The organism is Rhizobium sp. P2_G2 (genome assembly GCF_056403555.1).
The window spans coordinates 1-57079 of the sequence record NZ_JBFUFF010000025.1 but is presented as its reverse complement, the minus strand read 5'-3'; the positions used below and the strand labels follow the sequence as shown (position 1 = coordinate 57079).

At 61.0% G+C, this 57079-nt stretch carries 53 protein-coding genes and 1 pseudogene (1 of these 54 cut by a window edge); 16 read left to right on the top strand and 38 right to left on the bottom strand.

Features of this window, described 5'->3' with window-relative positions; all coding sequences use genetic code 11:
* Nucleotides 1-908, bottom strand: partial view of an ABC transporter substrate-binding protein gene (locus AC1D06_RS19005; protein WP_477987442.1) — the 5' portion only. The gene continues 340 nt to the left of window position 1, outside the view; the window shows 908 of its 1248 coding nt (coding positions 1-908); the start codon lies at nucleotides 906-908; the stop codon falls past the left edge of the window.
* A 235-nt stretch (nucleotides 909-1143) separates the two neighbouring features.
* On the opposite strand from AC1D06_RS19005, the gene AC1D06_RS19000 reads away from it, so the two are divergent.
* Nucleotides 1144-2361 (top strand): ROK family protein, encoded by a 1218-nt coding sequence (locus AC1D06_RS19000; protein WP_477987441.1) that lies wholly within the window; start codon nucleotides 1144-1146, stop codon nucleotides 2359-2361.
* Nucleotides 2362-2401: 40 nt separating this feature from the next.
* Here AC1D06_RS19000 and AC1D06_RS18995 read toward each other — a convergent pair whose 3' ends face one another.
* The 8 genes from AC1D06_RS18995 to AC1D06_RS18960 form a co-directional block, all read right to left on the bottom strand.
* On the bottom strand, nucleotides 2402-4120 hold the full coding sequence (locus AC1D06_RS18995; protein WP_477884332.1) for a dihydroxyacetone kinase family protein: 1719 nt from the start codon (nucleotides 4118-4120) through the stop codon (nucleotides 2402-2404).
* Between the two features lie 355 nt (nucleotides 4121-4475).
* Nucleotides 4476-6188, bottom strand: a complete 1713-nt coding sequence (locus AC1D06_RS18990) for a glycerol-3-phosphate dehydrogenase/oxidase (protein WP_477987440.1) — start codon at nucleotides 6186-6188, stop codon at nucleotides 4476-4478.
* 4 nt (nucleotides 6189-6192) lie between these two features.
* Entirely contained in the window at nucleotides 6193-7716 is a 1524-nt protein-coding gene (locus tag AC1D06_RS18985; RefSeq protein ID WP_477987439.1) for an FGGY-family carbohydrate kinase, read from the bottom strand.
* A gap of 57 nt (nucleotides 7717-7773) precedes the next feature.
* Nucleotides 7774-8616, bottom strand: coding sequence for a DeoR/GlpR family DNA-binding transcription regulator (locus AC1D06_RS18980; protein WP_477987467.1), 843 nt, complete (start codon nucleotides 8614-8616; stop codon nucleotides 7774-7776).
* 159 nt (nucleotides 8617-8775) lie between these two features.
* The gene (locus AC1D06_RS18975; protein WP_477987437.1) at nucleotides 8776-9723 is read right to left on the bottom strand and encodes a substrate-binding domain-containing protein; all 948 of its coding nucleotides are present in this window, start codon (nucleotides 9721-9723) and stop codon (nucleotides 8776-8778) included.
* Nucleotides 9724-9834: 111 nt separating this feature from the next.
* Nucleotides 9835-10875, bottom strand: coding sequence for an ABC transporter permease (locus AC1D06_RS18970; protein ID WP_477987436.1), 1041 nt, complete (start codon nucleotides 10873-10875; stop codon nucleotides 9835-9837).
* A gap of 22 nt (nucleotides 10876-10897) precedes the next feature.
* Nucleotides 10898-12439 carry a sugar ABC transporter ATP-binding protein gene (locus AC1D06_RS18965; protein ID WP_477987434.1) on the bottom strand — a complete coding sequence of 514 codons (1542 nt, stop codon included), beginning with the start codon at nucleotides 12437-12439 and terminating at the stop codon, nucleotides 10898-10900.
* Complete coding sequence (locus tag AC1D06_RS18960) at nucleotides 12436-13086, bottom strand: DUF2291 family protein (protein WP_477987433.1); 651 nt, start codon at nucleotides 13084-13086, stop codon at nucleotides 12436-12438. The genes AC1D06_RS18965 and AC1D06_RS18960 overlap by 4 nt, the downstream gene beginning before the upstream one ends.
* Before the next feature lie 827 nt (nucleotides 13087-13913).
* Between AC1D06_RS18960 and AC1D06_RS18955 the strand changes: the two genes are divergently transcribed.
* The 6 genes from AC1D06_RS18955 (at nucleotide 13914) to derI (ending at nucleotide 20598) form a co-directional block, all read left to right on the top strand.
* Nucleotides 13914-15485 (top strand): FGGY family carbohydrate kinase, encoded by a 1572-nt coding sequence (locus AC1D06_RS18955; RefSeq protein WP_477987432.1) that lies wholly within the window; start codon nucleotides 13914-13916, stop codon nucleotides 15483-15485.
* A 60-nt stretch (nucleotides 15486-15545) separates the two neighbouring features.
* Entirely contained in the window at nucleotides 15546-17051 is a 1506-nt protein-coding gene (locus tag AC1D06_RS18950; protein ID WP_477987431.1) for a glycerol-3-phosphate dehydrogenase, read from the top strand.
* A gap of 8 nt (nucleotides 17052-17059) precedes the next feature.
* A complete protein-coding gene (locus AC1D06_RS18945) occupies nucleotides 17060-17992 on the top strand; it encodes a sugar phosphate isomerase/epimerase family protein (RefSeq protein WP_477987430.1) in 933 nt (310 codons plus the stop codon).
* Between the two features lie 372 nt (nucleotides 17993-18364).
* Entirely contained in the window at nucleotides 18365-19303 is a 939-nt protein-coding gene (locus AC1D06_RS18940; RefSeq protein ID WP_477987429.1) for a sugar-binding transcriptional regulator, read from the top strand.
* Between the two features lie 57 nt (nucleotides 19304-19360).
* Nucleotides 19361-20131 (top strand): triose-phosphate isomerase, encoded by a 771-nt coding sequence (locus tag AC1D06_RS18935; RefSeq protein WP_477875893.1) that lies wholly within the window; start codon nucleotides 19361-19363, stop codon nucleotides 20129-20131.
* An 11-nt stretch (nucleotides 20132-20142) separates the two neighbouring features.
* Nucleotides 20143-20598: a D-erythrulose-4-phosphate isomerase gene (gene derI / locus AC1D06_RS18930; protein ID WP_477875894.1), complete on the top strand. Its 456-nt coding sequence runs from the start codon at nucleotides 20143-20145 to the stop codon at nucleotides 20596-20598.
* An 88-nt stretch (nucleotides 20599-20686) separates the two neighbouring features.
* On the opposite strand, the gene AC1D06_RS18925 is transcribed toward derI, so the two are convergent.
* Nucleotides 20687-21997 (bottom strand): four-carbon acid sugar kinase family protein, encoded by a 1311-nt coding sequence (locus AC1D06_RS18925; RefSeq protein WP_477987428.1) that lies wholly within the window; start codon nucleotides 21995-21997, stop codon nucleotides 20687-20689.
* 300 nt (nucleotides 21998-22297) lie between these two features.
* Complete coding sequence (gene oiaX, locus AC1D06_RS18920) at nucleotides 22298-23554, bottom strand: 3-oxo-isoapionate-4-phosphate decarboxylase OiaX (protein ID WP_477987427.1); 1257 nt, start codon at nucleotides 23552-23554, stop codon at nucleotides 22298-22300.
* Nucleotides 23555-23701: 147 nt separating this feature from the next.
* Here oiaX and AC1D06_RS18915 point away from each other — a divergent pair, with 147 nt between their 5' ends.
* Nucleotides 23702-24418 (top strand): transcriptional regulator NanR, encoded by a 717-nt coding sequence (locus AC1D06_RS18915; RefSeq protein WP_477875897.1) that lies wholly within the window; start codon nucleotides 23702-23704, stop codon nucleotides 24416-24418.
* A gap of 66 nt (nucleotides 24419-24484) precedes the next feature.
* Here AC1D06_RS18915 and AC1D06_RS18910 read toward each other — a convergent pair whose 3' ends face one another.
* The 8 genes from AC1D06_RS18910 to AC1D06_RS18875 all read right to left on the bottom strand — a co-directional run bounded on the left by AC1D06_RS18910 (nucleotide 24485) and on the right by AC1D06_RS18875 (nucleotide 33378).
* Nucleotides 24485-24766: a hypothetical protein gene (locus AC1D06_RS18910; RefSeq protein ID WP_477987426.1), complete on the bottom strand. Its 282-nt coding sequence runs from the start codon at nucleotides 24764-24766 to the stop codon at nucleotides 24485-24487.
* Between the two features lie 252 nt (nucleotides 24767-25018).
* Nucleotides 25019-26893, bottom strand: coding sequence for a D-apionate lactonase (gene apnL, locus AC1D06_RS18905; RefSeq protein WP_477987425.1), 1875 nt, complete (start codon nucleotides 26891-26893; stop codon nucleotides 25019-25021).
* Between the two features lie 229 nt (nucleotides 26894-27122).
* Nucleotides 27123-28160, bottom strand: a complete 1038-nt coding sequence (locus tag AC1D06_RS18900; protein ID WP_477875900.1) for a Gfo/Idh/MocA family protein — start codon at nucleotides 28158-28160, stop codon at nucleotides 27123-27125.
* A gap of 1 nt (nucleotide 28161) precedes the next feature.
* A complete protein-coding gene (locus AC1D06_RS18895) occupies nucleotides 28162-29229 on the bottom strand; it encodes an ABC transporter permease (protein ID WP_477987424.1) in 1068 nt (355 codons plus the stop codon).
* Nucleotides 29229-30773, bottom strand: coding sequence for a sugar ABC transporter ATP-binding protein (locus AC1D06_RS18890; RefSeq protein ID WP_477987423.1), 1545 nt, complete (start codon nucleotides 30771-30773; stop codon nucleotides 29229-29231). Before AC1D06_RS18890 ends, AC1D06_RS18895 begins: the two co-directional genes overlap by 1 nt.
* A gap of 3 nt (nucleotides 30774-30776) precedes the next feature.
* Nucleotides 30777-31415, bottom strand: a complete 639-nt coding sequence (locus tag AC1D06_RS18885) for a DUF2291 family protein (protein WP_477987422.1) — start codon at nucleotides 31413-31415, stop codon at nucleotides 30777-30779.
* Nucleotides 31416-31491: 76 nt separating this feature from the next.
* Nucleotides 31492-32433: a substrate-binding domain-containing protein gene (locus AC1D06_RS18880; protein ID WP_477987421.1), complete on the bottom strand. Its 942-nt coding sequence runs from the start codon at nucleotides 32431-32433 to the stop codon at nucleotides 31492-31494.
* Between the two features lie 117 nt (nucleotides 32434-32550).
* Nucleotides 32551-33378, bottom strand: coding sequence for a phosphogluconate dehydrogenase C-terminal domain-containing protein (locus tag AC1D06_RS18875; RefSeq protein ID WP_477875905.1), 828 nt, complete (start codon nucleotides 33376-33378; stop codon nucleotides 32551-32553).
* A 239-nt stretch (nucleotides 33379-33617) separates the two neighbouring features.
* Between AC1D06_RS18875 and AC1D06_RS18870 the strand changes: the two genes are divergently transcribed.
* A complete protein-coding gene (locus AC1D06_RS18870; protein ID WP_477875906.1) occupies nucleotides 33618-33890 on the top strand; it encodes a type II toxin-antitoxin system Phd/YefM family antitoxin in 273 nt (90 codons plus the stop codon).
* Nucleotides 33891-33974: 84 nt separating this feature from the next.
* Here the strand turns inward: AC1D06_RS18870 and AC1D06_RS18865 are convergent, their stop codons facing one another.
* From AC1D06_RS18865 to AC1D06_RS18830, 8 genes are all read right to left on the bottom strand, one after another.
* Nucleotides 33975-35039: an ABC transporter ATP-binding protein gene (locus tag AC1D06_RS18865; RefSeq protein ID WP_477875907.1), complete on the bottom strand. Its 1065-nt coding sequence runs from the start codon at nucleotides 35037-35039 to the stop codon at nucleotides 33975-33977.
* 4 nt (nucleotides 35040-35043) lie between these two features.
* The gene (locus tag AC1D06_RS18860; protein WP_477875908.1) at nucleotides 35044-35877 is read right to left on the bottom strand and encodes a carbohydrate ABC transporter permease; all 834 of its coding nucleotides are present in this window, start codon (nucleotides 35875-35877) and stop codon (nucleotides 35044-35046) included.
* Between the two features lie 4 nt (nucleotides 35878-35881).
* Nucleotides 35882-36817, bottom strand: coding sequence for a carbohydrate ABC transporter permease (locus tag AC1D06_RS18855; RefSeq protein WP_477875909.1), 936 nt, complete (start codon nucleotides 36815-36817; stop codon nucleotides 35882-35884).
* 101 nt (nucleotides 36818-36918) lie between these two features.
* On the bottom strand, nucleotides 36919-38181 hold the full coding sequence (locus tag AC1D06_RS18850; protein WP_477987420.1) for an ABC transporter substrate-binding protein: 1263 nt from the start codon (nucleotides 38179-38181) through the stop codon (nucleotides 36919-36921).
* 35 nt (nucleotides 38182-38216) lie between these two features.
* Complete coding sequence (locus tag AC1D06_RS18845; protein WP_477875911.1) at nucleotides 38217-39383, bottom strand: PLP-dependent transferase; 1167 nt, start codon at nucleotides 39381-39383, stop codon at nucleotides 38217-38219.
* The gene (locus AC1D06_RS18840; protein WP_477875912.1) at nucleotides 39380-40102 is read right to left on the bottom strand and encodes a FadR/GntR family transcriptional regulator; all 723 of its coding nucleotides are present in this window, start codon (nucleotides 40100-40102) and stop codon (nucleotides 39380-39382) included. Before AC1D06_RS18840 ends, AC1D06_RS18845 begins: the two co-directional genes overlap by 4 nt.
* Nucleotides 40103-40354: 252 nt before the next feature.
* Complete coding sequence (locus AC1D06_RS18835; RefSeq protein ID WP_477875913.1) at nucleotides 40355-40585, bottom strand: DUF456 domain-containing protein; 231 nt, start codon at nucleotides 40583-40585, stop codon at nucleotides 40355-40357.
* 70 nt (nucleotides 40586-40655) lie between these two features.
* A complete protein-coding gene (locus AC1D06_RS18830; RefSeq protein ID WP_477875914.1) occupies nucleotides 40656-40913 on the bottom strand; it encodes a hypothetical protein in 258 nt (85 codons plus the stop codon).
* Nucleotides 40914-41063: 150 nt separating this feature from the next.
* Here AC1D06_RS18830 and AC1D06_RS18825 point away from each other — a divergent pair.
* Nucleotides 41064-41273, top strand: a pseudogene (locus AC1D06_RS18825) (GntR family transcriptional regulator); the annotation flags it as partial.
* Nucleotides 41274-41309: 36 nt separating this feature from the next.
* Nucleotides 41310-41798: a GntR family transcriptional regulator gene (locus AC1D06_RS18820; protein WP_477876055.1), complete on the top strand. Its 489-nt coding sequence runs from the start codon at nucleotides 41310-41312 to the stop codon at nucleotides 41796-41798.
* 131 nt (nucleotides 41799-41929) lie between these two features.
* Here the strand turns inward: AC1D06_RS18820 and AC1D06_RS18815 are convergent, their stop codons facing one another.
* Nucleotides 41930-42841: a dihydrodipicolinate synthase family protein gene (locus tag AC1D06_RS18815; RefSeq protein WP_477875915.1), complete on the bottom strand. Its 912-nt coding sequence runs from the start codon at nucleotides 42839-42841 to the stop codon at nucleotides 41930-41932.
* A 622-nt stretch (nucleotides 42842-43463) separates the two neighbouring features.
* Here AC1D06_RS18815 and AC1D06_RS18810 point away from each other — a divergent pair.
* Both AC1D06_RS18810 and AC1D06_RS18805 read left to right on the top strand, forming a co-directional pair.
* On the top strand, nucleotides 43464-44486 hold the full coding sequence (locus AC1D06_RS18810; RefSeq protein WP_477875916.1) for a calcium-binding protein: 1023 nt from the start codon (nucleotides 43464-43466) through the stop codon (nucleotides 44484-44486).
* A gap of 53 nt (nucleotides 44487-44539) precedes the next feature.
* Nucleotides 44540-45586: a M10 family metallopeptidase C-terminal domain-containing protein gene (locus AC1D06_RS18805; RefSeq protein ID WP_477987415.1), complete on the top strand. Its 1047-nt coding sequence runs from the start codon at nucleotides 44540-44542 to the stop codon at nucleotides 45584-45586.
* A gap of 79 nt (nucleotides 45587-45665) precedes the next feature.
* On the opposite strand, the gene AC1D06_RS18800 is transcribed toward AC1D06_RS18805, so the two are convergent.
* Nucleotides 45666-46643 (bottom strand): threonine ammonia-lyase, encoded by a 978-nt coding sequence (locus AC1D06_RS18800; protein ID WP_477987414.1) that lies wholly within the window; start codon nucleotides 46641-46643, stop codon nucleotides 45666-45668.
* An 89-nt stretch (nucleotides 46644-46732) separates the two neighbouring features.
* Here AC1D06_RS18800 and AC1D06_RS18795 point away from each other — a divergent pair, with 89 nt between their 5' ends.
* Nucleotides 46733-47194, top strand: coding sequence for an Lrp/AsnC family transcriptional regulator (locus tag AC1D06_RS18795; protein ID WP_477987413.1), 462 nt, complete (start codon nucleotides 46733-46735; stop codon nucleotides 47192-47194).
* 167 nt (nucleotides 47195-47361) lie between these two features.
* Here AC1D06_RS18795 and AC1D06_RS18790 read toward each other — a convergent pair whose 3' ends face one another.
* Nucleotides 47362-48330 (bottom strand): calcium-binding protein, encoded by a 969-nt coding sequence (locus AC1D06_RS18790; RefSeq protein WP_477987412.1) that lies wholly within the window; start codon nucleotides 48328-48330, stop codon nucleotides 47362-47364.
* A gap of 330 nt (nucleotides 48331-48660) precedes the next feature.
* On the opposite strand from AC1D06_RS18790, the gene AC1D06_RS18785 reads away from it, so the two are divergent.
* Nucleotides 48661-49872, top strand: a complete 1212-nt coding sequence (locus AC1D06_RS18785; protein ID WP_477875921.1) for an AI-2E family transporter — start codon at nucleotides 48661-48663, stop codon at nucleotides 49870-49872.
* Here the strand turns inward: AC1D06_RS18785 and AC1D06_RS18780 are convergent.
* Both AC1D06_RS18780 and AC1D06_RS18775 read right to left on the bottom strand, forming a co-directional pair.
* The gene (locus tag AC1D06_RS18780; RefSeq protein WP_477987411.1) at nucleotides 49840-50520 is read right to left on the bottom strand and encodes a calcium-binding protein; all 681 of its coding nucleotides are present in this window, start codon (nucleotides 50518-50520) and stop codon (nucleotides 49840-49842) included. The genes AC1D06_RS18785 and AC1D06_RS18780 overlap by 33 nt on opposite strands.
* Nucleotides 50472-51959 carry a hypothetical protein gene (locus AC1D06_RS18775; RefSeq protein WP_477987409.1) on the bottom strand — a complete coding sequence of 496 codons (1488 nt, stop codon included), beginning with the start codon at nucleotides 51957-51959 and terminating at the stop codon, nucleotides 50472-50474. The genes AC1D06_RS18780 and AC1D06_RS18775 overlap by 49 nt, the downstream gene beginning before the upstream one ends.
* A 182-nt stretch (nucleotides 51960-52141) precedes the next feature.
* Here AC1D06_RS18775 and AC1D06_RS18770 point away from each other — a divergent pair, with 182 nt between their 5' ends.
* Nucleotides 52142-53158 (top strand): fumarylacetoacetate hydrolase family protein, encoded by a 1017-nt coding sequence (locus tag AC1D06_RS18770; protein ID WP_477987408.1) that lies wholly within the window; start codon nucleotides 52142-52144, stop codon nucleotides 53156-53158.
* Here AC1D06_RS18770 and AC1D06_RS18765 read toward each other — a convergent pair.
* The 6 genes from AC1D06_RS18765 to AC1D06_RS18740 form a co-directional block, all read right to left on the bottom strand.
* Nucleotides 53155-53532, bottom strand: coding sequence for a type II toxin-antitoxin system VapC family toxin (locus tag AC1D06_RS18765; protein ID WP_477875924.1), 378 nt, complete (start codon nucleotides 53530-53532; stop codon nucleotides 53155-53157). The two genes, AC1D06_RS18770 and AC1D06_RS18765, sit on opposite strands and share 4 nt — an antisense overlap.
* The gene (locus AC1D06_RS18760; protein WP_477987406.1) at nucleotides 53529-53753 is read right to left on the bottom strand and encodes a type II toxin-antitoxin system Phd/YefM family antitoxin; all 225 of its coding nucleotides are present in this window, start codon (nucleotides 53751-53753) and stop codon (nucleotides 53529-53531) included. The genes AC1D06_RS18765 and AC1D06_RS18760 overlap by 4 nt, the downstream gene beginning before the upstream one ends.
* Nucleotides 53754-53816: 63 nt before the next feature.
* Nucleotides 53817-54041: a type II toxin-antitoxin system Phd/YefM family antitoxin gene (locus AC1D06_RS18755; protein ID WP_477987405.1), complete on the bottom strand. Its 225-nt coding sequence runs from the start codon at nucleotides 54039-54041 to the stop codon at nucleotides 53817-53819.
* Between the two features lie 56 nt (nucleotides 54042-54097).
* Nucleotides 54098-55111 carry an aldose epimerase family protein gene (locus AC1D06_RS18750; RefSeq protein WP_477987404.1) on the bottom strand — a complete coding sequence of 338 codons (1014 nt, stop codon included), beginning with the start codon at nucleotides 55109-55111 and terminating at the stop codon, nucleotides 54098-54100.
* 91 nt (nucleotides 55112-55202) lie between these two features.
* Complete coding sequence (locus AC1D06_RS18745) at nucleotides 55203-56084, bottom strand: 3-hydroxybutyryl-CoA dehydrogenase (RefSeq protein ID WP_477987403.1); 882 nt, start codon at nucleotides 56082-56084, stop codon at nucleotides 55203-55205.
* 153 nt (nucleotides 56085-56237) lie between these two features.
* The coding region (locus AC1D06_RS18740) for an electron transfer flavoprotein subunit alpha/FixB family protein (protein WP_477987402.1) at nucleotides 56238-57079 on the bottom strand (842 nt) is incomplete at its 5' end.

Sequence of the window (57079 nt, the reverse complement as noted above, 5' to 3'; positions counted from 1 at the left end):
AAGCCATAGAGACGGTCGGTTCCGGTCGGCACCGGGAAGATGTCGAAATCGTCGAGGCGCTTGGCGTCGCGCAGCTGGCCGACCAACCAGTCGCCCTCCAGCATCATTGCCGCACGATTTGCGAGGAACAGGTTGAAGCTCTGGTTGTTGTCAATGCCCATGAAGGGCTTCAGGATATAATTCTGCGACCAGTCGTTCAGTTCCTGGAAGCTCGCGGTGGCGCAGGGCTCCTTCGACCAATCGAGCTTCATGTTCATCAACTCGTCGTGCTTGTCGACACCGCACTTGGCTTCAAGGATGACGTCCATCAGCCGCATCAGGTGCCAGTTGACCGTGCCGCCGAATGTCATCGGCGCAATGCCGGCATCCTTCAGCTTCTTCGCATCGGCCTTCAGCTCGTCATACGTCGTCGGCATCGCGGTGATGCCGGCCTTCTGGAACAGCGCCTTGCTGTAATAGATCGCTTCGCCGTGGAAGGTATAGGGTACACCGTGGCGGCCGCCCGGATAGATCTTGGAGAAACTGGCGGCCGTACCAAGCAGGTGCTTATCCCAGTCATACTTCTTGTAATAATCGTCGAGAGGTTTCGACAGGCCGGCCTTGACGAATTCGCCACCCAGGCCGAGCCCCGCCCACATGAAATAGATGTCCGGCCCCTGGCTGGACTGCGCTGCGACGCGCATCGCCGCCTTGTGCTCGTCGACCGAACGGCCTTCGCGCGTCACTGTGATGCCCGGATTGGCGGCTTCGAAACCCTTGATGACATTGTCCCAGCCGATATTGGCGGAATTGTTGGCGTAGGTGAGTGTCCACACCTTCACCTCATCGGCGGCGGCCGGGCCTGCCGCAAATCCCACAGTCATCGCCAGCGCCGATAGCGTGGCGGCAAAAGCATTCTTCACCATCATGAAAGCCTCCCAAGAAGCGGTCCTCTGCCGCTGTGGCGCAATCAATCAAAGTCGCGCCTGACTGTCAATTACTTTTTTCTAATCAGAAATTAATATCGCTAATGTTCGACGTTTATTTGCAGACTTATTTTTATTTGAGCATTTTTTGCAGCGCAAAATGATCGACATTGCGTTTTTGGAAAAAAGTTGACATGTTGCCGAGCAGGAGCAAAAAGGATGGGAGAGAGGCAGGCCGATGCAGAACATCAACAATCTCTTTCTTGACCAGGATTCACCGGCCGGCCGCCTTGTGCGGGGGCTGGCCGCCCTCGGGGCTGCGACGGCAGGTCAGCTCGTCCGGCCGACCGGCCTGGGTCGCTCCACGGTGTCCACTGTGGTCAGCGAATTGCGCGACGCCGACATCGTCATCGACGTCGAAGTCAAGGCCAACGGCTTTGGCCGCCCGTCGCAATTGCTGTCACTCAATCCCGCGTCGGGCCGCTGCGCCGGCGTGCTGCTCGGGCTCGGCGAAATCCGCATCGTCATTTGCGACCTGACACATGCCGTGCTGTCGGACGTGTGGATTCCGATCCGGCGCGATTATACGCCGGAGGAAGCCGCCGATCAGGTGAAAGCCAGCCTGACGGCCCAATGTGCCTCCCTCGGCCTGACGATCAGCGATCTCCTCGGCGTCGGTCTCGCGATCTCCGCACCGCTCAGTTATGATGGCAAAGTGCTCAACGGCGACGTCCTGCCGACCTGGGGCGGCGTCGATCTCGCGGAGATTTTTTCAAGCCGCATCGGCTGCCCCCTGCATGCCGAGAATGAAAGCCATTGCGGCGCGCTGGCCGAAATGACCTGGGGGGCCGCGGTCGGCGAAAAAGACTTCGTACTCTATAAATTCGACCTTGGTGTCGGCGGCGCGATCGTGCGTGACGGGGTCGTCTATCGCGGCATCAGCGGTGCCGCTGCCGAGTTCGGTCACATCGTGCTGGATCCGCAGGGCAGCCTTTGCCGCTGCGGCAATCGCGGTTGCGTCCAGACCTTCGTCGGCGGCTTTCATCTGGCGCGCCATGCGGAAGCCTTCAGCGGCCAGCCTGTCACCATCGACCAGTTCATCGAGCGCGCCCGCGAGGGCCGTCTCGGCTACAAGCGGCTGATCGAGGACGCGGCGGAAAAGGCTGGGTGGGGCATGGGCATCACCTCTTCGATCCTCAATCCGCCGCTATTCATCATTGCCGGCAAGCTGGCGACCATCGGAAAGCCCTTCCTGGAGCCCTTGGAGCGAAGTTTTGCCCGCCATACGCTGCCGTTGCCGGAACATGCGCCCGGCGTCCACGCACCACGTTTCGTCGTCGCCCGGTTCCTGGGCAATGACGATACGGTCATGGGTGCAGTGGCACTGGTGCTGAGGCAGCATGGCCGCATTGCTGACGGTCCCAGAAGAGCATTGGCAAGCGCTCCCGCGGCGTAGAGCTGCCCCCGGATCGTCGCAAGCCTGCCGATCTGCATATTCATTCCGACGGGACCGAGCCCAGCTTCTGACCCACCGTTCTGGCGATGAGCGACAGTGAAATGGCACCAGCATCGGGATGACCAATGCTGCGCTCCGCAAGCGGTCTTGCCCGGCCAAGCCGTGGCCTGAGCGGCACTGTCGCTTGTGCAGCAGCCTCGCAGGCGTCACTGGCGACGTACCATGCCCGGTCGAGCGTTTCGCCGCCGGCGAATGTCCTTTCCAGCGCCTCGACGAATGGTACGAAGGCATCGACGAGCGTCTTGTCGCCGGGCTTTGCGCCACCAAGACGCATGACATCGTCGAGCGCCAGCCTGGCTCCCGCGACGACCTCGGCCGCCGCGATTTCGCGATCGTCGGAAAACGCTCCGCTCCAGGCGCGCAGCAGCAGGCCCCAAATGGCGCCCGACGTGCCGCCTGCCCTGTCTGCCCAGGCATCGCCGGCCGCGGCCAGCGAACTGCGGGCGCCGGCACCCTTGGCGACGGCATGTCGCATGGCGTCACGGGCCGCTGTCGCACCGCGGCGCATGCCCTGACCGTGATCGCCGTCACCGGCCACCGCATCGATCCTGCCGAGTTCGGCTTCTGCATCGGTCAGCGCTGCAACCATGGCGTCGAGAATCGAGGACAGGCATTCGGCGCAGCGTTGTGACGTTTCAGCCGCCGCTGGGTAGGTCGGCTCCGGATCGTCCGGTCCGGTGGTCACATTGGCAGGCTCCGTATGAAACGTCTCGCCGCGGCGGAAAACCGGCGTGTCACACGGGGCAGTCCAGAACCGTTCCAACGCGTCGTCCAGCCACATGACGGTGAGCGAGCAGCCCTGCATATCGAGGCTGGTGACATATTCGCCGACTTCCGGCTGGACGATGTCGATGCCGTGCGCCTGCAGCAGCGACTCGACGACGCCCCAGAGCACAAAGAGCTCTTCATATTTGGTGGCGCCGAGGCCGTTGAGCAGCACGGCGGCGCGCGCCGCACCGGCCGGACGCTCGGCGAGCACCGTGTCGACCAGCAGTTTCGCCAGTTCGCTGGCCGTGGCGATCTCAGCATCGCGGATGCCGGGCTCGCCGTGAATGCCGAGGCCAAGCGCCATCATGCCCTTGAGCACTGTAAACAGCGGCTCGCGGGCGCCGGGCAACGTGCAGCCGCCGAAGGCCACACCGAAGGAGAAGGTTCGGGCATTGGCATGGCGGGTGATCCGCTCGACTTCATCGATCGGCAATCCAGCCTCGGCCGCGGCACCCGCTACCTTGAAGACGACGAAATCGCCGGCAATGCCCCGGCGCTGAAATTGCCTGTCGGCCGGTGCACTGGCGACATCGTCGGTGACGGTCAAGATGCGTACATCCATGCCTTCCGCCCGCAGACGCTCGGCCGCGACGCCGAAATTCAGCACATCGCCCGCATAATTGCCAAAGCCGAGAATGATGCCGCCACCGAAATGAGCATTGCGGCAGACGCGCGCCACCGCCGCCGTCGAAGGCGAAGCGAAGATCTCGCCGGCCACAGCCGCGTCCGCCATGCCGGGGCCGACATAGCCGGCGAAGGCCGGATAGTGCCCGGAGCCGCCGCCCACGATGATGGAGACTTTACCCTCAGGCACCTTCGTCGAGCGGACGACGCCGCCCTTGACCAGCCTGACATAGCGTCCATAGACCTGCGCGAATCCTGCAAGTGCGGAGGAAGCAAAGGCCTCAGCGTCGTCAACGATCTTGGTCATGGCAGTCCTCCAATGTAGCCCGTGCGTCCGGCCGCAACTCTATCTTCCCCGGCAGCCACAGCAGCGATTGCATATGGCGCTAAGACCCCGCCCCAACTTTCAGGGTCGAGCCACTCGTCTCGGCCCCTCCTGCGGACCCCCACAAGGGGGAGGGGCCTAACCCGGCCGCACCCTCGTAGCCCCAATTGAGGCAGGGAGCGCGCCGCGAGTCTTCTCCCCCCTTGTGGGGGAGATGGCCGGCAGGCCAGAGAGGGTCTTTGCCACATGCGAACACCTTCAGGGCGGCTGGAAGATGACTCAACGCTCACCAGGAGGGAAGGCCGTTCCGGCGGCTATTCAGCAAGTTTTTCAGGCGTCAAAGCCTGACGCGATGATAAGTCGCCAGATGCGCCGTCAGCGCCGCAACCTCATCACGCCGCCGCACTTCATCCCAGCCGAGCGCCTGCGCCGCGGCAACGGAGAGCTCGTCGATTGCCGCAGTCGTCATTCTGCCCTCGATCGCCAGGGTCGTCCGGCGCATGACGAGATCAGCAAGATGGACCACCATTTCCGACCGCGCCAGCCAGGCGACTTCAACGGCGCTGAAATCCGGCAGATGGGTGAGCGGTGCATCGTTTCCGGCATCCGGCAAATGGGCCATGACCTGATCCGCCGTGGTGCCGTAACGGCTGAGCAAGGCTTCCACCCGTTCGGCAGTCAGGCCGCTTTGTTTCGATCTTCCCTCCACCCAGCGGCGGCGCGCGGCCGGATCGGTCGGGAAATCGCGGCCGCCCCCGATCGGCAAGGTCTGCGTGCTCCGGATTCGCTTTTTGCTTAGCCGGCTTATCATATTATCAGCGACCTCTTCCGCAAAGCCACGGAACGTGGTCCATTTGCCGCCAACCAGCGAGACCAAAGCAAAAGGCCGCCCCTCCTCCGGCTCGAATGTCGGCGAGGAATGATCGCGGCTGATAAGCCCCGGCGCACTCGCATCCGAGGCCGGTAGCGGTCGGATGCCGCTATAGGCATAGACGATCTGGTCGCGGCCAAAGCTCAGCCGCGGCAGCAGCGATTTCAGGCTTTCGAGGAAATAATCGATCTCGTCTTCCTCGCATTTCACCGTATCGGGATTGTCTGCTTTGATATCTGTAGAGCCGACGAGTGCGAGACCGAAGGCCTCGTAGACCAGGCAGATGCGGCCGTCATCGGCTTCGAAATAGATCATCCGGCCTTTGAGGCTTTTCACCAGCTCAGGATGGTCGAGCAGGATATGCGAGCCCTTGGTGCCGCCGACCAGTTTTTTGTCGACGCCAAGCGTGGCATTGACATGATCGATCCACGGGCCAGCGGCGTTGACGACGACCTGGGCTTTGGCGAGACGAAGCGAACCCACGCTGTTGCGAAGCCTGAGAACGCCACCATCCCGCCCTTCAAGGGTGACGAAGTTTTCGGCGCGCGATCGCGGATTGGCGTCGAGCCCGTCCTTGATCAGTTCCCATACCAGCCGTTCCGGCCGCGTGATCCGCGCATCATAATAGATGCCGCCGGCGACGATGCGCGGCGTCACCTCCGGCATTTCCCGGAGTGCTGCCTGCCGGAACAGGAATTGGTGCTTCGGCATGACACGATGACGGGCACCGTAAATATCATAGAGCGCCAGGCCGATCTTGATCAACAGGGCGCCACGGCTGCGGGGTGCGGTCGTCGAACCAAACAACGTGCGCAACGCCGCCCACGCCCCCTTCATCAGCGAGAAGGACGGGACAAAGGTCGGCAGCGGTTCGACGCAATGCGGTGCATTCTTGAGCAGCAGATTGCGCTCCAGCGTCGATTGCGACACGAGGCCGAATTCACCCGTCTCCAGATATTTGATGCCACCATGGATGAGCCGCGACGGCGCGGCACTGGTGCCCGAGCCGAAATCCGCCTTATCGACGATCAGGCAATTGACGCCTTGCAGACTGAGCTCGCGAAACAGCCCGGCGCCGTTGACGCCGGCGCCCAGGATGATGACATCATATTCCTCCACCAGATCCGGCGCATTTCCTCCCGTCTTGCCGGCCTGGACGTTACTGTCGATCACTTGCATCATCTCATTCCTGTGCTGAACCCAGTATCTGCAGCTTTCGCCACAAGGGTTTCATCGTCTCGGCGAGTTCGAGGAAAACGGCGTATTTCTCGTCGTAGGTTTTTTGGCGCGCAGCGTCGGGATAATAAGTCGTTTCCAGCGCTTCGAGATTGCGCGGATCGGCTGTCGGCTCGGCAAACAGGCCAGCGCCGACGCCAGCGCAGAGCGCCGCGCCCCAGGCTGCCGCCTCTTCCGTCCTGGTCGCGGTGACGGGCAGGCCGAGAATATCGGCAAACAGGCCGGCCAAAGCGGGATTGCGGGATATGCCGCCGGTCAGCCGTGCGGATTTGGGTCTAAAACCATCCAGCAGCGCATCGACATGAATGCGGTGGTTGAAGGCAATGCCTTCGAGCACGGCGCGCACCATGTCGCCGCGATCATGCCAGGCATTGATGCCGAAGAAACCGGCGCTCGACGCGCCGCCGAAGGGCGAGCCGAACAGGTAGGGATGGAAGAGCACGCTCGAAGGTTTTTTGCGCGCGCGCTCGAATTCCTCACTGAGTATGGTGTGGATGCTGGTTCCTGAGGATTCGGCTTCGCGGCTTTCGCGGACGCAGAGCTGATCGATGAACCAGTCGTAATTCGCCGTCGATGCGGGCGAGATCGACATATTGTTCCACTCGCCGGGCAATATGCCGTTGCGGCAGAACCAGCGGCCGTCGACTTTGGGATGGTCCGATACAGTCTCATTGATCGAATAGGTGCCCGCAATCACCGCGACGACATCCTTGCGGTAACCGCCAATGCCGAGCGCCGAGGCGGTCACGTCATGCAGGCCGGCAACGACAGGCGTGCCGTCCGCCAGACCGGACAGCCGCGCCGCGTTGGCCGTGACACGACCGACAATCTCGGTGGAGACGGCCATCGACGGCTTTTTGCCCGCAAGTTCATCCAGGCCAAACAGCCGGAAAGCATCGTCGGTGAAAGCTTGCGTGTTGACATCCGCGAAAGACGTACTGGCTTCGGTCCGATCCGTACCGATCGTGCCGGAAAGGCAGTAGACCAGCCAATCCTTGGCGGCGATGAAATGGGCAATCTTGCCGTAGCGATCCGGCTCGTTCTGCTTGATCCAGCGCAGAATGGCGGAGGGGGCCGAGGCATGCGGGCGCTGCCCGGTCAGTGTCAGCGATAGCGCCCCGACTTCACCGGCATTCCAGTCATCGGCGATGTCGCCGGAGCGCGTATCGAGCGAGACGATCGCGTTGCCGAGTGGCCGGCCGGCGCCATCGAGAAGATAGATACCATCCCCATGCGCCGTTGCCGCCACGGCGACGATATCCGTTGCCGGGCGTCCGCTGGCCGTGATCGCTTCGTGGATGGCTTCGGCCGTTGCGGCCCACATGCCATCCATGTCGCGCTCGACATGACGCGGCTTCCGGATCAGTTGCGGCACGCGCCGGCGGGCGACGGACAGCACCTCGCTATCGGCATCAAACACGACCGCCTTGGTCATGGTCAGCCCGCTGTCTATACCCAGGATGCAGGGCATTTGCGCCTCCATTCAGTAGCGAATGAAGCCCCGCGCACCCATCCCGGCCGCGAAACTTCAGAGCGGACGCTCGCCCTCCGCCACGACGACCTTGATCCCCTTGGCGCGCATGCGCGACAGATGGGCGATCGGAATGTCCTCGTCGACGATGACGGCGTCGAATTCCTCGAGTGCGGCGAACCGGTGCAGGGCACGCCGCTCGAACTTGGTGTGGTCGGCCAACAGAACGCGGCGCTCAGCGCATTCGAACATTGCCCGCTTGGTCTCTACCGTGTCCGGAGATTGGTGGAAGACGATGTCGTCGATGATCGCCGACAGCGACATGAACACGGTATCGGCCCGCATGCGGCGAATCTCGTTGATGGTGATATGGCCCATGAAGGCATTGCACCAATTGTAGAACTGGCCGCCGAGACAGATGAGGTTCAGGTCGTTGATGTCCTTGAGGTCGTTGATCAGGACGAGCGAATTGGTGATCACCGTCAGCGGCACCTTGGCCGGCAGCAGGCCCGCCATTTCATGCACGGTCGTGGCGTCATCGAGGAAGATCGCCTGGCCGGGTTCGACGAAATTCATCGCGGCTCTGGCAATCGCCTTCTTCTCCTTCGGCTGGCGGGTGGCGCGGTAGGCGTCACTCGATTCGATCAGACTGGTCGGGGCAGCGGAGACGATTCCGCGCGTCTTGCGGAACAGGCCGCGGCTGACAAGATCATCGACGTCGCGATGCGCCGTCATCAGGCTGATGCCGAAACGTTCGGTCAGATCCTCGATGCGCAGCGAGCCTTCGGCGATCACAGTCTCGGCAATCAATTGCCGCCTTACCAGCTGGCGGGCATGCCGGCTGTCGCTCGGCAATTCCTCTGAGAGAAGGTCCTTGACATCCACTTTCCTGTTCACGATCGCCCCTGTCTTGAAATCGAGGATGAACCGTCTCGTATCTCGGATCGGGCGCCAAGGCAAAGGCCGCTGGGCAAGCCTCGGATTGCACGCGAAATCAAGAAAACCTGTCGTGGCGGCGAAGGCGGAGGCGCCGGCAAACCGGCGCTCCCCAAGTCGGGATCACTGGCTGAGCGTGAACGGGCCGGTGTACTTGTCGATATTGTCCTTGGTGATCAAGAGGCAGTCGAAGAGCTGCTTTTCGTGATCGACGCCAGTCTTACCGGTCTTGATGAAGTTGTCGGCCTGCTTGACGGCTTCGGCGGAGAACACGGCAACCGGCTGAAGGACGGTATACTGCATCTCGCCCGCCTTGATCGCGGCGACCGCATCCGGCGAACCGTCGAAGCCGCCGACCTTGACCTGCGACAGCTTGCCGGCTTCCTTGAGTGCCGCGATGGCGCCCAGCGCCATTTCGTCATTGCCGGAGATCACACCGACGATGTCTGGGTGCGCCTGCAGCATGGACTGCATCTTGTCATGGCCCTTGGTGCGATCCCAATCCGCCACTTCCTTGGCGACCTTCTTCAGGTCCGGATACTGCGTCAGAACAGTCTCATAACCGTTCGAACGGGTGGCGGCATTGTTGTCGGCCGGGTTGCCGAACAGTTCGGCATAATTGCCCTTGTCGCCGATCGCTTCGACCCATTGCTGCGCACCGATAGCGGCACCCTGGGCGTTGTTGGAGACGAGCTGCGCCTTGGCGAGGCCTTCCTGGTTGATTTCGGCGTTGACGAGGAAGACCGGGATATTGGCGGCGACAGCCTTCTTGACCGCACCGACCGAGCCATCGGCATTGGCCGGATCGAGGATGATGGCGACCGATTTGTTGGTGATCGCGGTGTCGATCAGGTTGCTTTCGGCATTGGTGTCACCCTTGTGGGCGGCGACATTGGCGGTGTAGCCGAGCTTTTCGGCGGTCGCCTTGGCCACCTGGCCTTCGGTCAGCCAGTACGGGTTGGCCGGATCGGTGACGATGATGGAGATCAGTCCGCCGGCCCAGGCGCTGCTGGCCAGCAACGGGGCAACTGCGGCGGCGGCCAAAAGTACGCGCATTCCTCTTCTGAACATAGTCTCACTCCCTTTTTGATGAGCTCAGATTGTGCCGGTTTCCGGCCATGCTTGCCGTGGCCGGCCATTGACCGACTGCGGCGAAGTTCCATTCAGTCGCTGCCATTGCCGTCAGCGGCGACTGTATTTGATGCTGTTGAGCAGGACCGCGAGCACGATCACCGCACCTGTGAAGACCGTCTGCCAGTAGGCGGAGACACCGACAATCACGAGACCGTCCGAGAGAAAGCCGATGACGAAGGCGCCGAGCATGGTGCCGACCACCGTGCCGCGGCCGCCGGTCAGCGCCGCGCCGCCGATGACGACAGCGGCAATCGCGGTCAGTTCGTAGGAGCCGCCGGCGGTGGGGCCGGCCGAGGTCAACTGGGAGGACAGGACCAGGCCGGCCACCGCCGCGCAGATGCCGGAAAGCACGTAGACGGTGATCTTTACGCGCTTGACCGGCACGCCGGACAGTTCGGCGGCGCGCTCGTTGCCGCCCGAAGAATAAAGCCAGCGGCCGAAGGCTGTGCGCGACAGCAGGATGGCGGCGACGATGGCGAAAACGGCCAGCGTGATGACGCCGATCGGTACGCCGCCCAGGCGGTTGAAGCCGAGCCAGTCGAAGCCGGTATTGCCAAGTTCTGGACGACCGCCAAGGTTATTGTAGGTCAGGCCACTGGTGATCAACAGCGCAATGCCGCGCGCCACATAGAGCACGCCCAGCGTGGCGACGAAAGCCGGTACCTTGAGGTAGGCGATCAGCACGCCGTTGACCGCGCCGACGACGGCGCCAAGCAGGCAGGTCAGCACCACGACCACCCAGACCGGCGGATAAAGGATGATGCCGAATTGCTCGATCATCACACCCTGCATCAGGAAGCCGGCGATCACGCCCGACAGGCCAAGCGTCGAACCCACCGAAAGATCAATGCCGCCGTTAAGGATCACCAGCAACATGCCTATGGCAAGCAGGCCGTAGATCGCGACATGCGAAGCCATGATCAGGAAATTGCTGAGCGTGAAATAGTTCGGCGACAGGACCGAGAAGACGACGACGATGGCGATCAGCGCGAAGAAAGCGCGGCCGTCGAACAGGCGCTCGATGAACCCTTTCTTGCGCCTTCCAGCCGAAACGGCGGCTTTGCTGTCGGATGCGGTTGTGACTGCCATTCTGATCGCTCCTCCGCCCAGGCTAGTGTGTGACCACAGCTTCGCCCGAAGCAGCCATGATTTGTTCCTTGGTCGCGTCCGGACCGAATTCCGCCGAGATGCGGCCGCGCCGCATGACGATGATGCGGTGAGCGATGCTCAGGCATTCGCCAACTTCCGACGTGGTGTAGATGACGGCGAGGCCGGTCCTGGCGCGCTCGGCGAGCAGCCGGAAGACCTCGGCCTTGGCACCGATGTCGATGCCGCGGCTCGGCTCGTCGAGCAGCATCACTTCGGGCTCGGTCGCCAGCATCTTGCCGATCACGACCTTCTGCTGGTTGCCGCCCGACAGCGAGCCGATAGGGGCCGCACCACCGTCGGTCTTGATATGGACCTTCCGGATGGACTCACCGACCAGCCCAGCCTCCCGGGCGAAAGAGGTGAAGAGACCGCGGGTGAACGCGCCGAGACTGGCAAGCGACAGGTTCTTACCCACGCTCATGGTCTGCACCAGCCCGTCGCGCTGCCGGTCTTCCGGAACCAGGACCAGACCGTCCTGGATGCATTGTGGAATCGACTGGCCGGTGATGTCGCGGCCCTTGAGCAGCACCTTGCCCGCCGTCGAGCGCAGCTTGCCGGCCACCGATTCCAACAACTCGGTGCGCCCGGCACCCATAAGCCCATAGATGCAGACTATTTCGCCGGCGCGAACAGACAGCGACAGCTTGTCGACGACCGAGAAATGCGCGCCGGACGGATCGGGCACTGTCAGGCCCTCGATGGCAAGCGCCACGTCGCCCATCTGATAGCCCGTCGGCGGCGAGCCGAGATCGAAATTGTCGCCGACCATGTGCCGGACGATCCATTCGAGATCGATATCCTTGCGTTGCGCGTAGGCGGTCATCGTGCCGTCGCGCAGCACCACGGCATGATGGGTGATCTGCAGCGCTTCTTCGAGATGATGCGAGATATAGACAATGGAGACGCCGCGGCTGGTGAGGTCGCGGATGACCTTGAACAGCACCTCGACTTCCGTCGCCGACAGCGCCGAGGTCGGCTCGTCCATGATCAGGATGCGCGAATTGACCGACAGTGCGCGGGCGATCTCGACGATCTGCTGCTGGCCGAGGCGCAGGTCCTCGACCTTGGTCAAGGGGTCGATATTCTCTTCCAGTTCCTTCATCAGGAGCCGCGTCTGGCGCTCTTCCTCGGCGAAATCGACGCCGGTCGGCGTGGTGATCTCGCGGCCCATGAAGATGTTGTCACGCACATTCATGTTGGGCGCGAGGCTGAGCTCCTGATGGATGATGGAAATGCCATGGTCGCGGGCTTGGGAGGATGACGCGAACGCGATCTGCTGGCCATCGAGAATGATGTCGCCTGACGTCGGCGGCACGACGCCGGAAAGGATTTTCATCAAGGTCGACTTGCCGGCGCCGTTCTCGCCGAACAAGGTCGTCACCTGGCCGCGATGGATATCGAAATTGACGCCCTTGAGGGCATGGATGCTGCCATAGGACTTGGCGACATTGCGCGCGGCCAGCACGACTTCGCCCTTTTGTCCGTTTTCGACGACCTCGCTCATTTGACGTCGAACCTCACCGGCGTGACAATCCAGTTCTTCGGATTGATGAGCTTGAAGACACCGACGACGCTGACCGTCTTGCCGGTCAGAGTGTTGGGGTCGATGCCGGCGAGAATCTTCTTCTTGACCTCGTTGTTGATGGCTGAGCCGGCATCCTGGTATTCGATCTGGTTGGTGAACTGGCCGAACTGGATTTTTCCGGTGGCGTCACGCAGATCCGTGCCGTTCAGCGCCGGGCCGGTCTGGACCCGAACGGTGATTTCCGGCGGCAGGCCGTCGATCTTGAACGTGTTGAAATTCGACTTACGCTCGCCCACAACGCCAGTGAAAGAGACCGGAAGAACAGGCCCGGTCGATGTCGCCACGCCATATTTCGCGCCGGCTGCCTTCTTGTCGGCCATTACGGCCTTGGCGAGGTCGGCCGCGGGCACCGCGCGCTTCTCGACATCCGCCTTGATCTCTGGGAACTGCTTCTCGCCAAAGCTTTCAGGCGAGAATTTCTGCTCACGCACATCATGCGCCGAGCCGATCTTCACCACCGTCGTATCAAGCGCCATGGCCGCGACCAGAACCACCACCGCGGCGATGCCAATCCAGCGATAGGTCTTGGAAGACGCGGCAGATTTTCGTTTGGCGTTGTCAGTCATGTCCGGCGACCGTGGATGTGGCAAAGACTATCGAGGAGCATCAAGGCAGGGCGTCAGCTTCGGTATCGCTCGTGATCCGGCACGCTCGCTGCCTCACGCAGGCAAATGCCTGTCTGGGTGGGGCACGGCGATGTGCCCGGTCTCCGGCAAAGCTCCACAATGTCCTCCCATCAAATATGCCGGACCCGTCTCTGTGACCGGCCTGACATGGCAGCGCATGCATTGTTGCGCTGCGATATCTGCATGTTAGATGCAGCAAAAGATATGTTAAGTTATCATAGGCTGTCAACGGTCGATTTTGCGTTTTTTGGGGCTCAGCACATTTGAGCGGGTCGCAGACACTCCTCTTTCTCCAGTCACGGAGCGCATCTTTTTGCTGCTGCAAAATTCTCTGAATGACTTCTTCGGCGCTGCAAAAAATTACGATGACTTTCCGATATCTTTATCAATATATTGATTATAAACATATATTTTCGGGGCTCTCGCAACACTCGCGCACCAGCGTCGATAAAGCGCGCTGGAAAACCAAGCCCCATCACGCGTCCCGCCTCGCGGCTTCCTCGCTCGCATTTCTTTCCATTCGGATTTCATCACATATGAAAAAAAATACGCAACGAGAAAAATTTTACGCGACATACGATAACTTTGTGATATGTTTTCAAGTGAAATTAGAGAATGATATGTTATGTTGACTGCAGGACGGTTTCGCCGCCGCCCGCTGCGCATGCGATTGTCATGAACGCCATCGCGCCGCCGGCACGTCTCGACGACTATGGGGAGGATGAAATGCTGTTTTCCTGGCAGTTCCTGTCTGCCTCGACGCTCGAATGCCCCAGGAAGGTGACGGTGTGACGGACGAGGCGGATCTGATCATCGGCATCGATGCCGGCACGTCCGTGATGAAGGCCGTCGCTTTCTCGACCTCGGGGCGGCAAGTTGCCAGTGCATCCGTGCGCAATTCCTATCACGTCGGCGACGGTGGCGCGGTCACGCAATCACTCAACCAGACCTGGGCCGATTGCGTCCGCGCTTTGCTGCTGCTGAAGGACAGGGTCGAGCGGCTGGCACAGCGGACGGCCGCGATCGCTGTGACTGGGCAGGGCGACGGCACCTGGCTGGTCGGCGCGGACAATAAGCCCGTAACCGATGCCTGGCTGTGGCTCGATGCTCGTGCGGCACCGACGGTTGAAGAACTCGCAAACTCCGGAGCGGATCGCGCCCGCTTCGAAGCTACCGGTACCGGGCTGAACACCTGTCAGCAGGGCAGCCAGATGGCGCACATGCAGCGCCATTGCCGCGAGCTGCTCGACCGTAGCGAAGTGGCGCTGCACTGCAAGGACTGGCTCTATCTCAACCTGACTGGCGTGCGCGCCACCGACCCTTCCGAAGTGAGCTTCACCTTCGGCAATTTTCGTACCCGACAGTATGATGACATCGTGCTCGATGCGCTCGGCCTACGACAGCGCCGGGCCTTGCTGCCCGATGTGATCGAGGGCACGGAGGGCACCCACTCGCTGACGGCAGACGCTGCTGCTGCCTGTGGGCTCAAGGCCGGCACACCCGTCTCACTCGGCTATGTCGATATGGCGATGACGGCGCTCGGTGCCGGCGTCCGCAGTGGCGGCATGAACGCCGCCTGTTCCGCCATAGGCTCGACCGGGGTGCATCTGCTCGCCAAATCGGTGGATGACGTGTTCCTCAACAGCGAGCGCACCGGTTATGTCATTGCGCTGCCCATTCCCGGCATCGTCACCCAAGTGCAGACCAATATGGGGGCGACGATCAATCTCGATTGGCTGCTGCAGCTCGGCGCCGATCTGCTGGGCGAATTCGGCGTCGAGGTCGAGCTCGGCGACATGATCCCGCGCATCGACGCCTGGTTCGCGGCCAGCAAGCCGGGCGCGGTGGTCTATCATCCCTATATTTCAGAAGCCGGCGAACGTGGTCCGTTCGTCGACGCCAAAGCGCGCGCCAATTTCAGCGGCCTCTCCAGCCGGCATCGTTTCCCCGATCTTGTCCGGGCGGTGATCGAAGGCTTGGGCATGGCGACCTGCGATTGCTACTCCGCCATGGGGGCGCTGCCATCGGAGCTGCGCGTCAGCGGCGGTGCCGCGCGATCCGCAGCCCTGCGCAACACGCTGGCTGCCGCCATCGACGCACCTGTGCGTGTCTCGTCGCGCGAGGAAGCCGGTGCCGCCGGCGCCTCGATGATGGCGGCCGTGGCGATCGGCGCCTATCGCAGCATGGACGATTGCATTGCCGATTGGGTAACGCCGCATCTCGGGGTGGCCGAGCTGCCTGCTTCGGCGGATGTCGAGCGCATGGCGCGCCTGTTTGTTGCCTATGGCGAGATCCGCCGCGGCATTGCGCCGGCCTGGGGCATCCTCGCTGGGCGCTGACAAATTTCGATCGATGCCTGGCCGGTCGCGCAAGCGATGCCGGGCGACAAGGAGACACGCATGACGCAAACCTACGATCTCTTCGTGATCGGCGGCGGTATCAATGGCGCCGGCATTGCCCGCGATGCGGCTGGTCGCGGCCTGTCGGTGGTGCTTTGCGAGAAGGACGATCTGGCGGAGGGTACGTCATCGCGGTCCGGCAAGCTGGTGCATGGTGGTCTGCGCTATCTCGAATATTACGAATTCCGGCTGGTGCGCGAGGCTTTGATCGAGCGCGAAGTGCTGCTCAAGGCCGCGCCACACATCATCTGGCCGATGCGCTTCGTGCTGCCGCATAGTCCGGAGGATCGCCCGGCCTGGCTCGTGCGGTTGGGACTGTTTCTCTATGACCATCTCGGCGGTCGTAAGCGCTTGCCGGGAACCCGCACGCTCGATCTCCGCCGCGATCCGGAAGGCATTCCGATCCTCGACCAATATACGCGCGGCTTTGAATATTCCGACTGCTGGGTGGATGACGCCCGCCTCGTCGTGCTCAATGCCGTCGGCGCGGCGGAAAAGGGGGCCGTGGTGCTCACCCGCACACCGGCCGTCTCCGCCCGGCGCGAGGGCAAGCTCTGGACGATCACGACCAGGAACAGCCTGACGGGCGAAACCTCGACCTATAAAGCAAAATGCCTGGTCAACTGCGCCGGCCCTTGGGTGTCGGATGTCATCGGCCGTGTTGCCGGCTCCAACTCCAGCCGCAACGTCCGTCTGGTCAAGGGCTCGCACATCATCGTGCCGAAATTCTGGCAGGGCGCCAATGCCTATCTGGTGCAGAACCACGACAAGCGGGTGATCTTCATCAACCCCTATGAGGGCGACAAGGCGCTGATCGGTACCACCGATATCGCCTATGAAGGCCGCGCCGAGGATGTCGCGGCGGACGAGAAAGAGATCGATTATCTGCTCGCCGCCGTGAATCGTTACTTCAAGGAAAAGCTGCGCCGGCAGGACATTATCACCACATTCTCCGGCGTCCGGCCGCTGTTCGACGACGGCAAGGGCAATCCTTCGGCGGTGACGCGCGACTATGTCTTCGACCTCGACGAGACGGGCGGTGCGCCGCTGCTCAATGTCTTCGGCGGCAAGATCACCACGTTTCGCGAACTGGCCGAACGCGGCATGCAGCGGCTCAAGCACATTTTTCCAAACATGGGCGAGAACTGGACCGAGCATGCGCCGCTGCCGGGTGGCGACATGGCGAACGCCGACTATGAGACCTTTGCCAACAGTCTGCGCGACGCTTATCCCTGGATGAACCGCGGGCTCCTGCATCACTATGGCCGGCTCTACGGCACCCGCGCCAGGGACGTCGTCGGCCGGACCATCAGCCTGGAGGGCTTGGGCCGCCATTTCGGCGGCCAGTTCTATGAGGCGGAAGCCCGCTACCTGGTCGCCCGCGAATGGGCGCAGACGGCCGACGACATCCTTTATCGCCGCACCAAACATTATCTGCACCTGACGGAAGCCGAACGCGACCAGTTCCGCCAGTGGTTTTCCTCCGTCCAGCTCGCCGCCGCCTGAGGAAGACCATGGCCCTGACGCTTTCGCTCAACACCAATCCGCTGGTGAACCGCTTCGCCGATCCGGACGACCTGATCGACACGGTGGCGCGTGAGCTGAGGCTGCGCGACCTGCAGCTGACGCATGAATTCATCAATCCGAGCTGGCCTGCTTCGACCATTCGCCGCCTGACCCGGCAGATGCGGGCCGCACTCGACCGCACCGGCATGCGCGTCACCTCCGGCATGACCGGCCCCTATGGCCGGCTCAATCATTTCGGCCATCCGGATGGCGAGGTCCGGCGCTACTATATCGACTGGTTCAAGATCTTCGCCGATATCACCGGCGATCTCGGCGGCCATTCGGTCGGCACGCAGTTCGCCATCTTCACCTACAGGGATTACGACGATCCGGCCCGGCGCGAAGAGCTGATCAGGATCGCCATCGATTGCTGGGCGGAAGTGGCCGAGCACGCCAAGGCGGCCGGTCTGTCCTATGTCTTCTGGGAGCCGATGAGCATCGGCCGCGAATTCGGTGAAACGATCGCCGAATGCATCGCCCTGCAGGACCGCCTGACGACCGCCGACATGGCCATTCCCATGTGGATGATGGCCGATATCGACCACGGAGATGTCACTTCGGCCAATCCCGATGACTACGACCCCTATGCCTGGGCGCGCGCGGTTCCAAAAGTCTCGCCGATCATCCACATCAAGCAGAGCCTGATGGACAAGGGCGGTCATCGGCCGTTCACCACCGAGTTCAACGCCAAGGGCCGTATTCATCCCGCGCCTCTGCTCCAGGCCTTCGCCGAAGGCGGTGCGGTGGATAATGAAATCTGCCTGGAACTGTCTTTCAAGGAAAGGGAGCCCAACGATCGGCAGGTCATCCCGCAAATCGCTGAAAGCGTGGCCTTCTGGGCGCCGCATATCGATACCGGCGCGAGTGATCTCAAGGTTTAAGGATCGAGCGGATGGAAACCAAGGCAACGCTGACCCTTCGAGGGCCCATTCCGCTTCGCGTCGTGGGGCGCCTCGGGGTGAGGGAGAATGGGGTGCTCGCTGTGCCACAAGCACGCTTGCAGCAAGGGGAGATTGAGGCACCTGCACTGCCACACTCTCGACCTCACCCTGAGGTGCCCTATGACGCGAAGCGGAATAGGGCCTCGAAGGGTCCATCCCAAGCACAACGAAAAAACCGCTGCGCTACGAGCCACCTTCTCCCCAATGGGAGAAGAGGAAAGGCGCTGGCCTCACAACGAAGCCAATGCTTGCAATGTCGAAAGACAGACAGTTATCCGTCTTGCCTTCAACGCATGTCCGGAGCCTCCTACGATGAATGACAATGACGACTCCCTCGCCGTGAGAGCGGCCTGGCTCCACTATGTCGGCGGCTTTACGCAATCGGCCGTGGCCAAGCGGCTGGGCGTGCCCTCGGTGAAGGCGCATCGGCTGATCGCCAAGGCGGTGGCTGACGGGATCGTCAAGGTCAGCATCGATGGCGATATTTCCGAATGCGTCAATCTCGAAGTGGACCTGTCGACGCGCTACGGGCTCAAATATTGCGAGGTGGCGCCGGATGTGGATGAGGATGGCTTGGCGCTGACGACGCTCGGCCATGCCGGCGCCAGCTTCCTGCGCCGGGAGATCGAGCGCGACGATGTGCAGGTGATCGGCCTTGGCCATGGCCGGACGCTCTCCGCCGTGGTTCACTATCTGCCACGCATCACTGCCGGCGCCACCCGCTTCGTGTCGCTGCTCGGCGGCTTGACACGCAACTACGCCGCCAATCCCTATGATGTCATGCATCGCCTGGCGGCGAAAACCGGTTCGCAGGCCTATGTCATGCCGGTGCCCTTCTTCGCCAACACGGCCGAGGATCGGGAGGTATTGTTGTCGCAGCGCGGCGTCCGGGACGTTTTCGATCTCGCCGACGCGGCCGACCTCAAGCTGCTCGGCATCGGCACGGTCGATAGCCAGGCGCATCTGGTGACCTCGGGCATGCTGGAACCGAATGAACTCGCCGAGATCGCTGCCCTTGGCGGTGTCGGTGAAATGCTCGGCCATTTCTTCGATCGCAAGGGCCGGATTCTCGAGACTTCGGTGACGGCGCGGACACTCGCGGCATCTTTCCTCGAAAATCGCGATGACAGGATCGTGGCGATCGCCGGTGGGCCGGTAAAAACCGAAGCTATTCGCGCTGTTTTGCACAGCAACAAGCTACATGGCTTGATTACCGACGAAAGAACAGCCAAAGCATTGCTGGCAGGGTGATTATACCATCACCACATGATATGATGTGTCGATGCATATGGCAACGGAGACGAATGGATGAGCGCTGAGCGCAAAGCCTGGATTGGCACGAGCTGGAAGATGAACAAGACTTTCGCCGAGGCGAAGGCATTCGCGGACGCGCTTGTGGCTGCAGATGCAGCGCGCGATCCGCGCATCCAGCGTTTCGTGATCCCGCCCTTCACGGCCGTGCGGGAGGTCAAGGCGATTCTGGCCGGCGCATCCGTCAAGGTCGGGGCGCAGAACATGCATTGGGCCGATCAAGGCGCCTGGACCGGTGAGGTCTCGCCAGTGATGCTTAAGGATTGCAATCTCGACATTGTCGAGCTCGGCCATTCCGAGCGGCGCGAATTTTTTGGCGAGACGGATGAAACGGTCGGCCTGAAGACGGAAGCCGCGGTCCGGCATGGGCTGATCCCGCTGATCTGCATCGGCGAGACGCTTGCCGACCGCGAGGGCGGCCGTGCTGCGGAGGTTCTGGCGCGCGAAGTGCGCGGCGCGCTTGGAAAATTGAGCGGCGAGCAGAAGAAGGCGGAAATCCTGCTCGCCTATGAGCCCGTCTGGGCGATCGGCGAAAAGGGCATTCCGGCCACGGCCGACTATGCCGATGCCCGTCAGGCCGAAATCATCGCTGTCGCGGAAGAGGTGCTCGGCCGCCGCATCCCATGCCTATATGGCGGCTCGGTCAATCCCGAGAACTGCGAAGAGCTGATCGCATGCCCGAATATCGACGGGCTGTTTATCGGCCGCTCGGCCTGGAAGGTCGAGGGCTACCTGGGCATCCTGGCGCGATGCGCCGCGAAACTCTGAAGGAGAAAGTCATGAAACTTGCTGTTGCCGGTGACAGTGCGGGCGAAGGCCTCGCAAAAATCCTCGCCGAACATCTGAAGGACAAGCACGAGGTGCATGAAGTGTCGCGCACCGATGCCGGCCCGGATGCCTTTTACGCCAACATCGCCGACCGGGTCGGTTCGGCGGTCCTGGCCGGCGAATATGACCGCGCCATCCTCGTCTGCGGCACCGGCATCGGCGTCTGCATCTCGGCCAATAAGGTGCCGGGCATCCGCGCAGCATTGACCCACGACACCTATTCGGCTGAACGTGCGGCGCTGTCGAACAATGCCCAGATCATCACCATGGGCTCGCGCGTCATCGGCCCGGAACTGGCGAAGAGCATCGCCGACGCCTATCTGGCGCAGACGTTTGACGAAAACGGCCGCTCGGCCGGCAATGTCCAGGCGATCAACGCGGTCGACGCGAAGTACAAAGCGAAGTGACGTGGAACGACGAAGCGGGGCCAGAGCCTCGCTTCGTTTCAACAGGCTGTGGCCAGAGCCTTCGCAGGCTGACAGCGAGGGCTCGACATCAGTTTTGCTTGCCGCTGCGGATCATCGAGAAATAATCATCTCCGCCGACCTGGCCGCCCTTGAGGGCGATCTGTAATCCGTCCGCGCCGCCGCCATGCGCGATGCAGAGCGGCGAGCCGGGCGTCTGTGGCAGCGGCATGGTCAGTGTCAGTGCTGAGATACCCATCTCGCCCAGCGCGTGGCTCGACGTATCGCCGCCGGCGACCACGGCGCGTTTCAGGCCTGCGCGCGCCACCAGTTCGCGCTGGATGCGGCCGAGCGCCTTGCCGATGCGATGCCGGGCACCGGCGGACGTGTCGATCTCGCCGCCGCGATCGGCAGTCGGGCCGAGCGCCGTATAGAGAATGACACTGCGGCCGGCCAATAGAACGGCGATACCGGCATCGATGGCCCTGGTGATTTCATCATCATTGGCAGCCAGCGCGACCGGGTCGAGCGGGATGCCATCGAAGCCATTGGCCAATGCATGGCGGATTTGTCGCTCCGTGGTCGGCGAGACGCTACCAGAGACAACGGCGATCCGGTCGACCGCGCCGGCGTCGGAAAATTGTGGCTTCTCTCCGATCAGACCAGCCGTCCGCCAGGCCGGGATCAGCGCATATTCGACGCCGGACGAGCCGCAGACGAAGCGGCTTTTGTCACGCAGCGCGTTCCACAGCAGATCGCCCGCGGCCGCCTGCGTGGCCGCATCGAGCACGTCGATCAGCAGGATGTCCGTCTCGACACCGGCCTGCTGCCTGGCACCGGGCGTCAGGACGGCGACATTGTCGATCGAGGCGGAAGCAAGGTTTGTCTGGCGCGCCAGGTGCTTCAAAATATCGGCCTCGTCCATCGGCGTGACCGGGTGTCGGCTCATCACCGGATGCCGGTCGATGCGGTAGTTGCGTCCCTGGTAAGCGGCGAAGAGCTGGCCGAAAGCGGTGTAGCGGCGGATTTGTGGCGAACCGACGATCAATGGAACGACTGCCTCGCTGAACAACTTGCGCCCGATCTCGATGGCGCGGCCGATATTGCCGATTGCCGGGCTGGAATCGAAGGTGGAGCAAACCTTGTAGTGGCAGAGCCCGGCATTCAGCGTCTTCAGCCACTGGAACGCTTCAGTCAGATGCACATCCATCCACTCGGGCGTCTCGCTGCGGCTGGTCCCAGCAAGGCCGAAAGCTTGCGCGGTCGAGAAGCGGGACAGGAGCGACACGTCAGGCTGGCGAAGAAACAGCACCGTGTCGATGCCATTGGAGGCAAGCGCTTCCATCGCATCGGTCGAGCCGGTGAAATCGTCGCCGTAGAAACTGATCAATGGGGTGGACAAGGTCGTGTCTCGCTGTTGATGTTGTAGTTCAATTTCGCGTGCCATCTGAGTGCAAATGGCGTTTTCACCCCTCACCAACTTCGGCCAAGGGTTCGCAAGTGCTCTCCCGGCCTTCGTATCCTCTCCCGCAAGGGGCGAGGAAAAACTCACGGCTCCCGCTCTGCCTCAAGCGAGACCGGTGATCGTGGCACCCTGCCTCGCCCCTTGCGGGAGAGGATAGCAAGCCCGCGAGAGCGTAAGCGATCGCTTGGGCGCACTTGGTGAGGGGTAATGACGCTCGAATGTGCATCGATTCAGATCTCACGCAGCCTTCCCGTCGGCAAACTTCTCGATCGACTGTGCCAGCTCACGATGCTCCTTCGCGTACTCCTCGAGTGCAATCCCGGCCACTGCCGCCTCCCAGGCCTGCTGCACCGCCTTCACCCCCGCCCCCGGTCCGCTGGGATGGCTGACGATGCCGCCGCCGCAGAGGTAGAGCAGATCGGTCGAGCCGCCGGTTGCGGCAATCGTGTCCGGCGCCTGACCGCCCCACTGACCTGAGCAGACCACCGGCATGGCAATGTCGCGCTCTGTGAACAGCGGCGTGCTGACCGCCTTGTAGGAGCGGACGAAACTCTCATCCGGCTCCCAATATTTGGCGCGGATGCCGTTGATCTGGAACTGGTCGACGCCCAGCAGCCGCCAGAATTGCTGCCAGACAGAGAATTCGAAGCCCAGGCCCGGATGGCGCGTGAGAATGTCCCAACCGTTGCGATGGCCATGCAATGCCAGCCCGGAGCGCTTGCGCAGGAAGGACATGCCGCCGAAACCGATGGAATTGATGTTGACGACGGCGGCATTGCCGCCGGCCTGGAGCACCATGTCGTGGTTGCGCATCATTTCGTCAGGATCGGTATGGCTAATGCCAAAGGCATACATGACCTTCTTGCCGGTCTTCTGCTCGTGATCGAGGATGCGCGGCATGATCGCGGCGACCCGCTCCTTGAGCGGCGAATAGGCCGGGCTCATCAGTTTCTCGTCGTCCTTGATGAAATCGACACCAGCCTCGATCAGCTCGCCGACCATCTCTGCCGTCTCATGCGGCCGCAATCCCAGGGCCGGCTTGACGATCGTGCCGATGATCGGCCGTTTCTCGACGCCGGTCAGCCGGCGGCTGCCGGGAATGCCCAATTGCGGGCCGGGATAGGCGGCGGCGAATTCCTGCGGCAGCTTCATGTCGACGATGCGGATGCCGGTCAGCCCCTTGATCGAAAACACGCCGCCGATGGCGATGGTCATCAGCGCCGAGAGGTCCGTTCCGATCGCATCCATGGGAAAATCCACGTCGGCGTCGGCGCGGTTGAAGCGTCGCGCCGCGGCGCCCTCATCTGGGAAGGATGGCTTGTCGGTGTCCGGCAGCGGCCGGATGGCGACGACGCGCGCAGCAACCCGCGCCTTCAACTCCTCGGTCTCGCCCGGAACCGCGACGAACGTGCCCGTCGACTGGTCGCTGGCGATCTTGTTGGCCATCGCCTCCACCGAGCCGGGCGTTTCTATCCTGTATGTCAGGCGGATCATGGCATCCTCCTCGCCCATGGCGTCGGCTTGCAGCTTCATCGAAACTGGTATAATGAGTATTTATGTGAATACAAGTCGCGCCGCTGCAAAAGCGGTGGTGCGTCGGACAATTTATGTATAAAAAAGCCTGTCATTCCCAGGTGATCCATGAACATTCCTTCCGAGCCGATCCTCCGCAGAAAACTCTCCGATGAAGTTTTTGCCCGCCTGAAATTGCTGATCGAAAACGGGGAATTGAAGGCCGGCGACGAGATGCCGTCCGAGCGCGAGCTGATGGAGCGCTTCGGCGTCGGCCGTCCGGCGATCCGCGAGGCCATGCAGGCGCTGGCCGGCAAGGGCCTGGTCGAAATCTCCCATGGCGAACGTGCCCGCGTGCTGCAGGTCACCGCGGAATCGATCTTCCGCCAGGTCGACCTGCCGGCCAAGCTGATGCTGTCGGGCTCGGCAGATTCGCTCGAACATCTGAAAAGTGCTCGCATCTTCTTCGAGCGCGGCATGGTGCGCGAGGCGGCCGGGAAGGCCACCGCCGATCAGATCGCGGAATTGCGCGCCCGCCTCGCCCGGCAGAGCGAAAATCTCGGCAATTCCGAAGCCTTCATCAATGCGGACATGGCCTTCCACCAATATATCGCCCAGATTTCCGGCAACCCGATCTTCGCCGCCGTCAGCGAAGCCATGCTCGGCTGGCTGAAATCATACCATACGGAAATGCTGATCTGGACCGGGCGCGAGAACTATACGCTGGCCGAGCATGAGGAAATCATCCGCGCGATCGAGAAGGGCGATCCCGATCTCGCCGAGAAGGCGATGATCAAGCATCTCGAGCGATCACGGGCGCTATATGCGATGAAGGCGCAGGGCTAAGGCTGCTCTTTTTTCGTCACCGGATGAATCGGTTTGTCGTTTTGGTGGCCTCAATACGGTGGCCGTTCACTTCTTGTGAGGAAGGTTGATGCTTTTTATTTTTTTTAAAGTCGCCTCATCAAAAACTTCGACGAAAGAGCCCGTCGGAACCGAGCCATCGAATAGAACTGGATGCATCATCGATAACACCTGATCGGGAGAATTGGTGTAGATGTAAATCGAGAAAAAGCCCTCGCCTGCTTCATCGCCGTCGACATTCCCCGCATTGCCAATATCGCTTCCGAGTCGATCTTCCAGGTCGTAGAAACCGAAAGTCTCCCCTTCAGCGCCGAAGGTGGAATCGCTCAACTTTACATTTATCTTAATGAGATTGGTTTCGTTTGCCCGGCTCGGAATCGGAGACAGGCATAGCATCGCGCCGATCGCGATTGATATAATCCTATTCATTGTCTGGATCACGCCCCCTCAACCATGCCACTTGATTGGCCGAAATGTGTTAAGCGAGGTGCATTGCCGTCGCAAGATCGCATGATTGGCAACGGTATTTATCCCGGCCTTTCGGGAGTGATGGCGCAAACCAACCGCCGACATTTTCTGGAGTTAACGTGTGACGCGCGCGCAACCATACGGGCCAAGCACGATGGTATCAGTCGCACTGGTAGCGCGGAATTCACCGTCCATGACCTCGACCGCTCGCGCGCCGTCGAGCACAACCCTCTGGGTCTCCGGCGTCGTATTGGCTAGCAATAGTGTCGTCGCCGTCGCCAGGCCGACCACTGCATCCGGGCGCGAACTCTCGATAATGTGCAACGCCTGGCCTGATAGGGCACCGAGCGCGGCGATCAACGCAGCCAGTGGCCGCAAGGAATCTGCGTCTGCTGGTTCGCCTCCCCCGGCGACCAGTCCGAACGGCCCGGCCAGCGTCGACAGCGTCAGCACTTCAAGACCGGCCTCCGGCACCGTCGCGGCATAGGCTAGCGTCCAGGCCGCACCGAACTGACCGGCGTGTCGCGGGTCGACATTGGCCATCGGGATGCGCGACAGCGCCGGATTGTCCTTGGTGGCGCTGCCATAGGGGTTCTGGCGCATGGCAATGGTGGAAGGACCGATGCGATAGGGCTTGTCGCCGTAGATTGCACGCACGGATTTCACCACATAGCGCAACGCCTCGAAAGTCTGCATGACCGAGAGATCGTCGGCGGCATGCACGATCGGGTTGGTGCAATGGCTGACATAGTCGATCAGGTCGTTCGGCACGCGCTTGCGGTTGAGCTCGGTGAAATAGGAAAGCATGCCGCCGCCTAGCCGGACGCCTGGAAAAGCGTTTCGCGCAGCAGCGTAGATGTCTTCGAGCGGCGGGCAATCGGGCCATTTGCTGCCGGGCGGCGTCGATTGGCGGTCCACGGCAGGGCTGACGAACAATGTGTCGAGCGCGAGACCGGCCTGCTTGACCATATCCGCGATATCGCCCAGCTCCATGTCGAGAGGACGGATGCAGGGCACCGCAAGCTCCAGCGTCACCCTCAGCCCGGAAGCTTTCGCCAGTTCGGCATAGCCCTTGAGCGCCTCGATGCCGTGACCGGCAATCGGATCGAAATGGGCGATCAGATGGCGGGCGCCGATTGCCTTCAGCGCATCGAGCGCCGCAAGCTCCTCCGCACGGCATTCCGGCCTCAGACCGATGCCGATATCCGGCAGAGGCACGCCGGTTTTCTTGATCGTCAGGTGGACCGGCGCATCGTTAGCGACAGCGGCAACCGCGTCGCCGGTGACACGAATGTCGACGGTCACCTTCTGCCGCAACGGCTCGCCCTTGCGGACCAAATAGGGCCAGGGCAACGCCAGCGGCCGCACATAGGTCTTATAGGACCCATCCGTCCAATTGCGCTGATCCTCCATCTCGAAGACGTCGCCCTCGAAACGGGTTTCCGCTGAAATGCCCTTGGCGACGGCATGGGTGATCGCCGTCATGTCCATGAACGGCTGCCAGGGATCGATGAGTTCTGGCCAGTGTGAATGTTCGATCGAGCCGTCGCTGTGCTCGACCGACACCGGCTGGCCGGCGACGCCGTTCAATGGGTGGAGCACGGTGAAGCCGGCGCGGGCGGTCTCGAAATCGGCATCGCTCACGCCTTCCGCTTCGAAGACCAGCGTGCCACCGGCCGAGGCAAAGATACGCATGCGGCAATCGAGATTGGCGCCTGATGGCGCGGCATAACGGGCTCGGTAGCGCACCGAAAATTGTTGATGACCACTTTCGATTGACAGGTCGGTGAATTCGGCCTTGCAGGTACCCCAGTCTTTGTCGCGGACGAGGAAGGAAACGGCGCGCAGCACTTCATGGCCCATGAAGCGGATGGTCCGGAGGTTGCCGTCCTGGAGGGTGACCGTGAGGGGGCCGGCGGAGAGTTCACGGTTTTCGGGTTCAGGTTCGGCTGTGCCGTAGAGGGCGAATGTCGATTGATCAATGGTCACGGTACCCTCCATGAAACTTAGAATTCTCGGCCACCCCCCTCTGCCCTGCCGGGCATTTCCCCCTCAAGGGGGGAGATTGGCAAGCGGCACGCTTCCCGCCCAAAACCTCTGTCGAGCACAGGGCGTGGGCCAGAAGTTTGTGGCAGAGCGGCGCCCCATCCAATCTCCCCCCTTGAGGGGGAGATGCCCGGCAGGGCAGAGGGGGGTGAGCCACTTGCACCCCCAGAAATCACCCCAGCAGCGTCTTCAATTCCACCGTCTGCCCCTTCTCGGCGCTCAGATAAGCTGCCTCCACCAGCGCAAACGTCTTCAGATTATCATGCCCCGACGTGTCCGGTTCCTTGCCTTCCGCCAGCCTTTCCGCCCAGTGCTTTTCGATCAGCGCCACGCTCTCCTGCACATTGTGCCACGGCTTCGTCGCCCAGGGCAGCAGGTTGGGTTCGACAGAACGGCGGTCGGCATGGCCGGACTTGTTATAGACAACGAGCTGATAATCCTTGTTGAGCCGGATCGTACCCTCGGAGCCGTCGATTTCGACCAGCGTTTCCGGGAACTGCTCTTCCGGCAGGAAGGTGCTGTAACTGCAGTCGACGATGGAAGTGATGCCGTTTTCATGGCCGAGCAGCATGGTGGCGACGTCCTCGCCGGCAATGTCGGGGCGTACCCGCGTGGTGCGCGCGGTCATGGTGGCGACATCGCCGAACAGGAAGCGGGCGATGTCGAGCGCATGGATGCCGAGGTCCTCGACGATGAAGCGCTTGCCCTTGGCGAGATAGGGCTGGTTGGCGAACACGTCATAGCCGGAGCGGAACGATACCCGGCCCCAGAATGGCTTGCCGATCACGCCGCTTTCCAGTGCTTTCCTGGCTTCGAGAAGCGGCGTCTGCCAGCGGAAATTCTCATGCACCATCAGCGGGATGCCAGCATCATCGGCGGCCTTGACCATGGCCTTGGCGTCATCGAGGTTGAGCGCGAAGGGTTTCTGGCAGATGGTCGGCACCTTGTGTTTCGCCGCCAATTCGACCAGCGGCTTGTGGCTGCCGACCGTGGTGGCGATGTCGACGAAATCGAAGCCGCCATCGGCGAACATCTTTTCCGCGTCGTCATAGCGCCGCGCTACGCCGAATTCGTCGCCGACGATGCGCAGCCGCTCAGAATCCTTGTCGCAGATGGCGACGATCTCGACCGTATCGAGGTCCTGCCAGCCATGCATCTGGTTGATCGCGAAAAAGCCGCAGCCGATCACGGCGCCTTTAAACTTAGCCATTTCAATTCGCTCTCTTTGCCATCTGCATCAGCGTCACCCGCTGCTGCAATCGGCGCTGTGCCTGATCAACCACCACCGCAACAATGATGACAAGCCCTTTGATCACCATCTGCCAGAAAGAGCTGACGCCCATCATGACCAGGCCGTCCGACAGGATACCAATGACGAAGGCGCCGATGATCGTGCCGCCGATCGTGCCGCGTCCGCCCGACATCGACGTGCCGCCGAGCACGGCCGCCGCGATCGCATTGAGCTCGAAGGATTCGCCCGTGGCCGGATGCGAGGCCATCAGGTCGGACGAGATCACCAGACCGACAATGCCCGCACAAAACCCGGAGAACATGTAGACGAACATTTTGACGCGGTTGACGCGGATGCCGGACATGCGAGCGGCGCGCTCATTGCCGCCAACGGCAAAAATATGCCGGCCGAGCGGCACGTAGCGGGCGAAATAGGCCGCCACCAGCGCCACGACGATCAGGATCCACACCGAGACCGGCAGGCCGAGGATCTTGCCGGCACCGAGGAAGCCGAAGCCGGTATTGTCGAGATCCGGCTTACCGACGAGATTGGGAAAAGTCTGGCCGTCGGAGGAAAGCAGGGCGAAGCCGCGCGCCACATAGAGCGTGCCCAGCGTGGCGATGAACGGCGCGACATTTAGCCGGGTGATCAGCAACCCGTTGATGGCGCCGATGACGATGCCGACCACCAGCACGATGAGCGAGACTTCGAAAATGTTGAAATAGACGGTGTAGCCGATCGGCAGCTGGATGCCGTGCAAAATCAGACCGCCGGCGACCATGCCGCAGAGGCCGACGATCGAACCCACAGAGAGATCGATTCCGCCAGTGACAATGACGAAGGTCATGCCCATGGCGAGAAAGGCGTTCTGCGCCACATGCTTGGACATCAGCAGCATGTTCTCGGTCGATAGGAAGTTCGGCGCGAAGATCGAGAAGAAGACGATGACGGCGATCAGCGCGATGAAGGTCCGGAGCTTCATCAGAAGAAGCAGGAAGGAGCCGCTCGTCTGGCTGCTTGTGCCGGAAGTTTCGGTCACGGTCGTCATCAGGCATGGTTCCTTTTGCTTTTATGGCCCTCGGCCGAAGCCGAGACGATCATCTCCTCGGTGGCGTCCTTGCGGTCGACGACCGTGATCAGTCGGCCATTGCTCATCACGGCGATGCGGTCCGACAGCGCCATGACTTCTTCGAGGTCTGAGGTGGAAAACAGGATGGCCAGTCCTTCGCTTGCCAGCCGCCGCATGGTGCGGAACACATCCGCCTTGGCGCCGACATCGATGCCGCGGCTGGGCTCGTCCATCAGCAGCACTTTCGGCCCGGTCATCAGCGCCTTGCCGATGACCACCTTCTGCTGGTTGCCGCCCGACATAGAGGTGACTTCGAAATCGGGATTGCGCGCTTTGATCGAGAGGTTGCGGATCGCTTCGCCGATGGCCCGCTTTTCGCGGTTGAGGTCGATATGAAAACCACCGCGGACGAACTGGCCAAGGCTTGCCAGTGTCAGGTTGCCGGCGATCGACATCGATTGCACCAAGCCCTCGCGCTGCCGGTCTTCGGGGATCAGGGCGATACCTTCCTTGATGCGGCAGGTCGTATCATGGCCACGCAGTTGCTTGCCGTCGATGAAGACCTGGCCGGTATAGTGATCGTAACGACCCATAATGCATTCGAAGAGTTCGCTGCGGCCGGCGCCCATCAGACCGTAGATGCCGAGAATCTCGCCCTTGCGCACCGAAAGTGACACATGATCGACGGCATAGCCGCCTTGCGCCCGCGGCAGGCAGATATCCTCGACGCGGATCACCTCTTCGCCCAGCGCATGTTCGCCCTGTTTGGCGAAATCCTTGGCGTCGGAGCCGATCATCGAACGAACGATCCAGCGCGTGTCGATATCCCTAACCATGGCATGGCCGGTGATCTGGCCGTCCTTGAGCACAGTGATGTAATCGCCGATCCGCATCAGCTCTTCGAGCCGGTGCGAGATGTAGACGATCGCCACGCCCTTTGACTTGAGGTCGGCGATGACGCGGAAGAGGATATCGACTTCGGCGGCGCTGAGTGCCGAGGTCGGCTCGTCCATGATCAGGATGCGGCTGTCGAGCGATACGGCGCGGGCGATTTCGACCAGCTGCTGCTGGCCGATCGGCAGGTCTTCAGCCAGCGTCTCGGCGGAAATGCCGGCCTCCAGGCGATTCAGAAATTCATTGGCCTTGGCGACCTGCGCCTTGTGGTCGATGCCGAGAGCACCGCGGGTGATTTCGCGCGTCGCGAAAATGTTCTCGGCAACGGAGAGATTGCCGAAGAGGTTGAGCTCCTGGAAGACGATGCCGATACCGTGCTTGACCGCGTCAGCGGTACCGCTGAGTTCGACCTTCTGGCCGTCGAGGAACATTTCGCCGAGCGTCGGCTGCTCGACGCCGGCGATGATGCGCATCATCGTCGACTTGCCGGCGCCATTCTCGCCGACCAGCACGTTCACTGCGCCCCGCCGGAGCTTGAGGTTGGCCTTCTTCAGCGCGACAATGCCGGAATAGGCCTTGGTGATGTCGCGCAGTTCAAGGATCACATCGCCGTCATCGATCTCGGCCATGGCTCAGCCCCCGATCGTTATCGTCGCCGGGACGAATTGCGGCAGGTCGGTGCCCGACGGCAGCGGGAAGGCACCGAGCGCCTGAACCTTCTTGCCGACGAGATTGTCACGCGGCAGCTTTTCCAGCACGGTCTTGTTGACATGCAGATTGAACGACTTGCCGAACTGCGCCCATTCGATCTGGTTCTTGAACGCGTTGAAGTCGACGAAATCGAGCGTGTCGCGCAGCGCCGTGCCGCGGATCGCGGGGCCGATGAAGATGCGCACGTCGGCTTTCTTGTCGGCATTGACGTCGACATCGACGTAAGCGGCGCGCGACGTGGTCTCGGCGGCGACAACAGTGCCGTCGACCTTGGCGACATAGGCCCAGGGCGCGTTGCCCACCTTTTCCCTGTGTCCGTATTTGGCGCCCGCCGTATCCGAATTCTTGGCAATTTCGGCCATGACATCGGGGAAATTGCCCGCCTTCTTGTCGAGATAGGGCACGACCTTGGAATCCCAGATCTCCGCGACGCGCTTGTCGGGGTCGAAGGCGGTTGCCGCGGCCTGCTTCTGTTCGTCGGCGGTCTTGACGAACTTGCAGCCGGCAAGCGCCAGCATCGAAGCGAGCGCGACGAAGGCTATGGCCTTGATCTCGGGCATGGAATGGAAACTCCAACAATCAAAACGGATGCAGGGCGGCGCAAGCCACCCCGCATCGCAGACCCCAAGGGAAGGATCACTTGCTCAGCGCAAAGGTTTCCAGCTTGCCGGCATTGTCGGCGGTGATCAGCACGCAATCCATCAGCTGCTTTTCTTCGGCCGGCTTCTTGCCGCCCTTGATGAAGGCGTCCGCCTGCTCGACCGCCAGCTGCGACTGGGCATAGGCCGGCTGCAGCACGGTGGCCTTGATGCCGCCCGACTTGATCGAGTCGCGCACGTCGTTGGAGCCGTCGAAGCCGACGACGATCACGTCCTTCTTGCCGGCCGCCTGGAGAGCGGCGATCGCGCCCATGGCCATGGTGTCGTTGCCGGCGATCACGCCCTTGATGTTGGGATTGGCCTGCAGGATGGTTTCCATCTTGGAATAGGCTTCCGTCTGGCTCCAGTTGGCCGACTGCTGGGCGACCATCTTCATATCCGGATAGTCATCCATGACGTCATGATAGCCCTTGGAACGGATGCCGGCATTGGTGTCGGATTCCTTGCCGGTCAGCTCGACGAAATTGCCCTTTTCGCCCATCAGCTTGACGAATTCCTGGCCGCCGAGCTGTGCACCCTGATAGTTGTTGGAAACGATCTGCGCGACGGCAACGCCGGACGCATTGATTTCGCGGTCGATCAGGAAGGCCGGGATGCCGGCATCCTTGGCCTTCTGGACAGCAGCGACAGATGCGTCAGCACCAGCATTGTCGAGGATGATCGCCTTGGCGCCGCGGCCGATGGCCGTGTCAATTAATTGGCTCTGCTTGGAAGCATCGTCGTCATGGACCATGACGAGCGTGTCGTAACCGAGCTCCTTGGCCTTGGCTTCGGCGCCGACGGCTTCGGCCTTGAAGAACGGGTTGTCGTGGCTGGGCGTGATGATGGCGATCAGGTCCGCGGCAAAAGCCGGCATTGCAACGCCGGCGGCCATGATGGCGGCGAAACCGGCGATCGTCAGTCTACGTGTGATGTTCATGCTTCTCTCCTCCGTGTTAGGCGCGGGCAGCCCTTATCTTTGGCGTCAGGTGCCGTGATCCCACGCGATCAAGCGGCCGGCGCACCCCCGCACCGGCCGAAATTCGAACCTGAAAGATCAGGTAATCCGCTGGATGCTGGCGGCGATCTCTTCCGGCTCGAAGACGCGCTTCCAGTCGTCGCGCATCAGCACCGGTTTGCCGAACTCGATCGCCTTGTTGCAGGCATCCGAGAACACGCCCTGGACCTCTTCGAAGATCACGGCGCCGAGCACATTCATGTGACCAAGCAGGAAGTCGCGGGCGGCTTCCTTCGGCACGCCGCGGCGGACGCATTCTTCCATGGCTTCGCGCATGATGACAAGCAGCGAAGCGCAGACGGTTTCGGACAGACCGGGCTCCAGCAGCGCCATCTGTTCGACGGTCACACGGTGCGAGCGCATCACCGGCGCCCAGATCGTCTTGGCGATTTCCTCGCCCAGCGCATAGGCGCTTTCGGGGCCCTGCATCAGCGCCGAGACGATGTGTTGCTTGGCATAGAGGCCACCAAAATGGTCATGGATCGCCTGCGGATCTGTCTCGTCGTTGAAGATCGGCGGATGGCAGGGATGGGTGACGAAATAGGTGAGGTCGTCGCGCTGCGGCAGGTGGCCGGCAAAAGGTGCTGCGGCATCGAGCGCGATCACGATCGTGCCAGCCTTGAGCTTGTCGTTGATGCCGGCGGCGACCTTGCCGATCGCCGTATCCGGCACAGCGAGGATGACGACGTCAGCGCCATTCAGGCCATCGTCGGCGGAAACACAATCGAGGCCGAGATCATTCTTGAGGCGCGCCCTGCCGGCATCACTGACTTCGACATGGCGCACGTCAAAACGCGAGCCCTTGAGATTCTTCGCCAGCCGATAGCCCATTTTGCCGCCAGCACCGAAGAGTGCGATCGATGTCATTGCTGACCTCCCTGGATTGTCGCCTTTGGATGGATCGCCGGCGCGTTGTCGTGTGCGCAGGTTTTCGCCTGCTCCTGGATTGGTCATATCGACAACTGGTATAACATGTCAATGACTATTGGAGATAACATGTCAGCAGACACCACTGACTTCGCGAATTCCTGAATTTGCTCAAAGCTACCCATCTGATTTCTGGCAAATCATCCGGATTTCAGCGACAATCCGGGAGTTCTGGAACTATGGGCGTGCTTGATATGATCCGGGTATCATCGACCGAATTCAGCAAAGGGGCGGAACGCTATCAGGGCATGGCCCTATCTCAACCTGTCATAGTAACGCGCAACGGGCGTGACCATACGGTGACGATCTCCATTGAAGAGTATCGCCGTCTTAAGAGGCGTGACCGCGAAGTATTGGGCATTGAGGATTTCACCGATGCGGACATCGAAACCGTCCGCCGTGCCGAGCCTTCCAAAGGCGCGGAAGGCTTCAATCACGAACTTGATCCATAACGCGCGGCTTTCCCCAATCACGTTCCCGGTATGGTCATTCGCCGTGTCCTCTCACGTAATTCGAGAAACCTCGCGACCGTGCGGCTAATCTACCCGCTGGCCTGCGCTGTCGAACAGATGCAGATATTTGCCCGGGAAACTCACATGCAACGTGCGGCCTGGATCGAGTGCCGCCCGATCCAGCGTGAATGCCTTGAGCGGCAGGCCGTGCAGGGAAAGATGCAGGATGATGCCGAAGCCGGTCGGCTCGACCAGTTCGACATTGGCCTCCAAGCCTTCGCCGCCGAGGACGACATGTTCGGGGCGGATGCCGAGGGTCACGGGAGAATTGGCCTCCACGGGCCTGGGAGCGCCGCTCGGGATGATCGTGCCGTTGGCGAGCCGGAGATCGGCATGATTGTCCGACGATAGATATTTACCCTCGAGGAAATTCATCCCGGGCGAGCCGATGAAGCCGGCGACGAAGAGGTTGGCGGGACGGTCGTAGAGATCGAGCGGTGAACCCACCTGCTGCACTATGCCGCCATGCATGGCGACGATGCGGTCGGCGAGCGTCATCGCTTCGATCTGGTCATGGGTGACGTAGATCGAGGTTGCCTTGAGATCGCCGTGCAGCTTCTTGATTTCGGCACGCATCTGCTCGCGCAGGCGCGCATCGAGATTCGACAGCGGTTCATCGAACAGGAAGGCCTTTGGCTGGCGGACGATGGCGCGACCCATGGCAACGCGCTGCCGCTGGCCGCCGGACAGCGCCTTTGGCCGACGTTCGAGCAGTGGGTCGAGGCCGAGTTTGGAGGCGGCATTGGCGACGGCGCTGGCGATCTTATCCTTCGCCGTCTTCCGCAGTCTGAGGCTGTAGCTCATATTGCCGGCGACGTTCATATGCGGGTAGAGCGCATAGGACTGGAAGACCATGGCGATGTCGCGGTCCTTGGGCGCGAGGTCGTTGACCCGCTTGCCGGCAATGGCGATGTCGCCAGCGGAGACTTCCTCGAGGCCGGCGATCATCCTGAGCAATGTGGACTTGCCGCAACCGGACGGGCCGACAAGGACGATGAATTCGCCGTCCTTGATGTCGAGGTCGACGCCGTGCAGCACCGCGACCTTGCCGAAGGACTTTTGGACATTCTGGATATGGATCGATGCCATGGGTCTAACCTTTGACCGCGCCGGCCGTCAGGCCCTGGACGAGATAACGCTGGATGAGCAGGAAGAACAGGCCGGCCGGGATGAGCGCCATGACGCCGGCCGCCATCATCTGCCCGAAATCGACGGAGAATTTTGACACGAATGTCAGCAGGCCGACCGGGAAGGTCGCCGCGTCATTGCCATTGATCAGCATCAGCGCGAAAAGCAGTTCGCTCCAGGCGGCGGTGAAGACGAAGCCGAGCGTGGCGGCGATGCCGGGCAGCGTCAGCGGCAGGATGATCTGGCGGAAAGCGGTGAATTGCGTCGCGCCGTCGATCATCGCCGCCTCTTCGAGATCCTTCGGGATGCCGTCGAAGAAGGATTGCATCAGGAAGGTGGCGAAGGGCACGTTGAAGGCGGTGTAGACGATCACGAGGCCCGTCAGGCTGTTGGTCAGATGCAGTGGTGACAGGATCTTGAAGATCGGCGCCACCAGCATGACGAGCGGGAACATCTGTGTCAGCAGCATCAAGGCCACGATCCAGTATTTGGCGCGAAAATTGAAACGCGACAGGGCGTAGCCGGAGAGCGAGGCGCAGACTGTGACCGCAATGGCGGTGGAGGCCGAGACGATCAGGCTGTTTTCGAAGAAGGTCGGGAAGGCCGAGTGCTGCAGGACGAAGAGATAATGCTGCCAAGTGGTCTGGGATGGCCACATCCGCACGCCTTCGGTGTAGAGCAGATTGTCAGGTGTCACCGACACTTTCAGCAGCCAGTAAAGGGGGAAGAGCGCGAAGGTGATGTAGCAGAGCAGCGCCAGGCGATGCAGGATGGTGGGAAGGATCAATCGCGGATTCATCGGCTCAATCCTTGTTCAGCAGCATCTGCCGGAGCAGAATGATCAGCATGGAATAGGCGAGCAGCAGGATCAGCAAAACCAGCGCGATCGCCGACGCATAGCCGAAATCGAGCCGCCGGAAGGCCTGGGTAAAAATGTAGCTCGCGACGATCTGCGTCCGGTCGGCCGGGCCGCCGGCCGTCATCACCACGATCAGGTCGGCGAAATTCGACACCCAGACGGTGCGCAGGAGTACGGTGATGGCGATGGTCGGCGCCAGGAAGGGCAGTGTGATCGAGCGGAAACGCTGGAACCAGGTGGCGCCATCGATCGAAGCGGCTTCGTAGAGATCGCGCGGGATCGCCTGCAACGCGGCCAGCAATGTGATGGCGAAGAAGGGAATGCCCCACCAGACATTGGCGATGATCGGTCCCCACATCGCATAATGCGGATCGGAGAGGATATTGCCGGGCTCGCTCATCAGGCCGAGGCCATAGAGCCAGTGCGGAATGGGGCCGATCACCGGATTGAACAGCCAGGCCCAATTGAGTCCGGCAAGGAAGCTCGGCACGGCCCAGGGCAGGAAGCATAAGGCCTGCACCACGCCCCTGCCCCAGAAAGGCTTGTCTAGCAGCAGCGCCAGGATGAGCCCGAAGATGAATTGCAGCGCCACAGAGGCCCCGGTCCACCAAAGGGTGTTTTTCAATGCATAGTAGAAGGCCGGATCCCTCGCCAGATCACGAAAATGATCGAGGCCGACAAAGCCGCCGGAGAAGGGATTGAGCAATACGATATCACGGAACGCATAGGAAATGCCGACCGCGAGCGGCGCCAGCATGACGGCGGCAATCAGGATCAGCGACGGCGCGCTATAGAGATAAGGCGTCGATGCGTCGGCAAGACGTGTCAGCCAGGGCTTGCGGTCATGCCGCCCGTCGATCCTGTCGGCGGAGATTGTCATCGGCCAAGTGTTCCCAATGGCGGCGCTTCTGCGCCGTTCTCAGATAATTGTCAGGATTGGCGGCGACAAAACCCCGAATGCCGCCGCCAAGTCTCGCCAGGTTATTTCTTAGTGGCGAGGAATTTCTGCTGTGCCTTGGTCAGGTAGTCCGCCCACTGATCGGCCAGATCCTTCGGCGAAATATCGCCCAGCATCGCCTGCTGCGAGGTTTTGATCGCCAGGGAATCCTTGAAGAAGGCGAATTCCTCGAGATAGGTCGGCATCACGGTCGGCACCGTGTTGCTGTCGGCCAGTTCCTCGAACCAGCCCTTGAACTGATCACCCCTGTAGAACGGATCGTTCTGGGCGGCGGTGTAGGCCGGCAGCGCGCCTATGCGCTTGTTCCAGGCGATATTGCCTTCCGGGCCTTCGAGTGTGGCGATCAGCTTCCAGGCCAGATCCTTGTTCTGGCTGGTGGAGAACATCGACCAGCCGCCATAGCCGATGGTCGGGAAGGACTTGCCGTCCGGACCCTTCGGCAGCGGCGTGACGCCGAAATCGTCCTTGCTCATGCGCTCGGCAACCGCGATCAGAGCATCCGGATCCTGGTCGAGGAAGGCGCAGGTGCCGGAATAGAAGCCGGCGACGACTTCGTTGAAGCCCCAGTTGACGCTATCCTTGGGGGCCAGGCCCTTCTTGTAGAGATCGACCATCCATTCGATGCCCTTTGCCCAGCCAGCGCTGTTCATCGTCGAGGTGCCGTCGGCATTGAAATAGGTGTTGTTGCCGGCCATCGAAGCGGCGAAGATCATCCAGCCGTTCAAGCCGCCCGGACCGCCGCGCATGCAGTAGCCGTATTTGCCCGGCAGCTTGGAAACGGCCTCGGAATCCTTGACGAACTCATCCAGTGTCTTCGGTGGCTCGGAGACGCCGGCTTCCTTCAAAAGCTTCTTGTTGTAGAACATGGCGCGCAGATAGAAGCCGTAGGGCAGCATATAAGCGGTGTTCTTGACATCGCGGCCGAGTTCGAGTGCGCGCGGCGTCAGTTCCTTGGTGTGCTCCCACTTGGCGAGATAGGGCTCGAGGCTTTCGAGCATGCCATTGTTGCCATAGAGCGACAGCCAGGTGTCGGGCATTTCCATCACGTCGGGCGTGTCGCCGGCCGAGACCATGGTGGCGAATTTCTGGAAGGCTTCGTTCCAGGGCAGCGAGATGATATCGACCTTGGTGCCCGGATTGGCCGCTTCGAACTTGGCGACGATCGACTTCAGCGTCTCGGTGCGCTCGGGGCTGGTGATGACTTCCACGAGCTTCAGCGTCGTGTCGGCCATGGCTGTACCCGCCATCATGGCGGCGAACAGGGCTGCGGTTATCAGTCTTTTCATGGTTCTTCTCCCAGTTGTTGTCGTCGTTGTGGCTGTTACGACGCGGCTGTGATTGCCGCATCGAGATCGCTCCACAGGGCCTCGGTTCCTTCGAGGCCGACATGGAGGCGTACGGATCGCGCATGGATGCCGAAGGCTTGCGCGGAATTCGGCTGCGCTTTCTGCTGCAGCACCACCTCGCCCGGTACGATCAGGCTTTCGTGGCCACCCCAGCTGACGCCCAGCTTGAAGAGTTTCAGGCGATCGGCAAAGGCGCGGATGTCGATGCCCTCGCGGAAGATGAAAGAGAACAGGCCGGACGTGCCGTTCAGGCCCGCCGGCAGGCGATTGGCAAGGCCGGGATGGCAGACCTGCTCGACCAGCGGATGGGCCTGCAGTCGCCTGGCGACCTCCTTGCCGGCCGCTTCATGCGCCTTCATGCGGATCGGCAATGTCCGGAGCCCACGGATCAGCAGCCAGGCGTCGAAAGGCGAGAGCTTGCCGCCGAGATAGGGATAGGCTTCCGCCTTGATCCTGCCGATCAGGTCCTTCGAACCGGCGACAATGCCGGCGACGACATCGCTGTGGCCGCCGAGATATTTCGACGCCGAATGCAGCACGAGATCGACGCCGAGCTTGAGCGGTTGCTGGAAAATCGGGGTCGCCCAGCTGTTGTCGATGACGCTGACGATGCCGTGTTTCCTGGCCAGCGCGGCGAGCGCGCCGACGTCATGGGCATCCATCACCCAGCTCGTCGGACTTTCCATGTAAAAGAGCTTCGCGCCCGGCAGCGCCTTGGCGACCGCCTCCTCATCCTTGCCGTCGACATAGGTGACCTCGACCTTCATCTTCTTAAGAATCGTGCCGAACAGGCGGAAGGCATCCGGATAGACGTGGCGGACGGCAACGATCCGGTCACCCGGCGCGACGAAGCTCAGCACCGTCGACGAGATCGCCGCCATGCCACTGGCAAAACCGAGCGCATCCTCGGCTCCCTCCAGCTTTGCCAGCATTTCCTCGAACATGCGTACAGTCGGGTTAAGTCCGCGGGTATAGATCGGCCGCACCTTTTCGCCGCGATAAGAGGCGATCATGTCGTCATAATTGCTGAAGGTGAACAGCGAGGTCTGCACGATCGGCGGCACCACGGCCTCGAAGGCATTGCCTTCGTCATGGGCGACGATCAGCGAGGCAAGATCGAACGGTTCCGGACCGTCATTCATTTCGACATTTCCTTGATATCTTCCTCGACGACGTCGAGGATCTTCAGTGTTTCACGCCGCGCCGCCTCGGTATCCTGGGCGGCGATGGCGTTGAAAAGCGTGCGGTGGAACGGGAAGGAGCGACGGGCAAAGTCCGAACGGTCGAAGGGCTTGTCCCAGAAGCGCCAGAAGGTCTGCCGCATCTGTTCGAGGATCTGCTTGAATAGCGGATTGTGGGTGGCATCATAGATTGCCAGATGAAAGGCCAGATCCTGCGGCCCGGCGGTGCCTTCCGACATATGTACCCGCTCCATCTCGTTGAGCCGGTGCTCGATGGTCACCAGGTCCTTGAGGGTGCGGCGGCGCGCGGCGACCATATTGGCCTCGCATTCAATGCCGCGCCGCACTTCGAGCGTCTGCAACAGCACGTCGCGCAAATGCGTCGTGTCGAGCGACAGCGGCATGTGGATCGTGCCTGATGATACCGGCTTCAGCAAATAGGTGCCGCTGCCCTTGCGGGTCTCCATGACACCGAGCGCCTGGAAATGGCTGATGACTTCACGGATGGTGGAACGGCCAACGGCGAGCGCCGCCATCAACTCACGCTCAGCGGGCAGACGGTCGCCGGCCTTGAGATTGGCGCCGTCGATATAAGATGCCAAGGCTTCGATGACCTGCGCCGCCCTGTCAAGCGGCGGCAAAGGCGCGATGATCGGCCTGTCCTGCAATTCTGCCGGCATGGCGGCATATTCCCCGTTTCAATGTCAGCTTCTCAAATTGGTCTGACATCCTAGCATTTCGCAAGACGAGGCTCACGTCAATTGGTCTGACATCTGTCCTGTGGAAAAATTCGTGATCGCGAAAGTGGGATTTGGCGAATATATTTTTGCTTACCTCTGAAGCCGAGCAGGCCTTGCATGCCGAAAGCGGCCACAAACGGTCGCCTTCGGTTGGTATCCGATCGATTGATTGATTGCGGCTTAGAGAGCAGGCTAATTAGTGTGGTGTTTGCGGATGATGACACGGCGATGGTGATATCTATCCGCTTCCTTGCCGAGCTGGTAGCCGGTGACACCACCGATGACTGCGCCGACGGGGCCTGCGGCAATGGCTCCGGCGACTGCACCACCGACGAGGCCGGTGGTCTTGTTGCTGGCGGCATCAGCCGCCGTGCCAACAGCCAGGATCGAAACGGCTGTCATCGCAAAAACAAGTTTTCTCATGATCTTACCCTTTCCTATGACTGAGCAGATGAATCGTTGGCTTGCCAACGAAAGTCTGCTTAGTCCGGTATCATTCACCGTCGTCGTTTAGATCCACGCCAGGATCATCGTTCTGGTGAATGACGACATCGGGTTGCTGCTTCTTGATGATCACTGTCGGCTGCAGTCGCTCGATGACCACGGTAGGCTGTCTCTTCTGGACGACGATACTGCCCGTCGTGTCATCGTTGTCGATCACGGTGTGCGTCTCAATTTCGTCCGCGTAGGCAAGTGATGCCGTTGCGGGAGAGGCAATAAGAGCGGCGGCAAGCAGAATCCGCATTCTCATGACGAACTCCTTTTCTTGATTGGTCGATGTCTTGCAAACGACAGGAACAAGCGTTCGGTTCCGATCGAAAATCCGACGGCGGGCGGAAGCGGAATTCTGAAAGCGAGCCGGAATCTTCAGTTTGAAGTTTTGTCCCGCCAATTGTATAAAATGTGCAATCGCCGAATTATCGGCGCGAACAATATGGTGCGCTCCTTGGTTCCTGTCAGCAAAGGCCTGAAACACAAGACAATTTCCACGGCGGCGGCCGATGAAATCCGCAGCCGTATTCTTGGTGGGAGTTTCGCGCCGGGCTTCCAGCTCAAACAGGAAGACCTTGCGCAGGAGTTCGGTATTAGCCGGATTCCGATCCGCGAGGCGCTGCTGCTGCTCGAAAGCGAAGGCTTGGTGAAGATTATGCCGCATCGCGGCGCGGTGGTCGTCAAGCTCAGTGCCGAGGAGATCGAAGAGCTGTTCAACATGCGCATGCTGCTGGAACCGTTTCTGCTCGAACGCTCCGCGCCGCACCTGACAACGGACGATTTCGAGGCGCTCGGCAACATTCTCGCACGCTATGAGGATTCGATCGGCAAGCAGGACGTTGCGCGCTGGAACGACCTGAATGTCGAGTTCCATCTGCTGCTTTACAGCCACGCCCGCAGTCCGCGGATGCTGTCGACTGTGCACAGCCTGCTGAACGATTGCGATCGTCACACGCGCATCCAGTTGTCCAATATCGAGGCGGATCGCATGCGCGCCATGGCCGAACATGCCGACATGGTCAGGCTTTGCCGGGTTGGAAAATTTTCGGAAGCTGCCGCTCTGCTCTACACCCATATCGACCACGTGCGTGGCGGCTTGGTCGAGTTGCTGGGTAAAAAGCAGGAAACAGTCGAGGCGGCCTGACACCTTTGGCTCTTCGGATCGAGACTGAATCCAGCGCTCTCTACGAGCGCTGCTTAAGAAAGTTCGGCTCGCCCTGCTGAGCAAGGCGAGCCTGGAGGTCGCGCATCTGAGCGTAAAGGTCGCGCCTGCTCTCAGGCCGCCTTTTTCCTCGCGGTCGGCCGGGTAGCGGCAGCCTTTTCGACCATGGCGATGACCTCGGCGCGGCGGGCGCCGGTAAGCGGCATGCGCGGCATGCGGACGCGTTCAGAGCCGCGGCCCATGATCTGCTCGGCGAGCTTGATCGTCTGCACGAGGTCGTGCTCCGCATCGAGATGCAAGAGTGGCATGAACCAACGATAGATGCGCCGCGCCTCTTGCCAATCACCACGATCGGCGGCTGCGACCAATGCTACCGATTCTTCCGGGAAGGCGCTGGTGAGGCCGGATATCCAACCCTTGGCGCCGAGCATCAGGCCTTCCAGTGCGACGTCATCGAGACCGGCGAAGAGGTCGAAGCGGTCGCCGAACGCGTTGATCAGGTCGGTGAAGCGACGCGGATCGGGCGCGCTTTCCTTCACCGCCTTGATGTTCTTGACGTTTTCCAGCGACTTCAGCACGTCGGCGCCGATATTGACGCGATAGGCAGGCGGGTTGTTGTAGAGCATGATCGGCAGCGCGGTCGCTTCCGCCACGGCGCGGAAATGGGCGGCAAGCTCTTCGGGCTTCGGCACATACACCATGGCCGGCAGGAGCATCAGGCCGTCGGCACCGAGCTTTTCGGCATCCTTCGCATAAGCGATGGCGCGGCGGGTATCAAATTCCGAAATGCCTGTCACCACCGGCACGCGGCCATTCACCACTTCGACGGCGCCCTTGAGCACCCTGCGCTTCTCTTCGGGATCGAGCGAATTGTTCTCGCCGCAGGTGCCGAGAATGATCAGGCCGTTCACGCCATCCTTCACCAGCGCATCCTGGACGCGCTGCGTCGCATCCATGTCGATGGAAAGATCCTCGTGGAACTGCGTCGTTACCGCCGGAAATACACCATGCCAACCCGTCGTCATGCTCAAACCTCCAAGATTGTATAAAATCTTCAATATACAAAATTAAAATCGTGGTCAAGTGATATATCAGACGATGGGTAGAAAAATCGCCGAGCAGATTCGCTGCGCGGCGTCACGCTGGCTTCAGAAAGAAGCCGTGGCGCAAGCGGCGGCTGGAACAGGGCCAGTCAGGTTTTCAGCGCGGCGACGCACTTTCAGCCGGCGATGAATCCGCCGAGCAGACAGGTCAGATCAGCGTTCAGGAGCTGACGTCCGTTGAACTGCGCCACCTCCAACAGCAGTTGGCGCGACAGCGCAAGTGCCAGTCGACGGTCTGCCGGATGAGTTCCGGGACTTGAGTGATCTCGATCATCGTCGGTACCGCAATGCCCTTGTTACGGGCCACGTTCAGGCGGCTTCGATCATTGGCGGGACATCTGTTTGGACTCCCCTGCATTTGTCACCTGTAAAATATTTCGTCGATTTTCTCTATGGTGCCGAATAAATCATATTTTACATACGTAAAATATCTGACAGTCGTAAAGGACCGCGAAAACCCGGGCTGGATTTTGCGACCGGACCGCTCAAGCACGCTGCAAACAGGCTCTCCGTCGCCGATCGCGACGCCAGGAAAGGTCGGACCATGTCTCTCGTCGTTTACGATATATCCCTGAAGGATTCCGGAGTCATCGCCGAGCTCGGCACCTCGAACAGCGCCCTCATCGAAAGCGGTGTGACGCTCGCGAGCACGGGCTCCGAGGTCGTGCACACGTCAGGCAATAATCAGACAGTGAACATCCAGGGGACGGCATTCGGAGGTCTCTTCGGCGCCTATATGGGCGGTGCGGGTGCTTTCAATCAGACATTGATCGTCGGAGAGAACGGCTATCTTTCCTCGCTCCAATCGGAAGCGGCCATCCTCTGGGGGCATGGTTCCACCGTCGTCAATCACGGTGTGATCGAGGCATATGTCGCCAGTCTTGGCCTGCACGGAGACGGCGGCAATGACAGGATCGACAATAGCGGCACGATCCACAGCATAAACTATGACGGCATTTTTCTGACCGGAAGCGACAATGTCGCGGTGACCAATAGCGGCCTGATATCGGGCGCGGCCCTGGCGATCGATTGTGCCACCGACACCGGCAACATATCGGTTCGCAACACCGGTACGATGTCCGGCGGCATCTTCTTCGGCGACGGTGCCGACAGCTATGATGGAAGCGGCGGCGCCGTGTCGGGCCTCGTTCAGGGCGGCATTGGCGACGACCGGATCGTAGGCGGGGACGCCGCCGAACAGTTCGAGGGCGATGCAGGGCGTGACGTCCTCGCTGGCGGGGGCGGTGCGGACCATTTCATCTTCGCCGCCGCCCTGGACTCCACCGTCGCCAAGGCGGGCCGCGACCTGATCACCGACTTCTCTCATGTCGACCACGACAGGATCGATCTTTCCCTCATCGACGCCACGGCCTCGACCGAGGCGACCAACGATACCTTCCACCTGATCGGCACCGCAGCCTTCAGCGGCCAGGAGGGCCAGCTCCGTTACGTCTTCCACGGCGGCCACACCCTGATCTCGGGCGACACCAACGGCGACAAGACCGCCGATTTCGAAATCGAACTCGGCACGCATGTGGCGCTCGCCAAGGGCGACTTTCTTCTGTGACAGCCAACCCCTTCATGGTCTCCCCCTGAACGATACAAACGGAAAACCTTATCATGAGCACATTGAGAACCGTGACCGGCACCCTGGTGGGTGCCGGCTCACAGATCAACCTGGCCGACACCGACAGCCTCTACATCGCCGAGAACGGCATCGTCGCCAACACCAACCGCAGTGTCGGTAGCGCGCTCGACTTTGCCATCTATGGTTATGGCAGCCAGCAAACGGTGATCGTCGATGGGCAGGTCAGCGCCTATTGGGGCGGGGTGGTGCTGGTCGCCAACCAGACGGCTGCCAATTCAGGTCAGAAAGTGGAGGTCGGCGATACCGGCAAGATCTTCGCCGAGGTGGGCTTTGGCATCGCGGTCACCGCCGACAGCTCGTCGATACACAATGACGGCCTGCTGCTGGGCGGCGGCGGCATCTCGCTTACTTCCAATGCCAGTTGGAGGTCCGAAATCGTCAATCGCGGCACGATCGATGTGACCAACAATGCGATCCTCTACAAGGGTTCGGAGGATTTGACGCTGCTGAACCGCGGCGTGATCTCCGGTTTCGCCTCGTTCTATGGACAGTTCGGCACGGGTGCGGAGCATATCCGCAACAGCGGCGAGATGAATGGCAGCATCCTGCTCGGCACCGGCGGCGACAACTATGACGGCCATGATGGCATCTGCACGGGGCTGATCAGCGGCATGGCCGGCAATGACCAGATCATCGGCGGGCGTGAAGCCGAAACCATACAGGGTGGCGACGGCCGTGACATCCTGACGGGCGGCGACGGTGCCGACAAGTTCATCTACCGTTCTCTTACCGAAAGCACAGCGGCGCGCACCGGCCGCGACCTGATCACCGATTTTTCCCATGCCGATCACGATCAGCTCGACCTCCGTGGCATCGACGCCACGTCGTCCGACCCATCGACCACCTCGTTTCATTTCATCGGCAGTCACGCATTCTCGGGTCAGGAAGGCGAACTACGCTACACCTTCCACCACGGCCACACGCTGGTCGAGGGCGATATCGACGGCGACAAGCATGCCGATTTCGAAATCGAGCTCGGCACGCATGTGGCGCTCGTCAAGGGTGATTTCCTGCTTTAGCCCCCAGGCAAGCGAACCAGCGGGGGCAATTGCACATGTGGTGATACCCGCTGAACTCAGCCCGACCAAAGGCATTGCTCTAGCCGATATTCCCATCATGCCTTCCGGCCGATGGTAGCCACGTCTTGATCTGTTGCTCCGCGAGGTTGGCGCCGCACAGCATAGTCGCAATGCGGCGGCCGTTCAGCACGGACGCTTGTGCAAGAATAGCTGCAAGCCCCGCCGCTCCGGCCGGCTCGACGATGCTGTTCCATGTTTCGTGGGCAAACCGCATCGCGCCGAGTATCTGATCGTCATCGACGAGAACGACCTCGTCCACGGTCTCTGCAAGCCATTCCACAGCCGATGGCACGGGAATCCGAACGGCAATTCCGTCGGCGATCGTGTGCGCCTCGCGGGTCGGGATCGCCTTCCTCGCATTGAAAGACAGCGCCATGCAGGGCGCGCCCTTTGCGGCGACGGCGACGACCCTTGTCCGCGGCGATTTGGATTTGAACCAGCATCCCATTCCAGCCGCCAGAGCACCGTTGCCGAGCGGAATGAAAACGGCGTCGATATCGTCGACCGCTTCGGTGAGCTCCGCCGCGATCGTTCCGGCACCCTCGGCAATCGCGGCACTTGCGCCGTCTTCGACGAAAGACAGGTTCCGCTCGGACGCGTAGACTTTGGCTTCCGCCTTGGCGGCGTCGAAATCTTCGCCGGCAAGAATGACCTCCGCCCCGAACCGGCGCATTGCCTCGATCTTCAGCGGATTGGCGTTGAGGCTGGCAAAGACGACCAGGGATCGCCCCTGTCGCGCGGCATTATAGGCGAGCCCCTGACCGAAATTTCCGGCCGATGCCGTGACCAGAGTCGTTCTGCCACCGGCGAGACCGGCCAGGAAATATCCTGTCCCTCGACCTTTAAAGCTACGGATCGGATTGTCCGTCTCGTCCTTGGCGACAAGCGACAGTCCGAGACTTTCGGAATGCAGCAGTTGCGTGTTGAGAAAGATCGGATCGATGCGTTGGCGTGCATCGTCGATATTGAGGGAAGAGAGAGGCGCTTGTTTTGTCATGCAGAGATGCTACGGATTTTCAACGCGGACAAACCGCGCCGTTCAGAAAATTGTCGCGGATTTTCCGTGAAAATGAAGAGTTTGGCGCCATGGACGACATCGATCGAACCATTCTCTCGATCCTGCAGGAAAGTGCCGATATTCCCGGCAAGGTCATTGCCGATACCGTCAATCTATCCACCTCGGCTGTCGAAAGGCGGATCAACAAGCTCAAGCAAGATGGGATGATCGAGAGGATCGTGGCTGTGGTCAGTCCGAAGGCCGTCGATCGTACCCTGTCCATCCTGGTCGAGCTCGAAATCCAGAACGAATACCGGCACACGCTGGAGCAATTCCAGCGGTGGCTGGATCGCGCGCCAGAAATTCAATCCTGCTGGTATGTCACCGGCGATGTCGACCTCGTCCTGCTTGTGGCTGTCCGCAATCTCGAAGAATACAATGCTTTCATCGACCGGCTGATGAATGAGCAACCGGCGCTGGTGCGAAAATACAAGAGCCTGATCGCGCTCAAGACGGTCAAGCATGGCCTGACGCTTTCCGTTCAGGAGTAGCGGCTTTTCGTAGCGCTCGGCGATGCAGCGACTTTATGGGAACGGCGGGAAGGGTCGACTTGAGCCCAGATCAGGTGCGTGAGACCGCTAAGCCATGCTGGCCTCATTCGGCCCCATAACGGATGAAAGCGCCGGCGCTATCATGGCCGGCGCTTAAAAATTCCCAATCAGATCAGAACGTTGTCGCTGTTCAGCTCCGAAGCGCTGACGCCGAACAGCTTGACCATGTTGCCGTCGCCGAGATCGAGAACGACGTCGCCATGGTCGGATTGCTGCCAGCAGCGGCCGGCATCGCCATGGCCATGCTTGTCGTCTTCACCGCCGTGCCAGCCGTGGCCCTGGCCGGGCAGCACATCGTCGAGACTGGAGAAGCCGAGCGCCGTGAGGTCGAGCTTGTCGGAATTCGGATCGAAATCGAGGATCAGGTCCATGCCCGACTTGGCCTCGAAAACAAAACGGTCCGCGCCGGCGCCACCGATGAGGAGGTCGCTCTGCTGGCCGCCATTGAGGACGTCATTGCCCGCGCCGCCCATCAGCTCGTCGACGCCCTTGTTGCCCAAAAGCGTGTCGTCACCTTTGCCGCCATAGAGCAGGTCGCTGTAGCCGGAGCCGGAAATCGTCTCGTCGCCGCCCAGCACCATACTCAGGAGCTTGGTCGCGTCAAGGTGCGTGACGGCCTTGACGAAGTCCTTGGCGTCGATATCGAGGCCGGAAATCGAGAAGTCGGCCTTGCCGGGGCCGTCGATGGAAAAGGAACTGATCGTGCCGCCATCGATTGTGGGAAGCTTGCCTTTTTCGACGGTGATGTCGAGATCGGAACCGGTGATTTCGAATGTCCACTTATGACCCAGCGTGACGCTGATCAGATTGTCCTCGACATCGAAATTGGTGACCTTGCCGAGCGACTTCAGGTCGAGACTATTGAGATTGACCTTGAACGAGGTCGGAAGATCGAAATGAAACTGCGCGGACGGATTGCCGCCGCCATGATCGTGGCCGTTGTCGTCCCCGCCATCATCATCGCCGTTGTCGTCGCCGCCATTGTCATCGCCCCACTGGCCGTCATCGTGCCAGGAGCCGTGATGGTCGGAATTGTCGTCATGCCCATTGCCAAAAAAACGCGATTTTCCCGTCATGGAGAACCCTCTATTGCACCCACCACCGCTGAAGTGCTGCAATCCTTACGCCGGGCCTGTCAAACATTCGTAAATGTGCCGATTAAAATTTTAAATTGCGACTATTCGTGCGGACGGGTTTCCATATTGGCGGAATAATAGCGCTCGCCAGGGTGTTGAGCGATCGGGGGCGGGGTTGCCTGCGTTCGCACCCGTTCCCAGATATGGTCAGACTGACCGAGCTCAAGATATCAAATTAACGGAATGTCGCTAGGATTCATGAAGAAAGTGGGCTAGCGAGCATTTCGATGGCATAGTCGGCGGCGCGCATCCTCAAGAGCGAGAAAACAGATGAATGTGTTCAACCGCGATCCGAAAGAGCCGCTGATCGAGCGCACGCTGATTGTCAGCAGCCAGCGCACGAATGCCGTGCTCGTGGCGCCGCATTCGATCGCGCGCTGGCTCCTGGTTTTCGTGCTCCTCGCCGGCGCCTATTTCTTCTACGGCTTCCTTGTGCCGGCGCTTGCAGCGCTCATTATCGGTTTTGCCAGCTGGCCGATCTATCGGTGGCTGCTCGGCAATATCGGGGGCAATCGTAGCTGGGGTGCGACGATTGCCATCCTTCTGGTCGTCTTCTTCATCGTCGCACCTTTGTCGCTGACTGCCGTCTATGCCTTCAAAGAAACGAAGATCTGGGCGGCCTGGGCGATCCACGCCAATGCCGCGGGCGCGGCCGTGCCGCTCTGGATGTCGAAGATACCTGTCGTCGGCGACATGGTGGCCGAACAGTGGACGAAAAATCTCGGCCATCCCGGTGGCCTGGGCGAGCTTGTGCAGGCGATCAGCGGCTCTAATATCAGCAATATCTACAAGGGCATCGTCATTGTCGGCGCCACGGCCTTCCATTGGGTGCTGACGCTGCTCTTCATGCTGATCACCCTCTTCTTCGTCTATCGCAACGGCGAGGACCTGGTGGCGCAGCTCGATCTGATCGGCGAAAGCGTATTGCCCGGCCGTTGGGAGCGCGTCTCGCGCATCGTGCCGCTGACCATCAGTTCGACCGTGACCGGCATGACGATGATCGCCATCGGCGAGGGCATCGTGCTCGGTGTCGCCTACTGGCTTTGCGGCGTTCCGTCACCCGTCTCGCTCGGGCTGATCACCGGCATCATGGCGTTGATCCCTGGTGGCGCTCCGCTCTGCTTCTGCCTCGTCTCCGTCTACTTGGTCGCCACCGGCAATTGGGTCGAGGGCATGGCACTCGTCGCCTGGGGCTCGGTGGAACTCTTCATCGTCGATAAGACGCTGCGGCCGAGGCTTGTCGGCGGTCCAATCAAGCTGCCGTTCCTGCCGACATTCTTCGGCCTGATCGGCGGCGTCAAGACGATGGGCTTCCTCGGCCTGTTCATCGGACCGGTGCTGATGGCGCTGCTCGTTTCCGTCTGGCGCGAATGGCTGCACGATGTGCACCTGCAGCACCAAACCGCCAGGGGCGTCGAGGTCGACCCGCATCTCGATCATCCCACAGCGCTAGACGACCGAAAAGTCGCTGCTGGTGAGTGAAAGACCCGGCTGCAGGTGAGCGAACAATATCTGCGCTGCACCGTCCGAGCCATCGGCATCGAAGTAGAGATTGCCTGTCGCGCTGTCATAGATGATGCGCTGCAATGTATCGGTCGCCGATGTCCCGACATGGAAGGCATCCGCGGAAAGGCTGCCAACCGGCCCGACACCCACAAAAACACTATCATCAAGCGCGATCGTGTCGTTGTCGACGGAGAATTTCTTGATCGTATCGACGTTGGATGTGGCATCCAGCGGCGTGCTGAACAGGAACGTGTCACTGGAGAGACCGCCAATGATCGTATCGTTGCCGGCGCCGCCGTTGAGCGTGAGATTTTGCCCGGATGCGGCACCAGACGCATCAATCATGTCACTGCCTGTGCCGGCGACGAATGACACCGTATCAAACGTATCCTCATGCGCGACGGTGACGCGCCACGGCAGGCCGGTGATTGCCAGACCGGCAGTGGTGGTTTTAATTTGCACGCTGTCGGCCATGCCGGTGCCAAATGTGGCGACATTGTCCACCTGGCCGTCTCTCAAACCCGTGCCGAGCGTGGATTCGAGATCGATCACGACCGATTCAACGCTGCTGCCGGTCAGATTATCGATCGCAATGTTGTCGGCTCCCCCGAGAGCGTGAAGCATGACCTGCTCGACGCCGCGCAGATGCATATTGATATTGGCGACGTTGCGAAGAGATTTGCCTGCCCATCGACGGGGGAAGAGAGAACCATGTTTTCCGCGATATTGGCGCCGAAGAAATCCAGCGTGTCCTTGCCACCCTGACCAAGGACAGTATCGTTTTCGTCTCCGGGCTGCCAAATGTACCTGTCATTGCCGTCTCCCATGATAGCTGTGTCATTGCCACGGCCGCCGGTGATCACATCGGCATTCTTCGATCCGATCAGCACATCAGCATCATCGCCGCCATTCAGGGAAAAGCCTGTCGCACTCGTCGTCACGTCACTGGCATCGATCACATCCGCACCGAATCCGCCTTGGATGGCGATCATATCTTTCGCATCGGCGCCCTCGACCGTGAGTTTGGCCGCGAGCCCAGTGACGACGAGCGCAGAACCGTTGTCGGAAATGGTGATGAAGTCGCCGTTGGCCGTGCCGAAAGCCGACACGGTGTCGGAGAAGCCGGCGCCGCGCGTGAGGTCGATATCGACCCGGTCGACGGAGGAACCGGTGAAATCGGATAGCGACAGGAATTCCGCCGCAGCACCGGCTTGAATGACGAGATGTTCGATGCTGGTAAGCGCGAGCGCACCTGCATCCGTACCGAGGCTGATCGCTCCGGCATTGTTCTGCGCCATGATCTCGAAATCGTTCTTGCTGGCGACAAATGTCGCAGTGTCGGYGCCGTCACCGCCATCCAGGCTGAACGTGTACTTGGAAACCACGCCGCTGTTGATGTCGATGGCATCATCGCCTGCGAGCGCGAAGACCTGCAGCAGATCCGTTGGATCCGCAGCCTGAATGCTTGTCTTCCAAGTCGAGGCCCCCGTACCGGAAGACGCGCCGGATCCTGTTACGCTTATTGTATCGGCGAGGTCCGAGCCTTCGATTGCCACCGTATCGGTCTCGCCGCCGGCGGAAGCGAGATCGAGTACGACATTCTCGATGCCCGTGCCGGCGAGATTGCCGACGGTGATCGTGTCGGCGCCGGCCAGGGCGTGAAAAACGATCGTCTCGAAGCCCTGTACGTCGAGATTGATATTGGCGACGTTCCTGAAGAAGTCGAGATGCGAGCCGACCGCGGTCAGATTGATGACTTCCGCGATATTGGCGCCGCTGAAATCGAGCGTGTCCTCGCCCTTGCCGCCCGTGATCGTATCGTTGCCGTCGCCTGGTCCCCAGTGAAAGAGATCGTCTCCGGCGCCCATCGACACCAAGTCGTTGCCCATTCCGCCGGCAATGCTGTCATCGCCGCCACCGCCCGCGATGGTATCGTCGCCGCCGCCGCCAAAGATCGTATCCGCCAGGTTTCCCGGCCGGCTGGCTCCGGAGATAACGACGCTCGGCGACACTTCGTCAGGCGTAATGATTTCGCTGTCGATGGTTCCGGTAAATGTCGGCATGGCTCACTTCCTCCCTGCGCAGCGCATCTCGCGTAATATTACTACGAAACAGCATCCTCGTTTCTTCGCCGAAGAGGATGCCGGCATTCGCCCATCCCGACAACGGGTGACAAACGCTGCGGATTGCTGCACCATTGCGTTTCGCCGTGCGTCGCGGCGCCAAAAGCATTGGGGGGAACAGCATGAAACTCGCAACACTCAGGGATTCAACGCGTGACGGCCGGCTGGTGGTCGTGTCAAAGGATTTGACGCGCTGCTCCGAAGTCGGGCACATCGCCCGGACGTTGCAAAACGCGCTGGACGACTGGGAACATGCTGCCCCGCGGCTGAGGCGCGTCGCCGAAGGCCTGGAGACCGGCGCGGAGCCGACCATGCGGTTCCATGAACATGATGCGGCCTCGCCGCTGCCGCGCGCCTATCAGTGGGCCGATTGCTCAGCTTACGTCAATCATGTCGAACTGGTGCGAAAATCCCGCAACATGGAGATGCCCCCGAGCTTCTGGACCGATCCGCTGATCTATCAGGGCGGATCGGACACCTTTCTCGCTCCGCGGCAGCCCATCCCGCTCGTGGATGAGGCGCTTGGGCTCGACATGGAAGGCGAGGTGGCGGTGATCGTCTCGGACGTGCCGATGGGAGCAAGCGTAGAAGAGGCGCGCGAGGCGATCCAACTGGTCATGCTGGTCAACGATGTAAGCCTTCGCGCGCTGGCACTCGGCGAGATCAACAAGGGCTTCGGCTTCTTCCAGGCCAAACCGTCATCCGCCTTTTCGCCCACGGCCGTATCGCCGGACGAATTAGGCGATGCCTGGCAGGCCGGCAAACTGCATCTGCCGCTCTCCGTCGACCTGAACGGCAAGCCGTTCGGCCGCGCCAATGCCGGCGTCGATATGACCTTCGATTTCGGCCAGCTTGTCGCCCATGCGGCCCGGACACGCCCACTCTCGGCCGGCACGATCATCGGCTCCGGCACGGTGTCGAACAAGCTCGGCGATGGGCCTGGAAAACCGATTTCCGACGGCGGTGCCGGCTATTCCTGCATCACCGAGATGCGCATGGTGGAAACGATGATGCACGGTGCTGCAAAGACGCCGTTCCTCAAGGCTGGCGACGTCGTGCGCATCGAGATGAAGGACAAGAGCGGCCATTCGATCTTCGGGGCGATCGAGCAGACGGTGGAGGCGTATCAGCGGGGCTAGGCGATTGTGATGTCGTAGAGCGGGAAATTGCTGTCCACCGTCAGGACCTGCAAATTCTCGCTCATAGCCTGCGCGATCAGCATCCGGTCGAATGGATCGCGGTGGTGGTGAGGCAGTGCTTCATATACGGCGATATGAGATAGAGTGACCGGGAGGATTTCGATGCCGGCTCGAAGCAGGAGGATACCCAGGTCATCTTCGATCTGCAATTTTCCCAGGCTTTTCTTGATTGCGATCTCCCAGATGGAGACGATGCTGACAGTGCAGAGATTCTCACGCTCAAGAAAGGGTAAGTATCGCTGAGGGATCTTTTCCTTCTGACCCACAGCCCAAATGACGATATGTGTGTCGAGCAGATAGAGCCGACCACTCATTTGACATACTCGTCCCATTCGGGACCGAGTTCGTCAAAATCATCCGCAATCCAAATCTTGCCCTCGAATGCGCCCAACAGCCGAGGACGATCAACACCGCCCTCGATTGCCGGCTCAACCTTTGCGATCGGCTTGCCATCACGCGTGAGCGTCACATGCTCGCCTGCCTCGATACGCCGTACCAGGTCATCAAGCGTGGTGTCCTTGATCGCGATCTTCATCGGCATCAGTCCCGGAGGTGATTAGTATTGCATACTCGATATAATTCGCGACGAGTTATATACTCAGCAGCTGTATTTTTCCATTCCGGTTGGAATGTCTTCCCAATCAACCGGCAACTCGAACTGCCCTTCGAATGCGCCGACGCGAGGCAAAGGTCGTCCCGGCAAGGCCGCGACGACACGCACATAGGGTTTGCCGTGCCGCGTGATTTCCACGTCCTCGCCGCCCGCGGCCTTGCGCAGGATCTCCGAGAGATTGGCCTTCATCTCGGCAATGGTGATGTTCATCGACGGCTCCAAACTTAGAGCCATAAATTAGGCCATAAAGCAGTCGCCAACAAGCCTCAGCTACGCGCGAATACGTAGTCCGTCTCCTGCCGCAGCACTTTGCCGGGGCTGAGGATCGCCTTCGGGAAGCCGGCTTGATTGATCGCATCCGGCCAGATTTGGGTTTCCAGGCAAAGGCCCGAGAACGGGCCGTATCTGCGCCCTTCCAGCCCCGGCACCGGCACGTCCACCTTGAAGGCGGCGTAGAACTGGACACCAGGCTCCGTGGTCAGGACACGCATTTCGACGCCAGATTTTTCGCTGCGCAGACGCGCGACCTCGCGCTTGGTGACGCGCTCATCCGACAGGCAGAAATTATGGTCGAACAGGACCCGTTCGCCGTCTTCCACCAGCACTACCGATTTCAGGTCTCGGAAATCGAAGGCCGTTCCAGTCACGTCGCGCGGGCCGCCTGCGGGGATTTGCACTTCATTGGTCGGCAGATAGGCGTCTGCGGCGATCTGCAGTTCGTGTGCGTCGGTGATCGGCTCGCCGTCGAGGTTGAAATAGCTGTGCTGGCAGACATTGGCGATGGTCGGCTTGTCTGTGGTGGTTTCGTAGATCACCGACAACACACCGTCTGGCTTCAGTTCATACGTCGCAACGATGGTGCAGTTGCCGGGATAGCCGGCGCGCCCGTCCGGGTCGAGAATGGTGAGCACGATCTTGCTTTCGGTCTGCTCGACGATCGTCCAGTTCTGCTTGCCTATGCCATCCGAACCGCCATGCAGATGGGTGACGCCGCGCTCGTTGCGTTCGAGATGGTATTCGTGGCCGTCGATCGAGAAGCGGCCGTCGGCGATGCGATTGGCGTTGCGACCCGGCGTCGCGCCGAAATAGGGCGAGTGGACGAGATAGTCTTCCATAGTCTCGAAACCAAGCACCAGCGGCGCATCGTGGCCATCGAGCCGCAAATCCTGGATGATCGCACCCCAGGTGAGCACCTGCGCCGTCAGACCGCCGCCCTTGAGGAAGACCCGGGTCACCGTCTCTTCATTGGGACCCATGCCAAAAATATCGCTTCTCGTCATTCCAGATTTCTCCCCGCGGCGAAGCGCCGAATGCCGGCGCGAAATTGTATGATTTTTGCGCCGGCTGCAACAGGGAAGATGAAAGAAGCGCTTAACGGGTGGGAACCGGCACTGCACCGCGGTAGTCATAGAAGCCGCGGCCGGACTTGCGGCCAAGCCAACCGGCCTCGACATATTTCACCAGGAGCGGACACGGACGGTATTTCGAATCGGCCAGACCGTCATGCAGCACCTGCATGATCGACAGGCAGGTGTCGAGGCCGATGAAATCGGCGAGCTGCAGCGGTCCCATCGGATGGTTGGCGCCGAGCTTCATGGCAGTGTCGATCGCGTCGACCGAACCAACGCCCTCGTAGAGCGTGTAGATTGCTTCATTGATCATCGGCAGCAGGATGCGGTTGACGATGAAAGCCGGGAAATCCTCGGCGACCGTGATCGTCTTCTCGAGCGAGGTAACGAATTGCTTGGCCGCGTTGAACGTGCCCTCATCGGTGGCGATGCCGCGCACGAGTTCGACGAGCTTCATCACCGGCACGGGGTTCATGAAGTGGATGCCCATGAAATGCTCAGGCCGGTCGGTCGCGGAGGCGAGCCGGGTGATCGACAGCGACGACGTATTGGTGGCGAGGATCGCTTCCGGCTTCAGGACCGGACAGACGGTCGAGTAGATCTTGCGCTTGGTCGCCTCGTCCTCGGTCGCCGCTTCGATCACCAGGTCGGCAGAAGCGAGGTCGTTGAGGTCGGCGGAGCCGGAAATGGCGGCAAGCGCGCTCTTGCGTTCTTCTTCCGTGATCTTGCCGTTGGCCACCTGACGGGCGAGGTTGCCGTTGATCGTGGCAAGAGCCGCTTCGATGCGCTCGGAAGACAGATCATAGAGCTGGACGCGATAGCCGGCGGCGGAGGAAACCTGGGCTATGCCACAGCCCATCTGACCCGCCCCAATCACACCGACATTCCTGATTTCGCTGCCCATGGTCTTTCCCGTGATAGATTTTTTCGATTTTTGGCGGTGAACCGCTTATCAACACATCATAGTGGCCGGGCTCGCAATTTCGCAAGCCCGGCCATTTTGATACTTCCGTTCAACAAGGATAGCCAGAGCTTTTTCGCAATTGCGAAGACCTGGTTAATCGCCTCGAAGGGCCTTTTCGAGTTCGGGCAGCGCCTCGAACAGGTCGGCCACGAGGCCAAAGTCGGCAACTTGGAAGATCGGCGCTTCCTCGTCCTTGTTGATCGCAACGATCACTTTCGAATCCTTCATGCCCGCCAGATGCTGGATGGCACCGGATATGCCGACCGCGACATAAAGATCGGGCGCAACGACCTTGCCGGTCTGCCCGACCTGCCAGTCGTTCGGCGCATAGCCCGCATCGACGGCAGCACGCGAGGCGCCCACGGCCGCACCCAGCTTGTCAGCCACCGGCAGGATGACTTCGCGGAATTTTTCCGACGAACCCAGCGCCCGGCCACCCGAGACGATGATTTTTGCCGAGGTCAGTTCCGGACGATCCGATGACGACAAGGCATCGCCGACATGGGTCGACAGGCCTGGGTTGGCTGCAGATGCGATTGCCTCGACGGAGGCCGAGCCACCTTCCGCTGCAGAGGCAAAGCTTGCCGTGCGCACGGTGATCACCCTCTTGGCGTCGGTCGCCTGCACCGTCTGGATCGCATTGCCGGCATAGATCGGACGTTTGAACGTGTCGGCCGAGACCACTTCGATGATCTCGGACACCTGGGCCACATCGAGCAGGGCGGCAACCCGCGGAAACACGCTCTTGCCGGTGGCGGTGGCCGCCGTGACGATCGTGTCATAGCTCGGAGCAAGGCTGACGATCAGGGCGGCGAGCGCTTCGGCGATGTTGTGGCCATATTCGTCGCTATCGGCGAGCAGCACTTTGGCGACGCCGGAAAGCTTTGCCGCCTGGTCGGCAGCAGCCTTGGCGCCCTTGCCGGCCACGAGTACAT

Bases quoted from the DNA above. Each gene is read 5' to 3' on its own strand.
- AC1D06_RS19000 (WP_477987441.1), top strand. From the start codon at position 1,144: ATGCAGAACATCAACAATCTCTTTCTTGACCAGGATTCACCGGCCGGC.
- AC1D06_RS18995 (WP_477884332.1), bottom strand. From the start codon at position 4,120: ATGACCAAGATCGTTGACGACGCTGAGGCCTTTGCTTCCTCCGCACTT.
- AC1D06_RS18990 (WP_477987440.1), bottom strand. From the start codon at position 6,188: ATGCAAGTGATCGACAGTAACGTCCAGGCCGGCAAGACGGGAGGAAAT.
- AC1D06_RS18985 (WP_477987439.1), bottom strand. From the start codon at position 7,716: ATGCCCTGCATCCTGGGTATAGACAGCGGGCTGACCATGACCAAGGCG.
- AC1D06_RS18975 (WP_477987437.1), bottom strand. From the start codon at position 9,723: ATGTTCAGAAGAGGAATGCGCGTACTTTTGGCCGCCGCCGCAGTTGCC.
- AC1D06_RS18970 (WP_477987436.1), bottom strand. From the start codon at position 10,875: ATGGCAGTCACAACCGCATCCGACAGCAAAGCCGCCGTTTCGGCTGGA.
- AC1D06_RS18965 (WP_477987434.1), bottom strand. From the start codon at position 12,439: ATGAGCGAGGTCGTCGAAAACGGACAAAAGGGCGAAGTCGTGCTGGCC.
- AC1D06_RS18960 (WP_477987433.1), bottom strand. From the start codon at position 13,086: ATGACTGACAACGCCAAACGAAAATCTGCCGCGTCTTCCAAGACCTAT.
- AC1D06_RS18955 (WP_477987432.1), top strand. From the start codon at position 13,914: ATGCCCCAGGAAGGTGACGGTGTGACGGACGAGGCGGATCTGATCATC.
- AC1D06_RS18950 (WP_477987431.1), top strand. From the start codon at position 15,546: ATGACGCAAACCTACGATCTCTTCGTGATCGGCGGCGGTATCAATGGC.
- AC1D06_RS18945 (WP_477987430.1), top strand. From the start codon at position 17,060: ATGGCCCTGACGCTTTCGCTCAACACCAATCCGCTGGTGAACCGCTTC.
- AC1D06_RS18940 (WP_477987429.1), top strand. From the start codon at position 18,365: ATGAATGACAATGACGACTCCCTCGCCGTGAGAGCGGCCTGGCTCCAC.
- AC1D06_RS18935 (WP_477875893.1), top strand. From the start codon at position 19,361: ATGAGCGCTGAGCGCAAAGCCTGGATTGGCACGAGCTGGAAGATGAAC.
- derI (WP_477875894.1), top strand. From the start codon at position 20,143: ATGAAACTTGCTGTTGCCGGTGACAGTGCGGGCGAAGGCCTCGCAAAA.
- oiaX (WP_477987427.1), bottom strand. From the start codon at position 23,554: ATGATCCGCCTGACATACAGGATAGAAACGCCCGGCTCGGTGGAGGCG.
- AC1D06_RS18915 (WP_477875897.1), top strand. From the start codon at position 23,702: ATGAACATTCCTTCCGAGCCGATCCTCCGCAGAAAACTCTCCGATGAA.
- AC1D06_RS18900 (WP_477875900.1), bottom strand. From the start codon at position 28,160: ATGGCTAAGTTTAAAGGCGCCGTGATCGGCTGCGGCTTTTTCGCGATC.
- AC1D06_RS18895 (WP_477987424.1), bottom strand. From the start codon at position 29,229: ATGACGACCGTGACCGAAACTTCCGGCACAAGCAGCCAGACGAGCGGC.
- AC1D06_RS18890 (WP_477987423.1), bottom strand. From the start codon at position 30,773: ATGGCCGAGATCGATGACGGCGATGTGATCCTTGAACTGCGCGACATC.
- AC1D06_RS18885 (WP_477987422.1), bottom strand. From the start codon at position 31,415: ATGCCCGAGATCAAGGCCATAGCCTTCGTCGCGCTCGCTTCGATGCTG.
- AC1D06_RS18880 (WP_477987421.1), bottom strand. From the start codon at position 32,433: ATGAACATCACACGTAGACTGACGATCGCCGGTTTCGCCGCCATCATG.
- AC1D06_RS18875 (WP_477875905.1), bottom strand. From the start codon at position 33,378: ATGACATCGATCGCACTCTTCGGTGCTGGCGGCAAAATGGGCTATCGG.
- AC1D06_RS18870 (WP_477875906.1), top strand. From the start codon at position 33,618: ATGGGCGTGCTTGATATGATCCGGGTATCATCGACCGAATTCAGCAAA.
- AC1D06_RS18865 (WP_477875907.1), bottom strand. From the start codon at position 35,039: ATGGCATCGATCCATATCCAGAATGTCCAAAAGTCCTTCGGCAAGGTC.
- AC1D06_RS18860 (WP_477875908.1), bottom strand. From the start codon at position 35,877: ATGAATCCGCGATTGATCCTTCCCACCATCCTGCATCGCCTGGCGCTG.
- AC1D06_RS18855 (WP_477875909.1), bottom strand. From the start codon at position 36,817: ATGACAATCTCCGCCGACAGGATCGACGGGCGGCATGACCGCAAGCCC.
- AC1D06_RS18850 (WP_477987420.1), bottom strand. From the start codon at position 38,181: ATGAAAAGACTGATAACCGCAGCCCTGTTCGCCGCCATGATGGCGGGT.
- AC1D06_RS18845 (WP_477875911.1), bottom strand. From the start codon at position 39,383: ATGAATGACGGTCCGGAACCGTTCGATCTTGCCTCGCTGATCGTCGCC.
- AC1D06_RS18840 (WP_477875912.1), bottom strand. From the start codon at position 40,102: ATGCCGGCAGAATTGCAGGACAGGCCGATCATCGCGCCTTTGCCGCCG.
- AC1D06_RS18835 (WP_477875913.1), bottom strand. From the start codon at position 40,585: ATGAGAAAACTTGTTTTTGCGATGACAGCCGTTTCGATCCTGGCTGTT.
- AC1D06_RS18830 (WP_477875914.1), bottom strand. From the start codon at position 40,913: ATGAGAATGCGGATTCTGCTTGCCGCCGCTCTTATTGCCTCTCCCGCA.
- AC1D06_RS18820 (WP_477876055.1), top strand. From the start codon at position 41,310: ATGCCGCATCGCGGCGCGGTGGTCGTCAAGCTCAGTGCCGAGGAGATC.
- AC1D06_RS18815 (WP_477875915.1), bottom strand. From the start codon at position 42,841: ATGACGACGGGTTGGCATGGTGTATTTCCGGCGGTAACGACGCAGTTC.
- AC1D06_RS18810 (WP_477875916.1), top strand. From the start codon at position 43,464: ATGTCTCTCGTCGTTTACGATATATCCCTGAAGGATTCCGGAGTCATC.
- AC1D06_RS18805 (WP_477987415.1), top strand. From the start codon at position 44,540: ATGAGCACATTGAGAACCGTGACCGGCACCCTGGTGGGTGCCGGCTCA.
- AC1D06_RS18800 (WP_477987414.1), bottom strand. From the start codon at position 46,643: ATGACAAAACAAGCGCCTCTCTCTTCCCTCAATATCGACGATGCACGC.
- AC1D06_RS18795 (WP_477987413.1), top strand. From the start codon at position 46,733: ATGGACGACATCGATCGAACCATTCTCTCGATCCTGCAGGAAAGTGCC.
- AC1D06_RS18790 (WP_477987412.1), bottom strand. From the start codon at position 48,330: ATGACGGGAAAATCGCGTTTTTTTGGCAATGGGCATGACGACAATTCC.
- AC1D06_RS18785 (WP_477875921.1), top strand. From the start codon at position 48,661: ATGAATGTGTTCAACCGCGATCCGAAAGAGCCGCTGATCGAGCGCACG.
- AC1D06_RS18780 (WP_477987411.1), bottom strand. From the start codon at position 50,520: ATGCTTCACGCTCTCGGGGGAGCCGACAACATTGCGATCGATAATCTG.
- AC1D06_RS18770 (WP_477987408.1), top strand. From the start codon at position 52,142: ATGAAACTCGCAACACTCAGGGATTCAACGCGTGACGGCCGGCTGGTG.
- AC1D06_RS18765 (WP_477875924.1), bottom strand. From the start codon at position 53,532: ATGAGTGGTCGGCTCTATCTGCTCGACACACATATCGTCATTTGGGCT.
- AC1D06_RS18760 (WP_477987406.1), bottom strand. From the start codon at position 53,753: ATGAAGATCGCGATCAAGGACACCACGCTTGATGACCTGGTACGGCGT.
- AC1D06_RS18755 (WP_477987405.1), bottom strand. From the start codon at position 54,041: ATGAACATCACCATTGCCGAGATGAAGGCCAATCTCTCGGAGATCCTG.
- AC1D06_RS18750 (WP_477987404.1), bottom strand. From the start codon at position 55,111: ATGACGAGAAGCGATATTTTTGGCATGGGTCCCAATGAAGAGACGGTG.
- AC1D06_RS18745 (WP_477987403.1), bottom strand. From the start codon at position 56,084: ATGGGCAGCGAAATCAGGAATGTCGGTGTGATTGGGGCGGGTCAGATG.